The 56,187-nt window shown below is 68.7% G+C and carries 51 protein-coding genes and 1 riboswitch (2 of these 52 only partly in view); of the genes, 27 read left to right on the plus strand and 24 right to left on the minus strand.

Annotated elements, in window-relative coordinates:
- Window positions 1–1,713 carry the 5' portion of a methionine synthase gene (metH, locus tag ACM14_RS04490; protein ID WP_254661996.1) on the minus strand. 1,044 nt of this gene lie to the left of the window's left edge, so 1,713 of the gene's 2,757 nt are visible here — the first part of the coding sequence; the start codon lies at window positions 1,711–1,713; the stop codon falls past the left edge of the window.
- Between the two features lie 27 nt (window positions 1,714–1,740).
- Window positions 1,741–1,867, minus strand: a riboswitch (S-adenosyl-L-homocysteine riboswitch).
- Between the two features lie 277 nt (window positions 1,868–2,144).
- Here metH and ACM14_RS04495 point away from each other — a divergent pair.
- Genes ACM14_RS04495 through ACM14_RS04515 form a run of 5 tightly spaced genes read left to right on the plus strand, consistent with a single transcriptional unit; the run spans window position 2,145 to window position 5,882 of the window.
- Complete coding sequence (locus ACM14_RS04495) at window positions 2,145–2,936, plus strand: FadR/GntR family transcriptional regulator (RefSeq protein ID WP_065345459.1); 792 nt, start codon at window positions 2,145–2,147, stop codon at window positions 2,934–2,936.
- On the plus strand, window positions 2,933–3,739 hold the full coding sequence (locus ACM14_RS04500) for a transporter substrate-binding domain-containing protein (RefSeq protein WP_043823244.1): 807 nt from the start codon (window positions 2,933–2,935) through the stop codon (window positions 3,737–3,739). The genes ACM14_RS04495 and ACM14_RS04500 overlap by 4 nt, the downstream gene beginning before the upstream one ends.
- A gap of 31 nt (window positions 3,740–3,770) precedes the next feature.
- The gene (locus ACM14_RS04505) at window positions 3,771–4,499 is read left to right on the plus strand and encodes an amino acid ABC transporter permease (protein WP_016448704.1); all 729 of its coding nucleotides are present in this window, start codon (window positions 3,771–3,773) and stop codon (window positions 4,497–4,499) included.
- On the plus strand, window positions 4,496–5,149 hold the full coding sequence (locus tag ACM14_RS04510; RefSeq protein WP_012202167.1) for an amino acid ABC transporter permease: 654 nt from the start codon (window positions 4,496–4,498) through the stop codon (window positions 5,147–5,149). Before ACM14_RS04505 ends, ACM14_RS04510 begins: the two co-directional genes overlap by 4 nt.
- Window positions 5,136–5,882: an amino acid ABC transporter ATP-binding protein gene (locus tag ACM14_RS04515; RefSeq protein WP_012202166.1), complete on the plus strand. Its 747-nt coding sequence runs from the start codon at window positions 5,136–5,138 to the stop codon at window positions 5,880–5,882. The genes ACM14_RS04510 and ACM14_RS04515 overlap by 14 nt, the downstream gene beginning before the upstream one ends.
- Before the next feature lie 70 nt (window positions 5,883–5,952).
- Here ACM14_RS04515 and ACM14_RS04520 read toward each other — a convergent pair whose 3' ends face one another.
- The 7 genes from ACM14_RS04520 to urtA all read right to left on the minus strand — a co-directional run bounded on the left by ACM14_RS04520 (window position 5,953) and on the right by urtA (window position 12,796).
- Entirely contained in the window at window positions 5,953–6,312 is a 360-nt protein-coding gene (locus ACM14_RS04520) for a zinc ribbon domain-containing protein (RefSeq protein WP_012202165.1), read from the minus strand.
- Window positions 6,313–6,358: 46 nt separating this feature from the next.
- The gene (gene fmdA, locus ACM14_RS04525; protein WP_013800108.1) at window positions 6,359–7,588 is read right to left on the minus strand and encodes a formamidase; all 1,230 of its coding nucleotides are present in this window, start codon (window positions 7,586–7,588) and stop codon (window positions 6,359–6,361) included.
- 181 nt (window positions 7,589–7,769) lie between these two features.
- Window positions 7,770–8,459 (minus strand): urea ABC transporter ATP-binding subunit UrtE, encoded by a 690-nt coding sequence (gene urtE / locus ACM14_RS04530; RefSeq protein WP_012202163.1) that lies wholly within the window; start codon window positions 8,457–8,459, stop codon window positions 7,770–7,772.
- Between the two features lie 20 nt (window positions 8,460–8,479).
- Window positions 8,480–9,223: an urea ABC transporter ATP-binding protein UrtD gene (gene urtD, locus ACM14_RS04535; protein ID WP_012202162.1), complete on the minus strand. Its 744-nt coding sequence runs from the start codon at window positions 9,221–9,223 to the stop codon at window positions 8,480–8,482.
- Between the two features lie 19 nt (window positions 9,224–9,242).
- A complete protein-coding gene (gene urtC / locus ACM14_RS04540) occupies window positions 9,243–10,433 on the minus strand; it encodes an urea ABC transporter permease subunit UrtC (RefSeq protein ID WP_012202161.1) in 1,191 nt (396 codons plus the stop codon).
- A 72-nt stretch (window positions 10,434–10,505) separates the two neighbouring features.
- Complete coding sequence (gene urtB, locus ACM14_RS04545; protein WP_013800106.1) at window positions 10,506–11,420, minus strand: urea ABC transporter permease subunit UrtB; 915 nt, start codon at window positions 11,418–11,420, stop codon at window positions 10,506–10,508.
- 110 nt (window positions 11,421–11,530) lie between these two features.
- The gene (gene urtA / locus ACM14_RS04550; RefSeq protein ID WP_012202159.1) at window positions 11,531–12,796 is read right to left on the minus strand and encodes an urea ABC transporter substrate-binding protein; all 1,266 of its coding nucleotides are present in this window, start codon (window positions 12,794–12,796) and stop codon (window positions 11,531–11,533) included.
- 214 nt (window positions 12,797–13,010) lie between these two features.
- Here urtA and ACM14_RS04555 point away from each other — a divergent pair, with 214 nt between their 5' ends.
- Window positions 13,011–16,511, plus strand: a complete 3,501-nt coding sequence (locus ACM14_RS04555) for an ATP-binding protein (protein WP_065345460.1) — start codon at window positions 13,011–13,013, stop codon at window positions 16,509–16,511.
- 19 nt (window positions 16,512–16,530) lie between these two features.
- A complete protein-coding gene (locus ACM14_RS04560) occupies window positions 16,531–17,505 on the plus strand; it encodes a response regulator (RefSeq protein ID WP_065345461.1) in 975 nt (324 codons plus the stop codon).
- Here ACM14_RS04560 and ACM14_RS04565 read toward each other — a convergent pair.
- The gene (locus ACM14_RS04565; protein ID WP_012202156.1) at window positions 17,478–17,972 is read right to left on the minus strand and encodes a PACE efflux transporter; all 495 of its coding nucleotides are present in this window, start codon (window positions 17,970–17,972) and stop codon (window positions 17,478–17,480) included. The two genes, ACM14_RS04560 and ACM14_RS04565, sit on opposite strands and share 28 nt — an antisense overlap.
- A 74-nt stretch (window positions 17,973–18,046) precedes the next feature.
- Here ACM14_RS04565 and ACM14_RS04570 point away from each other — a divergent pair, with 74 nt between their 5' ends.
- The 4 genes from ACM14_RS04570 (at window position 18,047) to ACM14_RS04585 (ending at window position 22,002) form a co-directional block, all read left to right on the plus strand.
- The gene (locus tag ACM14_RS04570) at window positions 18,047–18,979 is read left to right on the plus strand and encodes a LysR family transcriptional regulator (protein ID WP_034365579.1); all 933 of its coding nucleotides are present in this window, start codon (window positions 18,047–18,049) and stop codon (window positions 18,977–18,979) included.
- A gap of 68 nt (window positions 18,980–19,047) precedes the next feature.
- On the plus strand, window positions 19,048–20,694 hold the full coding sequence (locus tag ACM14_RS04575; RefSeq protein ID WP_065345462.1) for a hemagglutinin: 1,647 nt from the start codon (window positions 19,048–19,050) through the stop codon (window positions 20,692–20,694).
- A gap of 5 nt (window positions 20,695–20,699) precedes the next feature.
- Window positions 20,700–21,101 (plus strand): hypothetical protein, encoded by a 402-nt coding sequence (locus ACM14_RS04580; RefSeq protein ID WP_065345463.1) that lies wholly within the window; start codon window positions 20,700–20,702, stop codon window positions 21,099–21,101.
- A 28-nt stretch (window positions 21,102–21,129) separates the two neighbouring features.
- Window positions 21,130–22,002, plus strand: a complete 873-nt coding sequence (locus ACM14_RS04585) for a phosphate--nucleotide phosphotransferase (RefSeq protein WP_043823254.1) — start codon at window positions 21,130–21,132, stop codon at window positions 22,000–22,002.
- A 24-nt stretch (window positions 22,003–22,026) separates the two neighbouring features.
- Here the strand turns inward: ACM14_RS04585 and ACM14_RS04590 are convergent, their stop codons facing one another.
- Window positions 22,027–22,845 (minus strand): fumarylacetoacetate hydrolase family protein, encoded by an 819-nt coding sequence (locus ACM14_RS04590; protein ID WP_065345464.1) that lies wholly within the window; start codon window positions 22,843–22,845, stop codon window positions 22,027–22,029.
- Between the two features lie 176 nt (window positions 22,846–23,021).
- On the opposite strand from ACM14_RS04590, the gene ACM14_RS04595 reads away from it, so the two are divergent.
- From ACM14_RS04595 to ACM14_RS04615, 5 genes are all read left to right on the plus strand, one after another.
- A complete protein-coding gene (locus tag ACM14_RS04595; RefSeq protein WP_013800098.1) occupies window positions 23,022–24,326 on the plus strand; it encodes a Glu/Leu/Phe/Val dehydrogenase in 1,305 nt (434 codons plus the stop codon).
- A 320-nt stretch (window positions 24,327–24,646) separates the two neighbouring features.
- A complete protein-coding gene (locus ACM14_RS04600) occupies window positions 24,647–25,615 on the plus strand; it encodes a tripartite tricarboxylate transporter substrate binding protein (RefSeq protein WP_065345465.1) in 969 nt (322 codons plus the stop codon).
- Between the two features lie 29 nt (window positions 25,616–25,644).
- Window positions 25,645–27,225, plus strand: a complete 1,581-nt coding sequence (locus ACM14_RS04605) for a class I adenylate-forming enzyme family protein (RefSeq protein WP_065345466.1) — start codon at window positions 25,645–25,647, stop codon at window positions 27,223–27,225.
- 14 nt (window positions 27,226–27,239) lie between these two features.
- The gene (locus ACM14_RS04610) at window positions 27,240–28,238 is read left to right on the plus strand and encodes a tripartite tricarboxylate transporter substrate binding protein (protein ID WP_065345467.1); all 999 of its coding nucleotides are present in this window, start codon (window positions 27,240–27,242) and stop codon (window positions 28,236–28,238) included.
- A 164-nt stretch (window positions 28,239–28,402) separates the two neighbouring features.
- Entirely contained in the window at window positions 28,403–28,855 is a 453-nt protein-coding gene (locus ACM14_RS04615; RefSeq protein ID WP_013800094.1) for a PaaI family thioesterase, read from the plus strand.
- A 58-nt stretch (window positions 28,856–28,913) separates the two neighbouring features.
- Here the strand turns inward: ACM14_RS04615 and ACM14_RS04620 are convergent, their stop codons facing one another.
- From ACM14_RS04620 to ACM14_RS04655, 8 genes are all read right to left on the minus strand, one after another.
- A complete protein-coding gene (locus ACM14_RS04620) occupies window positions 28,914–29,459 on the minus strand; it encodes a hypothetical protein (RefSeq protein WP_012202143.1) in 546 nt (181 codons plus the stop codon).
- Between the two features lie 138 nt (window positions 29,460–29,597).
- Window positions 29,598–30,677: a tripartite tricarboxylate transporter substrate binding protein gene (locus ACM14_RS04625; protein WP_065345468.1), complete on the minus strand. Its 1,080-nt coding sequence runs from the start codon at window positions 30,675–30,677 to the stop codon at window positions 29,598–29,600.
- 187 nt (window positions 30,678–30,864) lie between these two features.
- The gene (locus ACM14_RS04630) at window positions 30,865–31,737 is read right to left on the minus strand and encodes a CoA ester lyase (RefSeq protein ID WP_065345469.1); all 873 of its coding nucleotides are present in this window, start codon (window positions 31,735–31,737) and stop codon (window positions 30,865–30,867) included.
- A gap of 23 nt (window positions 31,738–31,760) precedes the next feature.
- The gene (locus ACM14_RS04635; RefSeq protein ID WP_013800091.1) at window positions 31,761–32,768 is read right to left on the minus strand and encodes a tripartite tricarboxylate transporter substrate binding protein BugD; all 1,008 of its coding nucleotides are present in this window, start codon (window positions 32,766–32,768) and stop codon (window positions 31,761–31,763) included.
- A gap of 103 nt (window positions 32,769–32,871) precedes the next feature.
- Window positions 32,872–34,236, minus strand: coding sequence for an MmgE/PrpD family protein (locus ACM14_RS04640; protein ID WP_012202139.1), 1,365 nt, complete (start codon window positions 34,234–34,236; stop codon window positions 32,872–32,874).
- Window positions 34,237–34,277: 41 nt separating this feature from the next.
- A complete protein-coding gene (locus ACM14_RS04645; RefSeq protein ID WP_065345470.1) occupies window positions 34,278–35,480 on the minus strand; it encodes a CaiB/BaiF CoA-transferase family protein in 1,203 nt (400 codons plus the stop codon).
- An 11-nt stretch (window positions 35,481–35,491) separates the two neighbouring features.
- On the minus strand, window positions 35,492–36,658 hold the full coding sequence (locus ACM14_RS04650; protein ID WP_012202137.1) for an acyl-CoA dehydrogenase family protein: 1,167 nt from the start codon (window positions 36,656–36,658) through the stop codon (window positions 35,492–35,494).
- A 30-nt stretch (window positions 36,659–36,688) separates the two neighbouring features.
- Entirely contained in the window at window positions 36,689–37,594 is a 906-nt protein-coding gene (locus ACM14_RS04655) for a MaoC family dehydratase N-terminal domain-containing protein (protein ID WP_065345471.1), read from the minus strand.
- 207 nt (window positions 37,595–37,801) lie between these two features.
- Here ACM14_RS04655 and ACM14_RS04660 point away from each other — a divergent pair, with 207 nt between their 5' ends.
- The 5 genes from ACM14_RS04660 (at window position 37,802) to ACM14_RS04680 (ending at window position 43,173) form a co-directional block, all read left to right on the plus strand.
- Window positions 37,802–38,719 carry an SDR family NAD(P)-dependent oxidoreductase gene (locus ACM14_RS04660; protein WP_016450244.1) on the plus strand — a complete coding sequence of 306 codons (918 nt, stop codon included), beginning with the start codon at window positions 37,802–37,804 and terminating at the stop codon, window positions 38,717–38,719.
- A 169-nt stretch (window positions 38,720–38,888) separates the two neighbouring features.
- Window positions 38,889–39,782, plus strand: a complete 894-nt coding sequence (locus ACM14_RS04665; RefSeq protein WP_065345472.1) for a MaoC family dehydratase — start codon at window positions 38,889–38,891, stop codon at window positions 39,780–39,782.
- Between the two features lie 51 nt (window positions 39,783–39,833).
- A complete protein-coding gene (locus ACM14_RS04670) occupies window positions 39,834–40,631 on the plus strand; it encodes an enoyl-CoA hydratase/isomerase family protein (protein ID WP_012202133.1) in 798 nt (265 codons plus the stop codon).
- Window positions 40,628–41,929 carry an acetyl-CoA hydrolase/transferase family protein gene (locus ACM14_RS04675; protein WP_065345473.1) on the plus strand — a complete coding sequence of 434 codons (1,302 nt, stop codon included), beginning with the start codon at window positions 40,628–40,630 and terminating at the stop codon, window positions 41,927–41,929. Before ACM14_RS04670 ends, ACM14_RS04675 begins: the two co-directional genes overlap by 4 nt.
- A 35-nt stretch (window positions 41,930–41,964) precedes the next feature.
- Complete coding sequence (locus ACM14_RS04680) at window positions 41,965–43,173, plus strand: acetyl-CoA C-acetyltransferase (protein WP_013800084.1); 1,209 nt, start codon at window positions 41,965–41,967, stop codon at window positions 43,171–43,173.
- Between the two features lie 10 nt (window positions 43,174–43,183).
- Here ACM14_RS04680 and ACM14_RS04685 read toward each other — a convergent pair whose 3' ends face one another.
- Genes ACM14_RS04685 through ACM14_RS04695 form a run of 3 tightly spaced genes read right to left on the minus strand, consistent with a single transcriptional unit; the run spans window position 43,184 to window position 46,463 of the window.
- Window positions 43,184–44,191: a tripartite tricarboxylate transporter substrate binding protein gene (locus ACM14_RS04685; protein WP_034397674.1), complete on the minus strand. Its 1,008-nt coding sequence runs from the start codon at window positions 44,189–44,191 to the stop codon at window positions 43,184–43,186.
- Window positions 44,188–45,207, minus strand: a complete 1,020-nt coding sequence (locus ACM14_RS04690; RefSeq protein WP_065345474.1) for an NADPH:quinone oxidoreductase family protein — start codon at window positions 45,205–45,207, stop codon at window positions 44,188–44,190. Before ACM14_RS04690 ends, ACM14_RS04685 begins: the two co-directional genes overlap by 4 nt.
- 32 nt (window positions 45,208–45,239) lie before the next feature.
- A complete protein-coding gene (locus ACM14_RS04695; RefSeq protein WP_175403240.1) occupies window positions 45,240–46,463 on the minus strand; it encodes a CaiB/BaiF CoA-transferase family protein in 1,224 nt (407 codons plus the stop codon).
- Between the two features lie 99 nt (window positions 46,464–46,562).
- On the opposite strand from ACM14_RS04695, the gene ACM14_RS04700 reads away from it, so the two are divergent.
- The 6 genes from ACM14_RS04700 to ACM14_RS04725 all read left to right on the plus strand — a co-directional run bounded on the left by ACM14_RS04700 (window position 46,563) and on the right by ACM14_RS04725 (window position 53,187).
- On the plus strand, window positions 46,563–47,558 hold the full coding sequence (locus ACM14_RS04700) for a LysR family transcriptional regulator (RefSeq protein ID WP_084027309.1): 996 nt from the start codon (window positions 46,563–46,565) through the stop codon (window positions 47,556–47,558).
- 155 nt (window positions 47,559–47,713) lie between these two features.
- A complete protein-coding gene (locus tag ACM14_RS04705) occupies window positions 47,714–48,721 on the plus strand; it encodes a tripartite tricarboxylate transporter substrate binding protein (protein WP_013800080.1) in 1,008 nt (335 codons plus the stop codon).
- A gap of 14 nt (window positions 48,722–48,735) precedes the next feature.
- Entirely contained in the window at window positions 48,736–50,247 is a 1,512-nt protein-coding gene (locus tag ACM14_RS04710) for a class I adenylate-forming enzyme family protein (protein ID WP_065345476.1), read from the plus strand.
- A 355-nt stretch (window positions 50,248–50,602) separates the two neighbouring features.
- The gene (locus tag ACM14_RS04715) at window positions 50,603–51,574 is read left to right on the plus strand and encodes a tripartite tricarboxylate transporter substrate binding protein (protein WP_065345477.1); all 972 of its coding nucleotides are present in this window, start codon (window positions 50,603–50,605) and stop codon (window positions 51,572–51,574) included.
- Entirely contained in the window at window positions 51,552–51,812 is a 261-nt protein-coding gene (locus ACM14_RS04720) for a hypothetical protein (RefSeq protein WP_013800077.1), read from the plus strand. Before ACM14_RS04715 ends, ACM14_RS04720 begins: the two co-directional genes overlap by 23 nt.
- The gene (locus ACM14_RS04725; RefSeq protein ID WP_065345478.1) at window positions 51,796–53,187 is read left to right on the plus strand and encodes an amidase; all 1,392 of its coding nucleotides are present in this window, start codon (window positions 51,796–51,798) and stop codon (window positions 53,185–53,187) included. Before ACM14_RS04720 ends, ACM14_RS04725 begins: the two co-directional genes overlap by 17 nt.
- 68 nt (window positions 53,188–53,255) lie before the next feature.
- Here the strand turns inward: ACM14_RS04725 and ACM14_RS04730 are convergent, their stop codons facing one another.
- The 3 genes from ACM14_RS04730 to ACM14_RS04740 all read right to left on the minus strand — a co-directional run.
- Complete coding sequence (locus tag ACM14_RS04730) at window positions 53,256–54,386, minus strand: zinc-dependent alcohol dehydrogenase family protein (RefSeq protein WP_065345479.1); 1,131 nt, start codon at window positions 54,384–54,386, stop codon at window positions 53,256–53,258.
- Window positions 54,383–55,609 carry an ABC transporter substrate-binding protein gene (locus ACM14_RS04735; RefSeq protein WP_254661998.1) on the minus strand — a complete coding sequence of 409 codons (1,227 nt, stop codon included), beginning with the start codon at window positions 55,607–55,609 and terminating at the stop codon, window positions 54,383–54,385. Before ACM14_RS04735 ends, ACM14_RS04730 begins: the two co-directional genes overlap by 4 nt.
- Window positions 55,610–55,770: 161 nt before the next feature.
- Window positions 55,771–56,187, minus strand: partial view of a tripartite tricarboxylate transporter substrate binding protein gene (locus ACM14_RS04740; protein ID WP_034397659.1) — the end only. 609 nt of this gene lie beyond the right edge of the window; only the last 417 of its 1,026 coding nucleotides appear in the window; its start codon lies off the right edge, out of view; it ends in the stop codon at window positions 55,771–55,773.

The following is a 56,187-nucleotide window of genomic DNA, read 5'->3' on the forward strand; positions in this document are numbered from 1 at the left end:
CTGGATCTCGGCCAGGTAGTTGCCCTTGTTCTCGCCCAGCAGGCTCTGGGCCACGCTGACGCTGCGCGAGGCATCGGGCACGTAGACCACGGGGCCTTCGTACTTGGGCGCGATCTTGACGGCGGTGTGCACGCGCGAGCAGGTGGCGCCGCCGATCAGCAGCGGAATCTTCTTGATGCGGAAGTAGTCGTCCTTGTGCATCTCGCCGGCGACGTATTGCATCTCTTCGAGGCTGGGCGTGATCAGGCCCGACAGGCCGATGATGTCCGCGCCCTCGGCCTTGGCCCGGGCCAGGATCTCATGGCAGGGCACCATCACGCCCATGTTGATGACCTCGAAGTTGTTGCACTGCAGGACCACGGTGACGATGTTCTTGCCGATGTCGTGCACGTCGCCCTTGACGGTGGCGATGACGATCTTGCCCTTGCTGGACACGTCCAGGCCCGCCGCTTCCTGCTGGCGCTTTTCCTCTTCGATGTAGGGCACGAGATGGGCCACGGCCTGCTTCATCACGCGCGCCGACTTGACCACCTGGGGCAGGAACATCTTGCCGGCGCCGAACAGGTCGCCCACGATGTTCATGCCGTCCATGAGCGGGCCTTCGATCACGTGCAGCGGGCGGCCGCCGCCCTGCACCACGATCTGCTGGTAGGCCTCTTCGGTGTCGGTGACGATGAAGTCGGTGATGCCGTGCACCAGGGCGTGCGACAGGCGCTCGCCCACGGTCTTCGGGTTCTCGGGCGTGCCGCGCCATTCGAGCTTCTTGCTGTCGTCCTTGGCGGCGCCCTTGGCTGCGTCGGCAATCTCCAGCAGGCGCTCGGCGGCGTCAGGGCGGCGGTTGAGCACCACGTCTTCCACGCGCTCGCGCAGCTGGGGCTCCAGGTCGTCATAGACGCCGACCATGCCGGCGTTGACGATGCCCATGTCCATGCCCGCCGAGATGGCGTGGTACAGGAACACGGTGTGGATGGCCTCGCGCACGGGGTCGTTGCCGCGGAAGCTGAAGCTCACGTTGGAGACGCCGCCCGAGACCTTGGCGCCGGGCAGATTCTTCTTGATCCAGCGCACGGCCTCGATGAAGTCCACGGCGTAGTTGTCGTGCTCCTCGATGCCGGTGGCCACGGCGAAGATGTTGGGGTCGAAGACGATGTCTTCGGGCGGGAAGCCCACCTCGTCCACCAGGATGCGGTAGGCGCGCTCGCAGATCTCGATCTTGCGCTGGTAGGTGTCGGCCTGGCCCTTCTCGTCGAAGGCCATGACCACGGCGGCCGCACCGTAGCGCCTGATCAGCCGGGCCTGGCGCTTGAATTCATCCAGGCCTTCCTTCATGGAGATGGAGTTGACGATGCCCTTGCCCTGCAGGCAGCGCAGTCCGGCCTCGATGACCTCCCACTTGGAGCTGTCCACCATGACCGGCACCTTGGCGATGTCGGGCTCGGAGGCGATGAGGTTCAGGAAGCGCACCATGGCGGCCTTGCTGTCCAGCATGGCCTCGTCCATGTTCACGTCGATCACCTGGGCGCCGTTTTCCACCTGCTGGCGTGCCACGGACAGCGCTTCCTCGTACTGCTCGTTGAGGATCATGCGCGCAAAGGCCTTGGAGCCCGTGACGTTGGTGCGCTCGCCCACGTTGACGAACAGCGTGCCCTCGCCGATGGAGACGGGCTCCAGGCCCGACAGACGCATGGGAGGGGGAGTGAAAGAGGACGACATCAAGCTCACCTGCAAAAACGGCATGGCAACAGGTGAGCGTCGTTGGCACCGTGGGCGCGGTCCGGCCGGGAACCTGCACCAGGCCCAAGCCTGACGCGGCACGCGATCCGGTGTACGGATGGGCGGGTGCCGCGCTGCAACGCTCCTCGGGCCAAAGCCCGGGATTCTACGGCGGCTGGCGGCGGCCTGCAGTGCGGGTTTTACGCCCGCATTCGGGGCAGGCCTGCACAAAGCCATGCGGCACTGCACCAAAGCGCGGCAGCGCGGGCCGCCGGCAGCGCCTTCGGGGCGGATTGTCGATACCCCATCGCCCCGGATTCTTTGCAACGCCTGAGGACAACGCTCCTTTTTTTGCATCTGGCACGCAATTCGCTATCTGCTGGGTACGTGGTCTGACCAGTCAGGCCAAAACCCTCCACCCGCGCCAGCCCATGCAAAGCATTCCGATCTCGATGGCCCAGACGCTGCAGCAGCACATCCTGAGCGGCCACTATCCCGGCGGCAGCCAGCTGCCGCCGCAGCGCGAGCTGGCCCGGCAGCTGGGCATCAGCCGCGCTTCGCTGCGCGAGGCGCTGTCCATGCTGGAGGCCCTGGGCCTGGTCGAGATCCAGCCGGGCAAGGGCGTGCGCATCAACGGCCCGCACAGCGGCCGTGCACGCATGCACCGCGCCTATGCCACCCCGGCGCTGGGCACGCTGTCGCCGCGCCAGCTGATCGAGCTGCGCCTGGTGCTGGAGCCCGGCTGGGCCGCTCTGGCGGCCGTGCGCGCCGACGACAGCGGCCTGCGCCAGCTGCAATGGACCCAGCCCCAGCTGGCCCACGCCCTGGACCGCAGCGACCTGCTGGCCGCCGCCGACGCCGATCTGCAGTTCCACCTGCTGCTGGCCCAGCTGTCGGGCAACCCGGGCCTGGTGGCCATGGCGCGCCAGCTGGAGCTGGCCATCAGCCACAGCCTGCGCCTGCCGTTTGCCTGGAGTGGCGCCGACGACCAGCCCGTGCGCGAGCACGACGCCATCGTGCAGGCCGTCTGCGCCGGCGATGCGCCGGGTGCCGCGGGCGCCATGCGCGCCCACCTGCTGTCGGCCGCAAGGCGCAGCGGCATCGATCTCGACACACCGGACGACACGACGGCGCCCGACGCAACGCCGCCCGATACATCTGCGCCCGACCCTGACCCGCTTTCCTTTCGCCTCACCCCACCTTCCGAAGGAGCTTTCGCATGACTTCCTCCCTGACACCCCGCCGCGCATTCATCCGCACCGCCCTGGCGGCCGCCACCCTGGCCGCTGCCGGCCTGGGCGGCGCAGCCCATGCCGACATGCTGGCCAACATCCAGAAGGCCGGCGTGCTGCGCGTGGCGATTCCGCAGGACTTCCCGCCCTTCGGCTCGCTGGGCACCGACCTGAAGCTGCAGGGCTATGACATCGACATGGCCGCCCTGGTGGCCCAGGAGCTGGGCGTGAAGGTGGAGCTGGTGCCCGTGACCAGCACCAACCGCATCCCCTTCCTGACCACGGGCAAGGCCGACATCGTCATCTCCAGCCTGGGCAAGAACGCCGAGCGCGCCAAGGTGATCGACTTCACCCAGGCCTATGCGCCCTTCCCCAAGAGCGTCTACGGCCCCAAGGACGTGAGCATCAAGGCCCCTGCCGACCTGGCCGGCAAGACCGTGGGCGTGACGCGCGGCTCCACCGAGGACCTGGCCCTCACGCAGGTGGCGCCGGCCTCGGCCACCATCAAGCGCTACGAGGACAACAACGCCACCGCGCAAAGCTATCTGACGGGCCAGGTGCAGCTGGTGACGCTGGGCAACATCGTGGCCAACGCCGTGAACGAGCGCACCAGGCTGCGTCAGCTGGACGTGAAGTTCGCGGTCGAGGACACGCCCTGCTACATCGGCGTGGCCAAGGGCGAGCCGGCGCTGCTGCAGAAGGTGGACGCCATCATCACCAAGCTCAAGGCCGACGGCCGCCTGACCGGCCTGTCCCAGCGCTGGATGAAGATGCCGCTGCCCGCCACCCTGTAACCGCTGCGCCCCTGCTCCCGGAAATCCTTCCATGGCCTATCAATTCGACTTCGGCGCCGTGTTCGACTACAGCGGCCTGCTGGCACAGGGCGCAGGCTTCACGCTGGCGCTGACGGCAGCGGGCGCCGTGCTGGGCGGCGCCATCGGCGTGGCCGGCGGCGTCAGCCGCGCCTGGCGCATTGCGCCGCTGCACTGGCTGTTCAAGGTGTACGTGGAGGGCATACGCAACACGCCCTTCCTGGTGCAGCTGATGTTCGTGTTCTTCGGCCTGCCTTCGCTGGGCGTGCAGATCAACGAATGGCAGGCCTGCCTGCTGACCACGGTGATCAACCTGGGCGCCTACATCACCGAGATCGTGCGCGCCGGCATCCAGGAGACGCCGCGCGGCCAGCTGGAAGCCGCTGGCGCGCTGGGCATGGGCCGCTGGGCGGTCTTCCGCCATGTGGTGCTGCGTCCTGCGCTGCAGCGGGTCTGGCCCTCGCTGAGCAGCCAGATCGTGATCGTGATGCTGGGCACCTCGGTGGTCTCGCAGATCGCCGCCCAGGACCTGACCTTCGCCGCCAACTTCATCCAGTCGCGCAACTTCCGCGCGTTCGAGACCTACCTGGTGGTGACGGCGGCGTACTTCGTGCTGGCCCTGGCACTGCGCCAGTTGCTGGCCTGGATAGGCCAGCGCTTCGTGGTGGGCCGCCGCACGCCGCGTGCAGCCCGGCCCGCTGCACCTGCTGCACCTGCAACCACTGCCGGAGACGCCGCATGATTGCCGATATTCCCCTGCTGCCCATCCTGGCCAAGCTGGCCGAGGGCCTGCTGGCCACGCTGGCGCTGTCGCTGCTGGCCTTCGTGCTGGGCGGCGCCACCGGATTGCTGGTGCTGTTCGCCCGCGTGGGCCGCAGCCAGAACCTGCGCCGCCTGGCCAAGGCGTATATCCAGGCCTTCCAGAACACGCCGCTGCTGATGCAGATGTTCATCGTGTTCTTCGGCTCGTCCATGGCCGGCCTGGACATCTCGCCCTGGACGGCGGCCGCCATCGGCCTGACGCTGTATACCAGCGCCTACCTGGCCGAGGTCTGGCGCGGCTGCGTGGAGTCCATCCCCAGCGGCCAGTGGGAAGCCTCCTCCAGCCTGGCCATGGGCTACCTGCAGCAGATGCGCCATGTGGTGCTGCCGCAGGCGCTGCGCCTGTCGATAGCGCCCACGGTCGGCTTCTCGGTGCAGATCATCAAGGGCACGGCCGTGGCCTCGATCATCGGCTTCAGCGAGCTGACCAAGCTCGGCTCCATGCTGGCCAACGCCACCTTCCAGCCCTTCCTCATCTACGGCCTGGTCGCCGCAGGCTACTTCCTGCTGTGCTGGCCCCTGTCCCTCTACGCATCCCATCTGGAGAAGAAACTCTATGCCGCTCGTTGATGTGCGCGCCGTTCACAAGCATTACGGCAACAACCATGTGCTCAAGGGCGTGGACCTGAGCGTGGACAGCGGCCAGGTGGTCGCCATCATCGGCCGCAGCGGCTCGGGCAAGAGCACGCTGCTGCGCTCCATCAACGGGCTGGAGGCCATCCAGTCCGGCCAGATCGTGGTGGACGACGCCGTGCTCAAGGGCTCGGAGGGCAGCGCGCCCTCGCCCGCCCAGCTGCGCGCGCTGCGCCTGAACGTGGGCATGGTGTTCCAGCAGTTCAACCTGTTCCCCCACCTGACGGCGGGCGAGAACGTGGCCCTGTCGCCCACCGTGGTCAAGGGCGTGAAAAAGCCCGAGGCGGCGGCGCTGGCGCGCCAGATGCTGGCCAAGGTCGGCCTGGGCGACAAGTACGACAGCTACCCCGACCAGCTCAGCGGCGGCCAGCAGCAGCGCGTGGCCATTGCACGCGCGCTGGCCATGCAGCCCAAGGTGCTGCTGTGCGACGAGATCACCTCGGCACTGGACCCGGAGCTGGTCAACGAGGTGCTGGCCGTGGTCAAGCAGCTCGCCGCCGAGGGCATGACGCTGATCATGGTCACGCACGAGATGCGCTTTGCCCGGGACGTGGGCGACCAGCTGGTGTTCATGCACCAGGGCCTGATCCACGAAAGCGGCCCGGCCAAGCAGCTGTTCGCCAACCCGCAGACGCCGGAGCTGGCGGGCTTCATCGGCGCCGTGCACTGAGCGGTACGGCCAGGCAGGACAAAGGCCCGCGTCGCGGGCCTTTGTCATTGGTGCGGCGCAGGGGCCGCGGTCAGTGGCTGATCATCCAGGGCCGCTTGGTCGGGAAGGTCTTGGCGCCGTTGGGCGCCGTGACCGTGGAGCCGCGCTTGCTGGCGCCGCTGCAGCAGCCGCAGCCCGAAGGGTGGCGCATGCGCGCGTAGCTGCCCTCGGCCACATCGCGTGAGCGCCTGGGCTCGTGCCGGGCGCGCTCGTTGGTGTCATGGGCGCGGCGCTGTTCGGGGCTGGTGCAGGCCAGGCGCGGCGCGCTGACGAAGACGCGGGGCGAGGCCGCCTCGCAGCTGGGGCAGGGCGCGGGCTCGTTGCGCTGCGAGAGGCTGCGCAGCGCGTCGAAGCCGCCGCATGCGGTGCAGTGGTAGTCATAGGTGGGCATGGGCGGCCTCTGGCGGATGGTGGATAGCGGGTGTCGTATGCCGGGCTTACTTGTCCTGGGCGATGGGCAGATCCACCCCGCCCGTGATGATCTTCTGTGGTCCCTCGGCCGTGGGATTGATGTCGAAGTCGAAGATCTCCGTGGGCAGCCACAGCGTGGCGCAGGCATTGGGCACGTCCACCACGCCGCTGATATGGCCCTGCACGGGCGCCGTGCCCAGCAGCGAGTAGGCCTGGGCGCCGCTGTAGCCGAATTTCTTCAGGTACTCGATGGCGTTCAGGCAGGCCTGGCGGTAGGCCACGGTCACGTCCAGGTAGTGCTGCTTGCCCTTTTCGTCCACCGAGATGCCTTCGAAGATCAGGTAGTCCTTGTAGTTGGGCGTCATGGGGCTGGGCTTGAAGATGGGGTTCTTGATGCCGTACTTGGCCATGCCGCCCTTGATGAGGCTGACTTTCATGTGCACCCAGCCGGCCATCTCGATGGCGCCGCAGAAGGTGATCTCGCCATCGCCCTGGCTGAAGTGCAGGTCGCCCACGCTCAGGCCCGCGCCGTCCACGTAGACGGGGAAGAACACGCGCGAGCCGCGCGAGAGGTCCTTGATGTCGCAGTTGCCGCCGTGCTCGCGCGGCGGCACGGTGCGCGCGCCTTCGGCGGCGGCCTTGTCGCGGGCCTCGCCCTGCATCTGGCCCATGTGGGCGGTGGTGGCGTTGGGCGGGTTGGCCAGGCCGGGAATGCGGTCGGGGTCGGTGGCGATGAGGCCGGTCTCGCGCTCATTCCAGCTGGCCAGCATCTTGGGGTCGGGCAGGCAGCCGATCAGGCCCGGGTGGATGAGGCCTGCGAAGTTGACGCCGGGGATGTGGCGGCTCTTGGTGAACATGCCGTGGAAGTCCCAGATGGACTTCTGGGCCAGCGGGAAATGCTCGTCCAGGAAGCCGCCGCCATTTTGCTTGGAGAAAAAGCCGTTGAAGCCCCAGAGGCTGTCGTCGCGCGCGCCGATGTCCAGCAGGTCCACCACCAGCAGGTCGCCGGGCTGCGCGCCCTTGACGCCCACGGGGCCGGACAGGAAGTGGACGGTGGACAGGTCCACGTCGCGCACGTCTTCGGCGCTGTCGTCGTTCTTGATGGCGCCGCCGGTCCAGTCATAGGTCTCCAGCTTGAACTCCGCGCCCGGCTCCACCCAGACCGCCATGGGAATGTCGGGATGCCAGCGGTTGTGCACCTGCGGGTTGTCGTAGGGGGACTGGTTGAGATCGACCTTGATCAGGGTTTCGGCCATGGTGTGCTCCTTGCGATGGCAGTGGAAAAAGAGAGGAACTCGGCGCCTGCATCGACCGCGGTGAATGAAACCGGCACGGCACAACCCAGGGACACCAAGGAAGGGCCGCCCCGCACCGAGGGTGTCGTCCCCCTCCCGCATGCGAGAGAGGGGGAAGCGGCGCAGCCGCTCAGGGGGTGCTTCATACAGAGAGGTAGGACTTGATGCGCTGTTCATCGGTATCTGCTCTGGCCGTCTCATGGACCAGGCGCCCGCCCTCGATGACGAACAGCCGGTCGGCCACATCCATGGCGAAGGAAAGCACCTGTTCGCTGACCACGATGGTGATGCGGCGCAGCTTGCGGATCTCGTTGAGCGCCTTGGCGATGTCCTTGATGATGGAAGGCTGTATGCCCTCGGTGGGCTCGTCCAGCAGCAGCACCTTGGGGTCGGTGACCAGGGCGCGCGCAATGGCCAGCTGCTGCTGCTGTCCGCCCGAGAGGTTGCCGCCCTTGCGCCGGCGCATGTCCCAGAGCACGGGGAACAGGGCGTAGATGTCGTCGGGCACCTGGCGCGTCTTCGCGTTCTCCAGGCCCGTCTGTATGTTCTCTTCCACGGTCAGCGTGGGGAAGATCATGCGGCCCTGGGGCACGTAGGCGATGCCCTTGGCCACGCGCCGGAAGCTCTCGTCCTTCGTGACGTCCTGGCCGGCCACGGTGATCTGGCCGCTCTTGGCGGGCATGACGCCCATCAGGCTTTTGAACAGCGTGGTCTTGCCCATGCCGTTGCGGCCCATGATAGCCACGGTTTCGTTCTCGCGGCCCTCGAAGCTGATGCCGTGCAGCGCCTCGCTCTGGCCATAGGCCACGTACAGATCCTTGACTTGCAGCATGTGAATTCCTTGTGCGTGCCTCAGTGGCCGAGGTAGACGTCGATGACCTTGGGGTCGGCCTGCACCTTGTCCATGGGACCCTCGGCGAGGATCTTTCCCTGGTGCATGACGGTGACCTTGTGCGCGATGCGCGCGACGAACTCCATGTCGTGCTCGATGACGATGACGGAGCGGTTCTTGCAGATGCGCTGCAGCAGCTCGGCCGTCAGCTCGCGCTCGCGGGCGCTCATGCCGGCGATGGGCTCGTCCAGCATCAGCAGCTCGGGCTCCTGCATGAGCAGCATGCCGATCTCCAGCCACTGCTTCTGGCCGTGGCTGAGCAGGCCGGCCTCGGTGTCCAGGCGCTCGTCTAGGCCGATGTCGGCGGCCACGGCCTGCACGCGGTCGCGCACCGCCTCCGTGCACTTGAAGGCCAGCGCGCCGAAGACCGAGCGGCCTTGCGGGTAGGAGACCTCCAGGTTCTGGAAGACCGAGAGGTTCTCGTAGATGGACGGCGTCTGGAACTTGCGCCCGATCCCCAGGCGCACGCGCTTGTGCTCGGCCATGCGCGTGAGTTCCTCGTTCTTGAACTTGATGCTGCCGGCCGTGGCGCGGGTCTTGCCGCAGATCAGGTCCAGCAGCGTGGTCTTGCCCGCGCCGTTGGGGCCGATGATGACGCGCAGCTCGTTCTTGTCGATGTACAGGTTCAGCGCGTCGATGGCCTTGAAGCCGTCGAAGGAGACCGTCAGGTCTTCCACGGCCAGCGTGAAGTCGGTATTGCTCATGGTGTGCTCCCGCTGTGGTTCAGGCGCCCTGGCGGCCCATGCCTTCGGACAGGGCGGACGTGGGCTTGGTGGCGGCCGGGGCCGGGGCAGGTGCTGCCTGGGCTCCCTGCGCTGCGGCAGGTGCCGTGCCCTTGCGGCGGCTGTTCCACCACGGAACGATGCGGCTTTCCCACAGGCCGGCCAGCCCCATCGGGAAGGCCATGGTCACGCCGATGAACAGGCCCGCCATGAGGAACAGCCACAGGTCCGGGAAGCTCTCCGAGAAATAGGTCTTGCCCGCGTTGACCAGCAGCGTGCCGTACACGGCGCCCACCAGGCTCATGCGCCCGCCCACGGCGGCGTAGATGACCATCTCGATGGAGGGCACGATGCCCACGAAGCTGGGCGACATGAAGCCCACCTGCAGTGTGAACATGGCGCCGCCTATGCCCGACAGCGCAGCGGCCAGGCAAAACACGAAGACCTTGAAGTTGGCCACGTCGTAGCCGGAAAAGCGCACGCGGTCTTCCTTGTCGCGCATGGCCAGCAGCAGGGTGCCCACCTTGCCGGTCTGAATCCAGCGGCACAGCACGATGGCGCCGATCAGCAGGGCCACGCAGACGTAGTAGAGGATGTACTTGGCGCTGTCCGTGCGCGTGTCCCAGCCCCACAGGGTCTTGAGGTCGGTCATGCCGTTGACGCCGCCCGTGTAGCCCTGCTGGCCGATGATGAGCACGGTGACGATCAGCGCCACGGCCTGCGTGATGATGGCGAAGTACACCCCGCCCACGCGGCGCTTGAACATGGCGAAGCTGATGAGCCAGGCCAGCAGCGTGGGCACGGCGATGACGGCGGCCAGCGAGAACGGCAGGCTCTTGAAGGGCAGCCAGAACGAGGGCAGCTCGGTCAGCTGGTTCCAGTCCATGAAGTCGGGGATGCCGGGCGTGGACTGGATCTTGGTGCTGATGGGGTCGGACGCCTCCAGCTTCAGGAACATGGCCATGGCGTAGCCGCCCAGGCCGAAGAACACGCCCTGACCCAGGCTGAGCACGCCGCCATAGCCCCAGACCATGACCAGGCCGATGGCGACGAAGGCATAGGTCAGGTACTTGCCGACCAGGTTGAGGCGGAAGATGTCCAGCGCCAGGGGCAGCACCACCGCCAGCAGGACGGTGAGCAGCACCAGGCTGGCGAGCTGGTAGCGCTGTATCCAGGCTTTGAGGGCTTGCATGGAATGACTCCGGTGAACTCAGGGGAAATCGGGGAAACGCGGGGAAATTCGTGGACAGGGCCGGCGCCGGGATCAGCGCCGCACCTTGGACGCGAACAGGCCCTGGGGACGCAGCATCAGGATGAAGACGATCAGCGACAGCGTGATCACCTTGGCCATGGAGCCCGCGAGGAAGAACTCGGTGATGGACTGCGTCTGTGCAATGCCGAAGGCCGAGACCACGGTGCCCAGCAGGCTGGCCGCGCCGCCGAAGGTGACCACCAGGAAGGCGTCCACGATGTACAGCGAGCCCGAGGTGGGGCCGGTGGAGCCGATGGTGGTGAAGGCCGCGCCCGCCACGCCTGCAATGCCGCAGCCGATGGCAAAGGTCAGGCGGTCGGTCTTCTTGGTGTCGATGCCGATGGCATTGGCCATCACGCGGTTGCTGACCGTGGCACGCACGCGCAGGCCCCAGCGGCTCTTGTGCAGCGCGATCAGCACGCCGGCCGTGACCACCGCGGTCAGCGCCAGCACGAACAGGCCGTTGATGGGAATGTCCAGCCCCTCGGCCGGCGCCCACGAGCCCATCAGCCAGTCAGGCAGGGTGGGGCTGACTTCCTTGGGGCCGATGAAGGTGCGAAAGCACTGCTGCAGCGCCAGGCTCACGCCCCAGGTGGCCAGCAGCGTGTCCAGCGGGCGCTTGTAGAGGTGGCGGATCAGCCCCCACTCCACCAGCCAGCCGGCCGCGAAGGCGAACAGGAAGGCGGCCACGATGGCCAGCGGGAAGTAGTAGGGCATGAACTCGGGCGCGTGCTGCGCAGTGAGCGTGGAGCCCAGGTAGATGGTGTAGGCGCCAATGGTCATGAACTCGCCATGCGCCATGTTGATCACGCCCATCTGGCCAAAGATGATGGCCAGGCCCAGGCCCATCAGCAGCAGCACGGCGAACAGGCTCAGCCCCGCGAAGCCCTGCATCAGGCCGATGTTCATCATGTCGGAAAAACTCATGGTGCTGCTCCTGCGCGCAAGCCAATCGGGAGAGGGGGAAACGGTTCACGCGGCGGCCCGCCCACCAGGCCGCAGGCCGCCACGCATCACCTGCCTGAACGGATCAGGACTTACTGGTAACCCTTGGGGAAGGGATCGGGTTTGATCAATTCCGGAGATTCCGAGACCACCTTGAACGTGCCGTCCGGCTGCCCCACGGCAATGCGCGACTTGCTCCACAGGTGGTGGTTGGCGTCCACCTTCACGTAGCCTTCGGGCGCGGTCTTGAGCTCCAGCCCCGGCGATGCGGCCACCACCTTGTCCACGTCGAAGCTCTTGGCCTTTTCCACGGCGGCCTTCCACAGCCAGGGGCCCAGGTAGCCGGCCTGGGTGACGTCGCCGATGACGGCATTGGGGCCGTACTTGGCCTTGAAGGCGGCCACGAACTTCTTGTTGTTCTCGTTGTCCAGCGTCTGGAAGTACTTCATCGAGGAGTAGAAGCCCGTGAAGTTCTCGCCGCCCACGCCGGTCATCTCGTCCTCGGTCACCGACAGCGTGACCAGCAATTGCTTGTCACCCGTGATGCCTGCGGCCTTGAGCGCTTTGTAGAAGGCCACGTTGGAGCCGCCCACCACGGCCACGAAGATGCAGTCCGGCTTTTGCAGCTTGATCTTGTTGACCAGCGAGCCGAAGTTGGTGCTGCCCAGCGGGTAGTACTCCTCGCCGACGACCTTGCCCTTCTGGAAGTTCTCGATGTGCTTGCGCGCGATCTTCATGGAGGTGCGCGGCCAGATGTAGTCCGAGCCGATCAGGAAGAAGGTCTTGGCCTTCTTCTCGGCCTTGGCCCAGTCCAGGCTGTACAGGATCTGCTGCGTGGCTTCCTGGCCCGTGTAGATCACGTTCTTGGACTGCTCCAGGCCTTCGTAGAAGGTGGGGTAGTACAGCAGGCCGTTCTCCTTCTCGAACACGGGCAGCACGGCCTTGCGCGAGGCGCTGGTCCAGCAGCCGAAGACGGCGGCGCAGCGGTCGTTGATGAGCAGCTTCTTGGACTTCTCGGCGAAGGTGGGCCAGTCGGAGGCGCCGTCTTCCTTGATCACGCGGATCTTGCGGCCCAGGATGCCGCCCATGGCGTTGATCTGGTCGATGGCCAGTTGCTCGGCCTGGATGGAGCCGGTCTCGGAGATCGCCATGGTGCCCGTGGCCGAGTGCAGCTGGCCCACGACGACTTCGGTATCGGTCACGGCCAGCTTGGTGGTGTTGACCTGGGCCGTGGGCTGGGCGAAGGACCAGGCCGGCAGCCCGGCCACCGAGGCGGCGCCAAGCGCCTGCAGGACGCGGCGGCGGCCCATTTCCGTGCCGGGGGAACCAGGTGTGCGGGGGTCGGAGGGGTGGCTCATGGTGACTCTCCTGTAAGGATCGGTTGGGTGATCTGCAAGTGGCTGAAAACTGGCGTTGCGGTTACGGCTTGTTTCCGCGCTGGGTCCAAGATTAGGAAGAACCCTTGAAACCGCCCATACGTCAATTGACGTAGCCATCTGCGTACGCACCCCACGCACTCCTCTTGAAAGCCGCGCCAGCATTGGCCCCGCACGTTTCTTGCTAGACCTGGGAATGCACTCCGCACCCCCGCCCGACAGCCCCGCCAGCACCTCGCCCGCGCCGCAGACCATCTTTCGGTTCCGGCGCGAATACAACGCCTGGGTGGCCGACGAGACCATGGAGGACTACGCGCTGCGCTACACGCCGCGCAGCTTTCGGCGCTGGAGCGAGTTCCGCGTGGCCAACACGGCCTTCGGCTCGCTGTCCTTCCTGGCGCTGGAGGCGATCGGCGGCGCCATTGCGCTGAACTACGGCTTTGCCAACGCCATGTGGGCCATCGTCACCGTGGGCCTGGTGATCTTCCTGACGGGGCTGCCCATCGCCGTCTGCGCGGCGCGCTACGGACTGGACATGGACCTGCTGACGCGGGGCGCGGGCTTCGGCTACCTGGGCTCGACCATCACCTCGCTGATCTACGCCGTCTTCACCTTCATCTTCTTCGCGCTGGAGGCGGCCATCATGGCGCTGGCCCTGCAGCTGGTGGTGGACTGGCCGCTGCAGTGGTGCTATGCGCTGTCGGCCCTGGTGGTGCTGCCGCTGGCCATGCGCGGCATCACGCTGATCTCGCGCCTGCAGGCCTGGACGCAGCCGCTGTGGCTGTTCCTGCTGGTGCTGCCCTTCGTGTGGATGGCGCTGTCCCAGCCCCAGCTGTACCGCGACTTCGCCAGCCTCACCGGCCTGCGCTCGGGCAGCAGCCAGTTCGATCCGCTGATGTTCGGCGCGGCGGCGGCCGTGATCTTCGCGCTGGTGGTGCAGATCGGCGAGCAGGTGGACTTCCTGCGCTTTCTGCCGCCGCGCACCCGGGCCAACCGCCTACGCTGGTGGGGCGCGGTGCTGGTGGCCGGGCCGGGCTGGGCCGTGATGGGCATGCTCAAGATGGCGGGCGGCGCGTTTCTCGCCTTCGCGGCCATGCAGCTGGAGGGGGTGGACGCCTCGCGCGCGGCCGAGCCCACGCAGATGTTCCTGGTGGGCTTCCAGCAGGTGCTGCAGGCCCTGGGACTGCCGGGGCTGGCCGTGGCGGTGACCGTGGTCTTCGTGGTCATCTCGCAGGTCAAGATCAACGTGACCAATGCCTACGCGGGGTCGCTTGCCTGGTCCAACTTCTTCGCGCGCATCACGCGCAGCCATCCGGGGCGCGTGGTCTGGATGGTGTTCAACGTGGTCATCGCCACCTTGCTGATGACGCTGGGCGTGTTCGGCGCGCTGGAGAAGGTGCTGACCATCTACAGCAACGTGGCCATCGCCTGGGTGGGCGCGCTGGTGGCCGACCTGGTCATCAACAAGCCGCTGGGTCTGAGCCCGCCGGGCATCGAGTTCCGCCGCGCCCATCTGTACGACTTCAATCCCGTGGGCCCGGGCGCCATGCTGCTGGCCGCCGCCGTGGCCTGCTGCGCCTATGCGGGCCTGCTGGGCGAGACGGCGGCCGCGTTCTCGCCCTTCATCGCGCTGGCGCTGTCCATGCTGCTGTCGCCGCTGCTGGCCTGGCTGACGGGCGGGCGCTACTACCTGGCGCGGCCCGCAGGCAACCTGTGGAAGCCCGGCGAGACCGTGCGCTGCGCCGTCTGCCAGAAGCATTTCGAATCCGAGGACATGGCGCACTGCCCCGCCTACGGCGCGCCCATCTGCTCGCTGTGCTGCTCGCTGGAGTCGCGCTGCCATGACCGCTGCAAGACCGGATCGCGCGCGGGCGAGCAGTTGCATGCGCTGGCCTCGGCCCTGCTGCCGCCGCGCTGGGCGACCAAGGTGAACTTCCGCGCGGGCCAGTACCTGGTGGTGATGCTGTCGCTGTGCGCGGTGACGGCCTTCATGGTGGGCGTGGTCTACATGCAGGAAAGCCTGCAGGCAGGCAGCGTCGATGGCGGCGCGCTGCGCATCCCCTTCCTCAAGGTCTTCGCGCTGCTGGCCCTGCTGTGCGCCGTGGCCGCCTGGTGGGTGGTGCTGAGCACGGACAGCCGGCGCATGGCGCAGGACGAGTCCGAGCGCCAGAACCAGCTGCTGCTGCAGGAGATCGCCGCCCACAAGCGCACCGATGCCGAGCTGCAGGCCGCCAAGGACCATGCCGAGCAGGCCAGCCAGGCCAAGACGCGCTATGTGGCCGGCATGACGCACGAGCTGCGCTCGCCGCTCAACAGCCTGCTGGGCTATACGCAGATCCTGCTCAAGAGCCCGCAGGTCGATGGCTGGGTGCGCGAGACCCTGTCCACCATGCAGCACAGCGGCCAGCACCTGCGCGCGCTGATCGACGAATCGCTGGAGCTGGCCAGCATCGAGGCCGGCCGCCTGCGCCTGGACCTCGCCCCCCTGCCCCTGCCCGCGCTGATCGACGGCATCGAGGCCATGATGCGGCCCCAGGCACAGGCCAGGGGGCTGCAGTTCTCGGTCGAGACGCTGGGCACCATGCCGCGCTGGGTGCGGGCCGACGCCAAGCGGCTGCGCCAGATCCTGATCAACCTGCTGTCCAACGCCGTGCGCTTCACCCAACGCGGCGAGGTGCGGCTGCGCATGGACTTCAGGCCCCATGTCTCGCGCATCGAGGTCATCGATACCGGCATCGGGATCGAACCGCAGGACATGGAGCGCATCTTCGTGCCCTTCGAGCGCGGCAGCGCGGGGCGGCGCGTCAGCGAGGCGGGCACGGGCCTGGGGCTGACCATCACCCATCTGCTGACCGAGCTGATGGGCGGGCAGCTCACCCTGAGCAGCACGCCCGGCGAGGGCAGCTGCTTCACCGTGCGCCTGTACCTGCCCGAGATGGCGCCCGACGCGTCCTGGGTCCCTCCGGGCGCCGCCGCCACGCTGCACACCGTCATCGGCTATCTGCCGCCCCGGCGCACCCTGCTGGTGGTGGACGACCAGCCGCTGCAGCGCCAGCTGCTGGCCGGCCTGCTGCTGCCGCTGGGCTTCGAGATCCGCGAGGCCGCCAGTGGCCGCGAGTGCCTGGAGATCGTGGAGCAAAGCCTGCCCGACCTGGTGCTGCTGGACATCAGCATGGACGACCTGGACGGCTGGCAGACCGCCGCCCTGCTGCGCGCGCGCTGGGAAGCGCAGCAGCTGCCCGTGGTCTTCGTCTCGGCCAACCTGTTCGACAACGACCCGCCGCGCCTGGCCGATGCGCGCTGCCAGGGCTTTGTCGCCAAGCCCGTGACCGAGTCCGAGCTGCTGCAGGTGCTCGAGCGCGTGCTGCGGCTGGAATGGGTGCATGACAACCGCCCGCTGCTGCTGCCGGCGCCGCGTGCAGAGCAGGCAGAGGCCAAGGCAGAGGAGGCGCCGTCAGCCGTCCCCTTCCCGCCCGATCTGCGTGAAGACCTGGCCCGGCTGGCGCGCTCGGGCCAGGCCACCGCCCTGCGCGAGCGCCTGCGCCAGGCGCGCCAGCAGGCGCCCGCGCATGCCGCGCTGCTCGATGCGCTGCAGGCCTGCGCGAACCGCTTCGACTTCGATGCGCTAGCGCGCATGCTGCCGCGGCCCGAGCAAGAGGATGAAGAAGACGAAGAAAGAGAGGAGACCGATGAATGAGAACCCGCAAAGGCCACAGATGACGACCGCCGACAGCAGCAGCCCCCCCAGCCACCCCCCTCACAACGCCCACGTCATCCTCGTGGTGGACGACGCGCTGGACAGCCTGCGCATGCTGTGCGACGCGCTGGCCGCCGAAGGCTACGCGGTGCTCGCCGCCCGCGACGCCGACGAGGCCCTGCAGCGCTTCGCCCTCACCGTGCCCGACGGCGTGCTGCTGGACGCCGTGATGCCCGGCATGGACGGCTTCACGCTGTGCCGCACGCTCAAGGCCACGCCGGCCTGGGCCCATGTGCCCGTGGTGTTCATGACCGGCCTGTCGGACACGGACCAGATCATCCGCGGCTTTGCCAGCGGTGGCGTGGACTACGTGGTCAAGCCGCTGCGCATCCCCGAGGTGCTGGTGCGCCTGGCCACCCATGTGCGCAATGCCCGCGCCACGCGCCAGGCGCAGGAGGCCGTGGACGTGGCTGGGCTGGGCGTGGTGGTGCTTGACGGCCAGGGCCGCGTGGCCTGGCGCTCGCCCCAGGCATCGCGCTGGCTGGAGGAGGCCTTTGCGGACCAGCCCTTCCCGCTGGAGGCGGCCGGGGACTGGCTGGCCGGCGCCCGCCAGCCGGATCAGCCCGGCCAGGCGGATCAGGAGGGCCAGCCCGCTCCCCAGGATCTGGCGCTGGTCCTGGCCGATGGCCGCCAGCTGCTGGCGCGCCACATGGGCGCCAGCGGCCTGGGGGAGTCGATGGTGCTGCTCAGCCACGAGGCGCCGCAGACGCCGGCCGCGCGCCGGCTGCAGCAGGTGGCGCTCACCCCGCGCGAGACCGAGGTGCTGTCATGGCTGAGCAAGGGCAAGACCAACCGCGACATCGCCGACATCCTGGGCATGAGCCCGCGCACGGTGAACAAGCACCTGGAGCATATCTTCGAGAAACTCGGCGTGGAGACCCGCACGGCCGCCGCCGCCGTGGCCGGTCAATTGCTGCAGGCCGGCTCGCCCTGAGCACGCGGGGCCACCGCAGCGGATGCCGAGGCCGAGGCCGGCAGGCCGAACACATGGTCGAAGCACCAGTTGAAGACATAGGTGTAGACCAGGAAGAAGACCAGCAGGCCGGCCTCCATCACCGTGGCCTCCCACAGCGTGACGCCGAACCACCAGGCCATCAGCGGGATCAGCACCATGGCCAGCCCGCCCTCGAAGCCCAGGGCGTGCACCACGCGGCGCATCACCGAGCGGCCCTTGACGCTCTGGCGCGCCTCCCATTGCTCGAACAGGTGATTGAAGGTCAGGTTCCAGACGATGGCCAGCGTGGAGGCGGCAATCGCCATGCCGCCCGAATGCCCGGCGCTCTGGCCGATGGCCATGAACAGCAGGCTGGAGGCCGCGATGGCGATCAGTTCATACAGGGTCACGAAGACCACTTTGCGCTTGGGCCCCTGGAGGCCCTTTTTGTGTGTCTGCAAGGTCATAGGGGGCGCAGTTTATTTGTCCGGAATTGAACGTTAAAGTCAGATTCTTTCAATAAAACTGACAGGTTCCCGCCATGTCCTTCCCCGCTGACCAGGTGCCGCTGTTCCTTGCCGTGCTGGACCACGGCTCGTTTTCCGCTGCCGCGCGCCGGCTGGGCCGCGTTCCCTCGGCCGTGAGCATGGCCATCGCCCAGCTGGAGGCGGAGCTGGACCTGCAGCTGTTCGACCGCAGCGGCCGCGAGCCCCGGCCCACGGCGGCGGCGCGCGCACTGGAGCCCCAGGCCCGGCTGCTGGCCGCCCAGCTGCAGCAGCTCAACCACCAGGCGCTGGCCCTGCACCAGGGACTGGAGGAGCGGCTGACCCTGGTGATCGCGCCCGAGCTGCTGTCCACGGCCTGGGCCGCGCCGCTGCAGCCGCTGGTCGAGGAATTCCCGGGGCTGGAGGTGGAGGTGCTGGTGGCCGCCCAGGTCGATGCGCTCAAGGAACTGCATTCGGGCCGCGCGCATCTGGCCCTGGTCTTCGAGCGCCCGGCCATCGACGGCCGCGAGGATTTCCAGGAGATGGGCCAGGAAACCATGGTCGCCGTGATGGCGGCCAGGCACCCGCTGGCCCGGCAACTGGGCGTGGACGGGCAGCAACGCCTGGACGTGGGCCAGCTGGCCGGCGCGCGCCAGATCCTGCTGGCCAGCCGCGACCTGGCCCATACCGATCCGCGCTTCGTGTTCTCGCACCAGCTGTGGCGCACGGACAGCCATCTGGCAGCCCTGTCGCTGGTCTCGGCCGGCCTGGGCTGGGGGTGGCTGCCCTTCAGCGTCGCCGAGCCCCTGCTGCAAACGGGCGCGCTGCTGCGCATTCCGCTGTGCAACATCAGCAACGGCACCCAGCTGTTCGTCGACTGGGTGTGGTCCAAGGAGCGCCCGCTGGGGCTGGCGGCGCGGCGGTTCGTGGAGCAGTTGCAAGTGCCGGTGCGGCCGTTGCCGGACAGCGATGCGGATCGCATCGGGTAGCATCTCTCGCCATATCGGATCAAGAATCCACATCTCCAGCAGCAGGTCACACAAGAGGAAGGGAAAACATGTTCTTTGATCATCAGCACAGCAAAACCGCCATCGCACTGGCTTTGGGCGCCGTTCTGGCCGGTTGCGGCGGCGGTGGAGGCGGCGGGCCGTCCGGCCCGTCTTCCCAGTTGACGGCCGCCTGCTCGGGCACGGCCTGCGGCGCGGCCAATGCCACCACCTATTCGGGCCAGGGCGTGGGCGTCTGGAGCTACACCAACACCACGCAGGCCGAGCAGCAGATTCCTGTGGCGCTGACCAACCTGGGCAGCAAGCAGGTCACGCTGATCTACACCAACAACGGCGACGCCAGCGTGCCCATGCCCGCCCTGACGCTGACACCGCCCGCGGCGACCACCGCCACGGCCCAGAAAAGCCTCAGCGCCGCACCCACAACGGTCAACCAGATTCCCGAGCGCATCCGCAACTTCAAGCCCCGCCTGACGGCAGCGGACACGCAGGCGCGGCAATCCATCAAGCCGCAGGCAGCGGCGATCCTGCCCGTGGGCAGCCAGCGCAGCTGGTTCGTCCAACCCGGCGACTCCCGCATCGAAACCCGCCAGGCCACGCTCAGGCGCCAGGCCAGCGTGCCCACGCCCACCGGCACCCGCACCATCAACGTCTGGCTGGAAGACAGCGAGTACGACGCGGCCAAGGTCAGCGATGCCATGCTCGACACGCTGGTCCAGCGATTCACCAGCGGCTCCGACGCGGTCTACCCCCTGATCACAGGGCTGTCTGGCGAACCCTGGGGAGCACACTCCTACGGCGACCTCATCGACCCCGACCAGCCCCTGGACATCGTGTTCGTGAATTTCGTTCCAGACCGCACTCCGTACGGGCTGCTGGGCTATTTCTGGTCTCTGAACAACTTCAAGCAGGACCCGGCGAACCCCGACCTCAAGTACAGCAATCAATCGCTGTCCTTCTACATGGACACGGAGACGCTGTACCTGGACCCTGCCGCCGGCATGACCAACCAGATCAGCACGCTGTCCCATGAGTTCGTCCACATGACGAACTTCTACCGCCGCAGCGTCCAGCTGTCCAAGCCGGGAACCGACTACGCATTCGACACCTTCCTGGAGGAAATGAGCGCCATGATGGGCGAAGACATCGTGGCCCAGCGCGTCACGCCGGGATTCAACTCCATCGCCAGCGGACGCGTCCCCTCCTGGCTGTCCCGCTCGGGTTTCAACTGCGATCCGGCCGCCTGGAGCGCCGACACCGCCGCGCCCTGCTTCGGCTACGACGTCAACGGCAGCCTGGGCGCCTATCTGGTGCGCCAGTACGGCGTGGGCTTCTACAAGCAGCTGCTGAGCAACACCACGTCCACCGATTCGCTGCAGGTCCTGGGCAATGCCATCCAGCAGGCCGGCGGTCCCACGCTGCCCGTTGCCGTCCAGCGCTGGGGCGCGAACATCGCCCTGCTGCCCGCAGACAGCCCCAGCGGCTTTGGCTGGCCTGCGCGCACGGAGCAGGGCTTCACCCTGGCGGCGATCAACGGCAGCAGCCTGGCGTCTTCCCGGATCCTGCCCACCACGGTGCCGGTGAACCTCAATGCGCGCGGCCATTTCCCCTTCCTGCGTCAGCCTGATGCGCAAGGCACCTACCAGGAACAGCTGCGTGTTCCGGCAGGCAGCACGCTGACAGCCGTCGTACGCTGAACGCCATGAACCACGCACACCCGACTGCCTCCGCCCGCGGCCTGCGCCGCAGTCTGCCGCTGCTGCTGGCCAGCGGCCTGGCCCTGCTGAGCGCCTGCTCGGCCCCGGCTTCGCCCGCCGCCAGCGCGGCTGCGCCAGCGTCGGGCGCGGCGGCCGAACCGGGCCAGCCCCTGACCCTGCAAGGCCGTCTGGTGCTGCGTGGCAATGCGCCCCATGAGCACCCCGTGCTGCAGACCGCCTCCGGCGAGACCTGGCAGCTCAAGGGCCTGAGCGCCGAGCAGGTCACGCAGTGGCAGCGGCAGAACGTGGAGGCCCGGGGCCAGCCCGGCCCCAGGCCCGCCGCTGGCGCCGTGCCTTCGATGGCGCCGCCGCAACTGCAGGTGCAATCCATTCGCGCCCAGCCCTGACCTTCTCCGCTCACCCACCGCTCAAGCCATGGACGCCTTCAACCCTTTCTCCAGCCGCGATGCGGCCGTGCAAAAGCTCTGGGAACAGTGGCAGCCGCGCTCCGCCAAGTCCGACAAGGACAAGCCCATCGCCCTGGCCGACTTCGACCCGGGCGCCAAGCCCTTTTCCAACGGCAACGGCAAGACCGAGGACAAGGCCGCCGTCGAGGCCCTGGCAGAAGAGATCGACGCGCTGCAGAACCTGCTGTACGCCGACCGCCGCTACAAGCTGCTGGTCGTGCTGCAGGGCACGGACACGGCGGGCAAGGACGGCACCATCCGTGGCGTCTTCGGCCGCACCAGCGCCCTGGGCATGAACGCCGTGGGCTGGAAGGCGCCAACCGATGCAGAGCGCGCGCACGACTACCTGTGGCGCATCCACCAGCGCGTGCCGGGCGCAGGCGAGATCACGGTCTTCAACCGCAGCCACTATGAGGATGTGCTGGTGCCCGTGGTCAACGGCTGGATCACGCCCGAGCAGCAGCGCCAGCGCTTTGCCCACATCAACGACTTCGAGCGCATGCTCAGCGAGACGGGCACCGTGGTCGTCAAGTTCCTGCTGCACATCAGCGCCGACGAGCAGCGCGCGCGCCTGCAGGAGCGCCTGGACGACCCGGCCAAGCACTGGAAGTTCGACGAGAACGACATGAAGGTGCGCACGCAGTGGAAGGACTACCAGCAGGCCTACGGCCAGTTGCTGGGCGCCACGCACACGCCTTGGGCGCCCTGGACCATCGTTCCCGCGGATTCCAAGACGCACCGCAACCTCATGATCGCCACCTTGCTGCGCGAGGTGATGCGCAACCTGGACCTGCGCTTTCCGCCCGGCGATCCGGCCCTCAAGGACTACAAGATCACCTGATCACTCGATGGCCTGCCTGAAGCCTCACAGCTGCAGGCGGGCCTCGGCGATGCCGTCCAGCTCGGCCACCACCAGGTCACCGGCCTGCGCAAAGGCCAGGCCATTCCACGTGCCCGTAGTCACCACCGTGCCTGCGGGCACGCTGCCATAGCGGCGCACCAGTTCCTGCAGCCAGCCGGCCAGCAGCCACAGCGGGTCGCCCAGCGGATGCGTTCCGGTGAACGCCTGCAGCGGCGCGGCGCCCACGCGCAGCCGGCAGACCTGGGCAGACCAGTCCCGCGGTGAGTCGCGTGGCAGCAGCCGCGAAGCGTCCTGCCAAGGTCCCAGCACCAGGGCGCCATGGCACAGGCCGTCGGCGGCCAGCAGCAGCGGCGGTGCCTTCAGGTGCTGGCGCCAGCGCGTATCCACCACCTCGATGGCGGCGGTGATGCCGTCGATCAGCTCCAGGCCCTCGCCGGGCTGCAGGGCAGCGGCCATCCCGGCCGTGACATCGCGGCCCAGGCGCAGGGCGATCTCGGCTTCGATGCCGCGCAGGTGCAGCGGCGCGCCACCGGCCACCGAAGGACTGGCCCAGACGCCTTCTTCGGGCAGCGGCGCATGGGTCAGCGGGGCATCGCGGCGCGGCGCGCCAGACTTCCAATAGCCCGGAACGCGGCCCGGTCCCTGCTGGCTGCCGGCCACGCGCCAGCCCAGGGCGGGCGCCATGGCGGCCTGCACGGCCTGTGCATCTGCGGGCGTGCGCACCGCGTCGGCCCAATCGTCGGCGTCCAGCAATTCGCCGCTGTGGCGTGCTTGGAGCAGCGCATGGGCCAAGGCTGTGGGAGTGCGGGGCGTGTTCGTCATGGTGCGGCTTTCCTGGAGTGCATCGGTGGGTCTCAAGCGGCCCCGATTGTCCGCTGGACAAGGCGCTCACAGGGTTATGCATTAAATGCATAAGGCTCTCGCTCATAAGGCGTTGGACAGCGCATAGCCCCGGGAATAAGCTCAAAACCCTCAGACAACTCTTGTGTGGAACCACCATGCAGCAACCCGCTTCGGCCGGCGTTACCAACCACGCCATCCCTTCCTACCTGCAGGCCGATCACCTCGGCCCCTGGGGCAACTACCTGCAGCAGGTCGATCGCGTCACGCCCTACCTGGGCCATCTCGCCCGCTGGGTCGAAACCCTCAAGCGCCCCAAGCGCATCCTGATCGTCGATGTGCCGATCGAGCTGGACAACGGCACCATCGCCCACTACGAAGGCTACCGCGTGCAGCACAACCTGAGCCGCGGTCCCGGCAAGGGCGGCGTGCGTTTCCACCAGGACGTGACCCTGTCCGAAGTCATGGCCCTGTCGGCCTGGATGTCGGTCAAGAACGCGGCCGTCAACGTGCCCTATGGCGGTGCCAAGGGCGGCATCCGTGTCGATCCCAAGACGCTGTCGCGCGGTGAGCTGGAGCGCCTGACGCGCCGCTACACCAGCGAGATCGGTCTGCTGATCGGCCCCTCCAAGGACATCCCCGCGCCTGACGTCAACACCAATGGCCAGATCATGGCCTGGATGATGGACACGTACTCCATGAACACCGGCGCCACCGCCACCGGCGTGGTCACGGGCAAGCCCGTGGACCTGGGCGGCTCGCTGGGCCGCGTCGAGGCCACCGGCCGCGGCGTGTTCACCGTGGGCGTGGAAGCGGCCAAGCTGACCGGCCTGTCGGTCCAGGGTGCGCGCATCGCCGTGCAGGGCTTCGGCAACGTGGGCGGCACGGCCGGCAAGCTGTTCGCCGACGTGGGCGCCAAGGTCGTGGCCGTGCAGGACCACACCGGCACCATTCACAACGCCAACGGCCTGGACGTGCCGGCCCTGCTGGCCCACGTGGCCGCCAAGGGCGGCGTGGGCGGCTTTGACGGCGCCGAGGCCATGGACGCTGCCGACTTCTGGAGCGTGGACTGCGACATCCTGATCCCCGCCGCACTGGAAGGCCAGATCACCAAGGACAACGCCGGCAAGATCAAGGCCAAGATGGTGATCGAGGGCGCCAACGGCCCCACCACCACCGAGGCCGACGACATCCTGACCGAAAAGGGCGTGCTGGTGCTGCCCGACGTGCTGGCCAATGCCGGCGGCGTGACGGTGAGCTACTTCGAATGGGTGCAGGACTTCTCCAGCTTCTTCTGGAGCGAGGACGAGATCAACGCCCGCCTGGTGCGCATCATGCAGGACGCCTTCGCGGCCATCTGGCAGGTGGCCCAGCAGCACGGCGTGACGCTGCGCACCGCCACCTTCATCGTGGCCTGCCAGCGCATCCTGCATGCGCGCGAAATGCGGGGACTGTATCCCTGATCACCCCCTGAGGCGCTGACGCGCCTTCCCCCTCTCTGCTTGCTTCGCAAGGGAGGGGGACGACACCCTCGCGGCGGGGCGGCCCTTGCTCGGTGTCCCTGACTTGGGCCGCGCCAGTTCCATGCGCTGTGCATTCTGCGAAAAAGAAAAGGCGCTTCGGCGCCTTTTTTCTTGTGTCCGCCTTTTCGGCAACGGGTTAGCACGCGTTCCAGTGGGCCTAAGCGCGGGTTTCCGAATGGCGAAGCGGATCTCCAGTCAAACCCTGGTGCCCTGGGGCCCAGGGTTTTCTATCGTTGCGGGCAGTGAACTGGAGACTGCCCATGACCGTCCGCCGCAGCCTACTGGCCTTGCTGGCCGCTTTGCCTTTTTTCTCCCTGGCTCCTGCCGCCGCGCTGGCGGCGGCCTGGCCTGAACGCCCCATCACCATCGTCGTGCCGGCCGCCGCAGGCGGCACCACGGACATTGCCGCGCGCGTGCTGGCCGAGAAGATGGGCAAGGACCTGGGCACCTCGATGGTGGTGGAGAACAAGGGCGGGGGCGGCGGCAGTATCGGCACGGCCCAGGTGGCGCGCGCCAGGCCCGATGGCTACACGCTGCTCATGGGCAACATCGGCCCGGTGGCCATCAATTTCAGCCTGTACAAGCAGCTCAGCTACAAGGAAAGCGATCTGCGCGGCATCACCAATGTGATCTCCGTGCCCAACATCCTCGTGGTCCATGCCGATTCGCCCGTGCGCAGCGTGCGCGAGCTGGTGGAGCTGGCCAGGACCCGGCGCCTGAACGTGTCCACCTCGGGCGTGGGCCAGTCGCCGCACATGTCCTCGGAGATGTTCCGCCAGAAGGCCGGCATCGAGGTCACGCTCGTGCCCTTTCCCGGGGCCGCGCCTGCGGTCACGGCGCTGCTGGGCCAGCAGGTGGACTACATGATCGACAACCTGCCCAGCTCCATGCCGCACATCAGGAGCGGCAAGTTCCGCGCGCTGGCCATCACCAGCGCCACGCGCTCGGCCCAGTTGCCCGAGGTGCCCACCATGACCGAGGCCGGCGTGCCCATGCAGGTCACGGCCTGGTTCGGGCTGCTGGCCCCTGCCGGCACGCCCGATGCCGTGGTCGAGCGCATCCAGCAGTCGGCCCGGCGCGCCATGCAGACGGCCGAGGTGCGCCAGCGCTTTGCCGACCTGGGTGGCGTGCCCGGTGGCGAGACACCGGCCGAGTACGACGCCTTCATCGCCCAGGAACGCAAGAGCTGGGCCCAGATCGTCAAGGCCGCAGGCCTGTCGCTGGAATAGTGGTCCCTCCCGTCCCTCCCGCCCCTCCCATGCAAGAAGACATCGCCTCCCTGCTGCGCCAGCCCTTTGGCTCGCTGCCCGAACTCGTCGCGCTGCAGGCCAGCCAGCGCCCCCGCCACACCGCCCTGGCCATGGATGGCCGCAGCCTCGACTACGCCGCGCTGCGCCTGGGCATGGACCGCGTGGCCCTGCGCCTGCAACGCCAGGGCCTGGGCCCCGGCGACGTGGTGGCCATCTGCGCGGGCAGCTCGCCCGAGTACGTGCTGGCCTTCCTGGGCGCGCTGCGCGCGGGCGTGGCCGTGGCGCCGCTGGCCCCGTCGGCCACCGCCGGCCACCTGAGCGCCATGCTGGACAACTGCGGCGCCCGGCTGGTGCTGCGCGACGCGGACACCGCCGCGCAATGGCCGCTGCAGGCCGGACAGGATCTGCAATGCGTGGCGCTGGACGGCGCTGTCGAAGCCGGCATGCCGTGGTCGCAATGGCTGGCTGCGGACGAAGCGGACCATGGCACGGCACCCACGCCCATCCATCCCCAGCCCGACTGGCCCTTCAACGTCATCTACTCCTCGGGCACCACGGGCGTGCCCAAGGGCATCGTCCAGTCCTGGGCCATGCGCTGGGCCCATGTGCAGCGCGCCATCCACAACGGCTACGGGCCCGATGCCGTCTCGCTGTGCGCCACGCCGCTGTACTCCAACACCACCCTGGTCGCGGCCCTGCCCACCCTGGGGCTGGGCGGCACCCTGGTGCTGATGCGCAAGTTCGACGCGGCGCACTACCTGGAACTGGCCGAGCGCCACCATGCCACCCACACCATGCTCGTGCCCGTGCAGTACCAGCGGCTGATGCAGTGCCCGGGTTTCGACGGCGCCGACCTGAGCCGCCTGCGGCACAAGTTCTGCACCAGCGCACCCTTCCATCCCGCGCTCAAGGCCGAGGTGCTGCGCCGCTGGCCCGGACGGCTCATCGAGTACTACGGCATGACTGAAGGCGGCGTGCGCTGCGAGCTGCACTGCCATGACTTCCCCGACAAGCTGCACACCGTGGGCAGGCCGGGACCGGGCGCCGACATCCGCTTCATCGATGAGCAGGGCCGCGAACTGCCGCCCGGCGAGCAGGGCGAGATCGTGGGCCGCTCGGCCGGGATGATGAGCGGCTACCACCGCCTGCCCGACAAGACGCAGGAGGCCGAATGGTTCGATGCCCAGGGCCTGCGCTTCATCCGCAGCGGCGACGTGGGCCGCCTGGACGAGGACGGCTTCATCGTGCTGGGTGACCGCAAGAAGGACATGATCATCACGGGCGGCTTCAACGTCTACCCGAGCGACATCGAGTCCGTGCTGCTGCAGCACCCGCAGGTGGCCGAATGCGCGGTGATCGGCGTGCCCTCCGATGCTTGGGGCGAGACCCCCGTGGCCTACGCCGTGGCGCGCCCCGATGCCACGCCCTCGGCCGCCGAGCTGCGCGAATGGCTGAACGCCCGCGTGGGCAAGACCCAGCGCGTGGCCGAGCTGCGGCTGGCCGCCAGCCTGCCGCGCAGCGAGATCGGCAAAGTGCTCAAGCGCGCGCTGCGCGAGCAGTACCAGGCCGGCGCCCTGTCCTCTTCATGAAACGGAGTCCCCCCATGCCCATGCACCCACTCCCGCGCCGCCGCCTGCTGTCCTGCCTGGCCCTGGCGACCTGCGCCCTGCTGGCCCCGGCCACCCATCTCGCCCATGCTGCCGAGGCCTGGCCTGCCAAGCCCATACAGCTGGTCATTCCCTACCCGCCCGGCGGCAGCGCCGACCTGCTGGGCCGCCCGCTGGCCGTGCAGCTGCAGCAGCAGCTGGGCCAGCCCGTGGTGCTCGAATACAAGCCCGGCGCAGGCGGCACGCTGGCCTCGCAATACGTGGCGCGCGCCAGGCCCGATGGCTACACCGTGCTCATGGTGCTGGCCGCCCATGCCATCAACGACAGCCTCTATCCCAAGCTGCCCTACGACACCCGCCGCGACTTCGCGCCCGTGTCTTTGGTGGCCAACCTGCCCATGGTGGTTGCGGCCAGCAGCAAGCTGCCGGCAAAGAACATCCAGGAACTCATCCAGGCCGCCAAGGCCAACCCCGGCAAGCTCACCTTCGGCTCGGCAGGCAACGGCAACACGGGGCATCTTGCGGCCGAGTACTTCGGCTCCATGGCAGGCGTGCGCATGACCCATGTGCCCTACAAGGGCAGCGCGGGCGTGGTCAACGCCATGCTGGCCGGCGACATCGACCTGACCTTCGACAGCATCTCCACCTCCATGCCCCACATCCGCAGCGGGCGCATGCATGCACTGGCCGTCACCAGCCCGCAGCGCTCGGCGCTGGCGCCCGAGGTGGCCACCATCCAGGAGCAGGGCATCGCAGGCTTCGACGTGACCGGCTGGTACGCCGTCATCGCGCCGGCCGGCACGCCCGCCGAAGCCACCCAGCGCCTGAGCCGCGAGATCGCCTCCGCCCTGCGCCAGCCCGCGCTGCAGGCCCAGCTGGCCGCCGGCGGCTACGAGCCCGTGGGCTCCACGCCCGAGGCGCTGCAGGCGCATATCGACAAGGAAATCACGCGCTGGGCCACTGTCGTCAAATCGACAGGTGCACGGGTGGATTGAAAGTCACCCCCTGAGCGGCTGCGCCGCTTCCCCCGTGTGCACGGCGCCCTCTCTCGCTTCGCGGGAGGGGGACGGCACCCTCGGTGCGGGACGGCCCTTCCTCGGTGCCCCGGAGTCGGTACACGCCAGTCTCGAGCGCCGCGCCCAATGCGATGATCATGTCCATGAATACACCCATCAAAGAACACCCGGCCAACCCCTTCGAAGGCGAGGCGCCCGGCATCCTCTTCGGCCTGCCCATGCCCATGGCCCGCGCCATGAAGCTCAGCGGTGAACGCATTGGCGAGGACCGCGCCCAGATCCGCATGGGCTTTCAACCGGACCAGGCCAACAGCCGCGGCGACGTGCACGGCGGCGCCATCGCCTCGCTGCTGGACTGCGCCCTGGCCTCGGCCTGCCGCTCGCATGACCCCACGGCCTTCGGCGTGGCCACCATCGATCTCACGCTGCACTACGTCTCGGCCGGCAGCGGCGATCTCATCGCCACCGCCCACTGCGAGCGGCGCGGCCGCTCCATCAGCTTCGCGCGCGGCGAAGTGCGCTCCGAGGACGGCACCCTGGTGGCCCTGGCCACGGGCACCTTCAAGCTGATGGCGCGCAGCCCGGCACAGGCCTGAGCGCAGGGCACGCGCGGCGCCGGATGGCGCCGGACGGCACTTGCGTGCCGCCGCGTCGTCAGAGCCGCTTTTCCTTGGCCTCGATCAGCTTCTGCATCAGTTCGCAGACCTGCCTGGCCTGCTCCTGGGTGATGTCGATGTTCTCGATCACCGAGCGCTTGAACTGGATGCCGTTGACTGCGCCGCTGTTCTCGATGAAGCCCAGCGTCAGGGTGCGGTTCAGGAAGTAGATGACGGCGGCGATGCCCCAGCCGATCAGCATGACCACCAGGCCTGCAAAGAAGCTCTGGGCCATCATGGACCCGCCCATGAACAGCGACAGGGCACCGATGCCCAGCGCCGTCTTCCAGGGCTTGTGATAGCCGTAGTAGGTGGAGCAGATGCCCTGCAGCGGGATCAGGCGCGACTGGGTGCCCGACAGCGAGGCGCTGCTGAACTCCAGGCGCTCGCTGCCCACGCGGATGGTGGTGGTGGGATCGATGTTGACCTTGGACAGGATCCAGGCGACCAGGCCGCCTTCGCGGCCTGTGATGGCAATGTGGTTGCCCTTGTCGTCTATGGGTTGCTCGCTGGCCTTCCAGGCCTTGATGACCAATGCACTCACGGTAATACCCTCTCTTGAATGTTTGAGAAACCACGGGCTGTCCCGTCATGGCATTGCACCACCGGGGCCGCCTGAGGAGGGGCGATTACAGCACAGGGCATGAGTGCAGCCTTGGGCAACCAGGGCCCCTGTGCGCCATCAACCGGGTTGCACCCCCGCCGACTGCAGCAGCCGCCCCCAGACCGGAGCCTCTTGCGCCCAGGCCTTGCCGAAGCGCTGAGGGCTGTCGTCATCGACAGGGACGAAACCGGCGGCGATGATGCGGGCCGTGCCTTCGCGGCTGGCCACGGCGCGGTTGGAGATTTCGCCCCATTGCCGCGTGAGGTCGGCCGGCAGGCCCCTGGGGCCGGCGATGGCCAGCCAGCCGGACAGTTCCATGGCCTCGTGGCGGTAGCCGGCCTCGGCAAAGGTGGGCACCTCGGGCAGCAGGGGCACGCGGCGCGTGCCGGTGACGGCCAGGGCGCGCAGCTTGCCTGCATCGATGTGGGGCTTGAGCGTGAGCAGGCTGCCCATGCCGATGGGGATGCGCCCGCCCAGCATGTCCTGCACCATCAGCGCCTCGCCCCGGTAGGCCGCATGCGCCATACCGGCACCGGCCATGTCGCTGAGCACGGCGCAGGCCAGGTGGCCGTGCGAGCCTATGCCGTAGGAGCCATACGAGAGCTTGCCGGCGTTGGCCTGGGCCCAGGCCATGAATTCGCGCAGGTTGGCGGCGGGCACGTCGGCCGTGACCACCAGGGCGATGGGCGCCATGCACACGCGCGACAGGGGCGTGAGGTCGGTCAGCGGGTCGTAGGCGGTCTTCTTGTAGAGGTATTTGTTGGTGAGCATGGTGGAGGTGGTGCCCAGCAGCAGGGTGAGCCCGTCGGGCGCGGAGCGGACCACCATTTCGCCGCCGATCAGTCCGGCCGCGCCGGGCTTGTTGTCCACCACCACGGTCTGGCCCAGCTGCTGGGCCATGCGCTCGCCCAGGATGCGCGCAATCACGTCGGTGGCACCGCCCGCCGCAAAGGGCACGACGATGCGCACGGGCCGCGTGGCAAAGCCGGCCTGCGCCAGCACGCTGGCGGGCCCCGCCGCCACGGCGCCGGCCGCCAGGGCCAGCGCCTGGCGCCGATTCAATCGGTTGTTCAGTCTGTCATCCATTCGGTCTTCAAGTCGGTCATTCAATTGGCCGTTGAATCCGCTGTTCGATGCCGTCCCCGAGATCACTGCCATCACACGCTCCTTTGCCTGGGCGCCTCCATGGGCGGAGACACCGGATCAAGAAACCGCCGTCTCGAAATCAATCGAGTTGGCCAAGCGTATTCGAGGCAGATGGATTCACCATCAGGGAAATCATTGGACTGCTTGCACCAGAATCAGAAAACTCTGAGTGCAAAACGGCCTTTCAGTCTCATTTTGATCAAGACCGTGCTGCAGATCTCTGTTGCGCCCAGGCATGGCGCAGCAGCACCTGTTCGGCCTGCTTGAGCACGGGCGCATCGACCATGCGGCCGTCCAGCACGCAGACGCCGCCTCCGGCCTCGGCCAGGGCCTGGCGCAGGCGCTGCGCGTGGGCCACGGCCGCTGCATCGGGGTCGAAGACGGCGTGCAGGGGCTGGACCTGGGCCGGGTGGATGCACAGCTTGCCGCCAAAGCCCATGCGCCGCGCGCGTGCCGCATCCTGGGCCAGCCGCTCGGGGTTGCGCGTGTCCACCGTCACGCCGTCCACGGCCGCGCCGGTGCCGGCGCGGCGCGAGGCCAGGACCAGGGCCATGCGCATGGGCAGCAATTCTTCCTCGCCCTGCTCGCAGGCCATGCCCGCATCGACCTGGAAGTCCAGGTGGCCGAAGGCCAGGCGAACCACCTGGGGCGCGGCAGCCAGGGCGTCGGCCGCGTCCAGGCCGGCCACGCTTTCGATGAGGGGCAGCACGGCCGCTCGTGCACCGGCAGCCTGGGCCACCGCATGCAGTGTCTGGGCGCGCTCGGCCTTGGAGACCATGACGCCGGCCACGCCCTGCTCCACCAGCTGCGCCAGCGCGCGCAGGTCATCCGCATGCCAGGGCGTGCCTTCGGCGTTGATGCGCACCAGCAGGCGGGCACGGGCCGGGCCTTCCAGCGCACCCACGGCCTGGGCCAGCGCCTGGCGGGCGCCGTCCTTGTCGGCCGGGGCCACGGCGTCCTCCCAGTCGGCGATGACCATGTCGGCGCCGCTGTCCAGGGCCTTGCCCAGGCGCTCGGGCCGCGTGGCGGGGACGAAGAGAAAGGAAGTGGCCTGTCGCGCCAGATCGTGCATGCGGATGTCCTTGGGAGAGCGGTTTATTCGGCCGAGACGCCTGCGGCCTTGATGACCTTGTCCCAGCGCGCCACCTCGGCCTGCAGGTGGGTGCGCAGGCCTTCCGGCGTGGCCTTGTCGGGCGTGACCAGGTCGGAGCTGAGTTCGGCGATGCGCTTTTTGACGTTCTCGTCCTTGATGGCCACGTTCAGCGCCTTGTTGATGGCCATGACCACCTCCTTGGGCGTGCCCTTGGGCGCGTACATGCCGTGCCAGACCTTGACGTCGAAGCCCTTGAGGCCCTGCTCGTCCAGAGTGGGGATGTCGGGCAGCGAGGACAGGCGCTTGGGCGTAGTCACGCCGAAGACCTTGGCGCGCTGGCCGTCCTTGATCACGGGCACGGTCTGCGTGGTCTGGTCGCACAGCAGGTCCACCTGGCCGCCCATGAGGTCGTTCATGGCCGGGCCTGCGCCCTTGTAGGGCACGGTGGTGAGCTTGACGCCCGCCTGGTGCATGAACAGCATGCCGCACAGCTGGGAGACGGCGCCGATGCCGGCATTGGCCAGCGAGACCTTCTCCTGGTTCTTCTTCACGTAGTCCAGCAGCTCGGCAAAGTTGTTGGCCGGGAAGTCCTTGCGCGACAGCAGGGTCATGGGCACGTCCAGCACCTGGCCGATGTACTCGAAGTCCTTGAGCGGGTCATAGGGCAGCTTCTTGTACAGCGCAGGCGCCGTGGCCATGCCCATGTGGTGGATGAGGATGGTGTAGCCGTCGGCCTTGGCCTTGGCCACGCGGTTGGGCGCAATGGTGCCGCCCGCACCCACGGTGTTTTCGACCAGCACGCTCTGGCCCAGCACCTGGCCCATGGGCACGGCCAGCAGGCGCGCCACCACGTCGGTGGGGCCGCCAGCGCTGTAGGGCACGACGAGGACGACGGGCTTCTCGGGCCAGGCCGCGGCCAGGGCGCCGGTGGTCGTCCCGCCGGCGGCAAGGGCGCAGGCGGCGGCCGCTGCGTAAACGAGGCGGCGGCGGAAAGAAGTGGTGCGTTGCATGGTTTGTCTCCTGTGCACTTTGGTGGAAGCGGGAGGCGCTCTGTGGTGGCGCCTTTCCCATGGATTCGCCGGCCGGGGCCGGCGCGAAAACTCAGTCAAGAACTCAGTCAAGCAGGCGCTGCACGCGCGGCCAGTGCGCGATCTGCCACAGCCGCGCTACAGCGGCCTGGGCGGGGTCGTCCTGCAGGGCACCGCCATAGGCGATCAGTCGCAGCGCCTTGGCCGTGATCTCCTCGCGCGACAGCGTGTTGCCCGGATCGCCCTTGGGCTCTTCCACGCGGCCGTGCAGCGTGCGGCCATCGGTGGTGAGCACGGTGACCTTGCCGATCCAGCGCTGCGGGTAGGCGGCATCGACCTCAGGGTCCAGCACCATGCCCACCTTCTCGCGCAGGGCCACGGTGGTGGCGGCCAGGTATTCGTTGTCGAACTCGTCCAGGCCCGCATGGCCGTGGCGCGCGGCCAGCGCCAGCACCGTGCCCATGGAGAACTTGCTCTGGTGCACCGTGCCGGGATCGACCACGGGGCCCAGCACGTCGATGGCGCCCTGGTGCACGTGGCAGGTGACCTGCGCCAGGTCGGCGGGGGCCAGGCCGTGGTCCTGCATGACCTGCAGCAGCGCGTCGGCGGCCGGGTGCGTGTGGCGGCAGGAGGCATGCCATTTGAACGAGGTCTCGGCCGTGGCCCAGCGCGTGCCGATGCCGTCCGTGAGGCGCGTGGGATCGGCGTCCGTGGACATGCCTGCCGCCAGGCCCTGCGGCCCGGTGAAGATGTCCTGCGCACCGGTGAATCCGTCCCGGGCCAGGTAGGCCGACATCAGGCCCGCAGCGGCCGCATGCGCCGTGTGCAGCTGCTTGCTGTCGGCGCCCGTGCGCAGGAACTCCCACAGCCCTGCCGACTGCGTGCCGGCCGAGCCGAAGGCATGCTGCATCTGCGCGGGCGTGAGGCCCAGCAGCCGGCCCACGGCGGCCGCGGCGGCCAGGGTGCCGGCCGTGGCCGTGGTGTGGAAGATGCGGTAGTGGCTGCGGCCCAGGAACTCGCCCACGCGGATGCCGACCTCATAGCCGGCCACGCAGGCGGCCATGAGCTCGGCGCCGCTGGCACCGATGCTCTGCGCCACGGCCAGCGCGGGCGGGAAGACCACGGCGGCGGGGTGGAAGACCGAGCCGTTGTGCACATCGTCCTGCTCGGCCACATGCGAGGCCGCGGCATTGGCCAGGGCCGCCATCATGGGCGAGGTGGTGTCGGCACTGCCCAGGATCTCGCTAGGCCCCTGCGCCGGTCCCTGGGACAGCGCAAAGCGCGTGATGCTCTGCACGGGGCGCGCGCCCTGGCCTGCGAGCACGGAGCCGAACCAGTCCACCCATAGGTCTTCGGCGCGCTGCTGAACGGCGGCGGGAACGTCGTCCCAGCGCAGCGAGGCAGCGAATTGGGCCAGCGGATGGATGCTCACTTGGGTGTCGTTTTTCATGGGTTGGGTCTCCGGCGCATTCTTGGGCATGCGCCCTGGTTTCAGGGGGCGGTTTTTCCCGGGGGCGGGCACAGGGCACTGATGCGCTCGGTGCTCCAGCCCAGCTCGGCCAGGATGGCAGCGCTGTGCTCGCCCACGGCGGGCACGGCCTCCATGCGGTAGTCGAAGGCGCTGTTGGCACCGGGGGGCAGCAGGGCCTGCACGGGTCCGGCCGGCGTGTCCACGCTGCACCAGCGCTGGCGTGCGGCCAGCTGGGGATGGGCCCACAGGCCGGCCATGTCGTTGACGCGCGCATTGGCAATGCCGGCCGCATCCAGCCGCTGCACCACCTGGGCGGCATCCAGCGCGTTGAACACGCCCAGGATCAGCGCACGCAGCTCCTCGCGGTTGGCGTTGCGGCGCGCATTGCTGTCGAAGCGCGCATCCGTGGCCAGCTCGGGCTGCAGCAGCACCTGTTCACAAAAGAGCTTCCACTCGCGTTCGTTTTGCAGGCCCAGCATTACCGTCCCACCGTCACCGGCCTCGAAAGGCCCGTAGGGATAGATGCTGGCGTGCGAGGCGCCGGTGCGCGGCGGCGGCGGCGCGCCGTCGAAGGCGTAGTACATGGGGTACCCCATCCACTCGCCCAGCGCCTCCAGCATGGACACGTCGATGTGGCTGCCCTCGCCCGTGCGCCCGCGCAGCAGCAGGGCCGACAGGATGTTGGTGTACGCATACATGCCGGCCGCGATGTCGGCCACCGAGATGCCGGCCTTGGACGGCACCTCGGGCGTGCCCGTGACCGAGAGAAAGCCCGCCTCGCTCTGGATCAGCAGGTCGTAGGCCTTCTTGTCGCGGTAGGGGCCGTCTGCGCCGTAGCCGCTGATGTCGCAGACGATGAGGCGCGGAAAGCGCTCGCGCAGCGCCGCATAGGACAGGCCCATGCGCGCGGCAGCGCCGGGCGCCAGGTTCTGCACCAGCACGTCGGCACCCTCCAGCAGCTGCAGCAGCGCCTGCATGGCCTCGTCCTGCTTGAGGTCCAGCGCCAGGCTCTGCTTGCTGCGGTTGATCCAGGTGAAGTGCGAGGACTGGCCCTGCACGCGCTGGTCATAGCCGCGCGCAAAGTCGCCGCTGCCGGGCCGCTCGACCTTGATCACGCGCGCGCCCAGGTCGGCCAGCTGGCGCGTGCAAAACGGTGCGGCCACCGCATGTTCCAGCGAGACGACGGTGGTGCCGTCCAGGGGCCTCAGGCGTTGCTGTGTCATGCGCAGTGCCTTCAGAAAGAACGCGGGAGACCGAGGATGTGCTCGGCCACGTAGGAGTAAATGAGATTGGTCGAGATCGGCGCCACCTGGTACAGGCGCGTCTCGCGGAACTTGCGCTCCACGTCGTATTCGCAGGCAAAGCCGAAGCCGCCGTGGAACTGGATGCAGGCATTGGCCGCCTCCCAGCTGGCCTTGGCCGCCAGGTACTTGGCCATGTTGGCCTGGGCGCCCATGGCTTGGTTGGCGTCGAACATCTCGCAGGCCTTCCAGCGCATGAGGTTGGCGGCCTCGACCTCGATGAAGGCATCGGCAATGGGGAACTGCACGCCCTGGTTCTGGCCGATGGGGCGGCCGAACACGTTGCGGTCGCGCACATAGTTGGTCACGCGGTCCAGGAACCAGTAGCCGTCGCCAATGCATTCGGCCGCAATCAGCGTGCGCTCGGCGTTGAGGCCGTCGAGGATGTACTTGAAGCCCTTGCCTTCCTCGCCGATCAGGTTCTCCTCGGGGATTTCCAGGTTCTCGAAGAACAGCTCGTTGGTCTCGTGGTTGACCATGTTGGGGATGGGGCGCACGGTCAGGCCGCTCTTCTGGGCCTCGGCCAGGTCCACCATGAAGATGGACATGCCCTCGCTCTTTTTCTTCACCTCGGCCAGCGGCGTGGTGCGTGCCAGCAGGATCATCCAGTCGCTGTGCTGAACGCGGCTGATCCAGACCTTCTGGCCGTTGACCACGTAGCGGCCATCCTTCTTGACAGCGCTGGTCTTGATCTTGGTGGTGTCCGTGCCCGTGGTGGGCTCGGTCACGCCCATGGACTGCAGGCGCCATTCGCCCGAGGCGATGCGCGGCAGGTACTTCTCCTTTTGCGCCTGCGAGCCGTGGCGCAGCAGCGTGCCCATGTTGTACATCTGCCCGTGGCAGGCGCCCGAGTTGCCGCCGCAGCGGTTGATCTCTTCCATGATCACGCTGGCCTCGGTCAGGCCCAGGCCCGAGCCACCGTACTCCTGCGGGATCAGCGCGGCCAGCCAGCCGGCCTTGGTCAGCGCGTCCACGAAGGTCTCGGGATAGGCGCGCTGCTCGTCGATCTTGCGGAAATACTCGTCGGGGAACTCGGCGCACAGCGCACGGATGGCGTCGCGGATTTCGGGGAAATTGTTGGAAAGCGTGTGTTCGATCATGGTGGTCTCAAGGCTCGGTGTTCAGGGGTCTCAGGCCAGGGTGGCTTTTCCGGTCATGGTCAGCCAGCCCTCGTGGTCTTGCGCCCAGAGTTCGACGGTCTTGCCGTCCGCAGAAGGCTTGCCGTGCACGCTGAAGGCATGCAGGTCGAAGGTGGGGCGCACGGCCTTGAACTCGAAGGACAGCACGCGCGCCTGGGGCAGCTCGCGGCGCAGCAGGTCCAGCAGCAGGGTGGCGATCAGCGGGCCGTGCACGATCAGGCCCGGATAGCCTTCGACGCCCGTGACGTAGCGGCGGTCGTAGTGGATGCGGTGGCCGTTGAAGGTCAGGGCCGAGTAGCGGAACAGCAGCACGTCGTCGGGAACGATGGTGCGCGACCAGGTTTGCTGGCCGTCCAGCGGCGGCTTCTGCGGCGTGGGCGCGGGATCGCCGGGCTGGGCAGCGGCGCGGTAGACGATGTCGTGCTCCTCGGTCAGCGCCAGGCCCTGGTCGTTGCTGTAGGCATGCTCGACCAGCACGAACAGCAGCTCGCCCGAGCGGCCGCTCTTGTGGCTGACCGAGCCGATGGTGGAGCGGCGCTGCACCTTCTGGCCCACCTGCAGCGCGTTGCCTGCCTCCCAGCGCAGGCGCCCGCCGGCCCACATGCGGCGCGGCAGCGGCACGGGCGGCAGAAAGCCGCCACGGCGCGGGTGGCCGTCGGGGCCGATCTCGCTTTGGCGTGCATGGGGCAGGAAGTACATCCAGTGCCACAGCGGCGGCAGCGCCGTGCCGTCGGCGGGCTCAGGGTCTTCCCGGTCCAGCGTGGCCGACAGCGCGGCCACGGGCGCGGCCGTGATGCTGTCTGCCAGGGTTTCGCTGCGGCCCTGCCAGGACTGAAGATGCGCCAGCGCGGCGGCGTCGAGGGTGTCGGTAGCTTGCTTGTCTGTCATGGCCGCCATGGTCGGTGCAAGCGCGGCGGCCCGCAATCCGCGTTTTCTTAAGCAAGCCTTTGGCCGCGCTGAAGGCTGGGCCGGCGCGGCCTGTCCGCCGCTGCTTTCATTCCCGCGAAGTCCGCCCTTGTGATTGGCGAATGGCGCAGCCAGGCGTTTGCCGGCATCCTTGGTCCCGACTTCTTTCCAACGAACACTGAACGGGGACGACAGGCCATGGCGCAAAAAATGATGCAGGACAAGGTAGTGGTGGTGACGGGTGCCGGCGGCGGCATCGGGCGCGACATGGCGCTGGCCATGGCGGCCGAGGGCGCCAAGGTGGTGGTCAACGACATAGGCACCTCCACCACAGGCGAGGGCACGGACGCCGGCCCGGCGCAGAAGGTGGTCGATGAGATCAAGGCCGCAGGCGGCCAGGCCGTGGCCAACACCGACAGCGTGGCCGAGGCCGCCAGCGCGGGTCGCATCGTGCAGTGCGCCGTGGACAGCTTCGGCCGCATCGACGGCGTGGTCAACAACGCCGGCATCCTGCGCGACCGGTTCTTCCACAAGATGAGCCTGGACGAGTGGGACGCCGTCATCAAGGTCCACCTGTACGGCAGCTACTACATGAGCCGCGCGGCCGCCAACCATTTCAAGGAGCAGGAAAGCGGCGCCTTCGTGCACATGACCTCGACCTCGGGCCTGATCGGCAACCTGGGCCAGGCCAACTACAGCGCGGCCAAGCTGGGGCTGACGGCCCTGTCCAAGTCCATTGCGCTGGACATGCAGAAGTTCAACGTGCGTTCCAACTGCATCGCGCCGTTCGCCTGGAGCCGCATGATCGGCTCCATCCCCACCGACACGCCCGAGCAGCAGGCGCGCGTGGCCAAGATCCAGCAGATGACGCCCAACAAGATCGCCCCGCTGGCTGTCTACCTGCTGTCCGACGCGGCCAGCGACGTGAACGCCCAGGTCTTCGCCGTGCGCAACAACGAGATCTTCGTCATGAGCCAGCCGCGCCCGCTGCGCTCGGTGCACCGCAGCGAGGGCTGGTCGCCCCAGTTCATTGCCGAGCACGGCATGCCTGCGCTCAAGGCATCGTTCGTCCCCCTGGACCGCTCGGCAGATGTCTTCAGCTGGGACCCTGTTTGAACGACACCCCCTGAGGCGCTACGCGCCTTCCCCCTCTCTACTCGCTTCGCGAGGGAGGGGGACGACACCCTCGGTGCGGGGCGGCCCTTCCTCGGTGTCCCTGAGTCGGGCCGCGCCAGTTGCGAGGGTTGAAGCGCGCCAGCGCAATCAAACACTGAGAGGAACCGTGATGGCCATCAGCTATCAGCACCTGAAACAGCGCCCCTTCGAGCCCGTGCGCCAGCACTATGGCGAGCGCGACACCATGCTCTATGCGTTGAGCCTGGGCCTGGGCAGCGATCCGCTGTCGGATGCGGCCCTGCCCTTTTTCTACGAAGGGGCGCCGGGCGGGCTGCGCGCCCTGCCCTCGCAGGCCGTGGTGCTGGGCTATCCGGGCTTCTGGGCGCGCGAGGCCGATACGGGCATCGACTGGGTGAAGCTGCTGCATGGCGAGCAGCGCATGCGGCTGCACCGCCCGCTGCCGGCCAGCGCCGACGTGGTGGGCCACAACCGCATCACGCACCTGACGGACAAGGGCGAAGGCAAGGGCGCCATCATGGTCACCGAGCGGCGCCTGGAGACCGCCGGGGGCGAGCTGCTGGCCACCGTGCAGCAGGTCAGCTTTCTGCGCGGCGATGGCGGCTACAGCCTGCTGGACGGCGGCCAGCCCAGCGACGCGCCCCTGGCGCCGCTGCGCCCCACGCCGGAGGACCGCGCGCCCGACTTCACCGACACCCAGGCCATACGCCCCGAGGCCGCGCTGCTGTACCGCCTGATGGGCGACTACAACCCGCTGCATGCCGACCCGGCCGTGGCGCGCAAGGCCGGCTTCGAGCGGCCCATCCTGCATGGCCTGGCCAGCTACGGCCTGATGGCCCATGCCGTGCTGCGCCAATGCGGCGACCGCAACCCCGCGCGCCTGAAGGCGCTGGATGTGCGCTTCACCGCGCCCGTCTATCCCGGGGAGACCCTGGTCACCGAGATCTGGCGCACGCCCGACCAGCCCTGCCAGCTGCAGTTGCGCGCCCGCGTGCTGGAACGCGACAAGATCGTGCTCAGCCACGGCTACGCCGAACTCGCCTGATGCACGGCGGCCTCGCAAGAGGCCGCTCCTTCCCCCTGCCCTGGAGTTCCCATGAACACCTCCCCCGTATTGACCTCCGTCCAGGACGGCATAGGCACGATCACGCTGAACCGGCCCGAGGCCCGCAACGCGCTCAACCAGGCCATGCGCCCGGCCCTGGCCGCCGCCGTGGCGCAGATGCGCGATGACGCGCAGGTGCACACCGTCATTCTCACGGGCGCGGGCGGCGCCTTCTGCTCGGGCGGCGACATCAGCCAGATGATGGATGCCAGCCAGGCCGGCCTGCCCTGGCGCCAGCGCATGCGCAGCCTGCACCAGTGGTTCCCCGAGCTGGTCAACCTCGAAAAGCCCGTGATCGCCGCCGTGGACGGCCCGGCCTTCGGCGCGGGCCTGAGCCTGGCACTGGCCGCCGACTTCGTGCTGTGCACGCGGCGCGCGAAGTTCTGCGCCGTGTTCGGCCGCATCGGCCTGGTGCCCGACCTGGGCGCCATGCACATGCTGCCGCGCATCGTGGGCCTGCAAAAGGCCAAGGAGCTGGTCTTCACCGCGCGCACCGTGCAGGCCGAGGAAGCCAGGTCGCTGGGCATGGTCTACGAGATCGTGGAAGACGGCGAGGCCCTGCAGGCCGCCGCCGTGGCGCTGGCGCGGCGCTTCGGCGAGGCATCCACAGCCGCCATCGGCATGGCCAAGACGGCCATGAACCAGGCCTTTGAGCTGGACGCACGCGCCATGGCCGAGCTGGAAGCCTATGCCCAGACGATGTGCCGTGGCTCGGACTACCACCAGGAGGCGGTGCAGCGCTTCAAGGACAAGCAGCCCACGCGCTTCGACTGGGACCGCGCGCCATGAGCGCGCTGTCGCCGGACACCCTGCAAGAAAGGCTGCAGGCCCTGATCCGCCCCGGCGACACCCTGTGGTGGGGCCAGGCCACGGCCGAGCCGCTGACGCTCACGGGCGCCGTGGTCGCGCACCGCCATGCACTGGCCCGGCACGGTGGCCAGGGCCGGCTGCGCGTTTTCGTGGGCATGGGCGCATCGGACACGCTGCAACCGGTGCATGCCGACGCCATCGACTTCTTCGGCTACGCGGCCGGCGGCCCCCACCGCGCGCTGGCCCAGGCGGGCGTGCTCGACATCCTGCCCAGCCACTACTCCCACCTGCCCGGCCTGATCGACGAGGGCCTGCTGCCTGCCGACGTGGTGCTGCTCCAGGTCTCGCCACCCGATGCACAAGGCCGCTACAGCCTGGGCCTGGTCCATGAATACCTGCCGGCCGCCATACGCAAGGCGCGCGTGCTGATCGGCGAGGTCAACCCCGCCATTCCGTGGACGCACGGCAGCCTGCACCTGCAGGCCGGCGACTTCGCCCTGCTGGTCGATGCTGAACACCCTCCGCTGGACCAGGCGCGCAGCGCGCCCGGCCCTGCCGAGCAGGCCATTGCCGGCCATGTGGCCGCCCTCATCGAAGACGGCGCCACGTTGCAGGTGGGCGTGGGCAACCTGCCCGAGGCCGTGCTCGCCGCGCTGCACGGCCACCGCGACCTGGGCCTGCACAGCGGCGCCGTGGGCGACGGCATTGCAGCCCTGGCCGAAGCCGGCGTGCTGACCCACGCGCGCAAGAGCCAGGACCGCGGCGTGGGCATTGGCGGCATCCTCATGGGCGGCGAATCGCTCAGGCGCTGGGCCCACCGCAACCCCGCCCTGCAACTGCGCGAGACGCGCTACACGCACGACCCCGAGGTGCTGGCCGCCAGCCACAGGCTGGCCGCCATCAATTCGGCGGTGGAGGTGGACCTCACGGGCCAGATCAACTCCGAGGTGGCGGGCGGCGTCTACGTGGGCGCCGTGGGTGGCGCCGTGGACTTTCTGCGCGGCGCGGCACGCAGCCGCGGCGGCCTGCCCATCATCGCCCTGCCCGCCACGGCCAGGGGGGCCACGCGCATCGTTGCGCGGCTGTCCGGCCCCGTCAGCACGCCGCGCAGCGATGCCGGCCTCATCGTCACCGAACACGGCGTGGCCGACCTGCGCGGCCAGACGCTGTCGCGCCGCGTGAAACGGCTGATCGACATCGCGGCACCGGAGCACCGCGCCGACCTGGAACAACAGGCACATACCCTGCTGCGCCAATGCGGCGCAGCCTTTTCCTGATCCACTGATCCACTGATTCCCAAGGAGACAACACCATGCGCAGAGCCGCCATCGTCACCCCCCTTCGCACGCCCGTGGGCACCTTCGGCGGCAGCCTGCGGCCGGTATCGGTCGAGGAGCTGGCCGCCACCACGGTGCGCGCCGTGGTCGAGAAAAGCGGCATCGACCCCGCACGCATCGACGACGTGGTCTTCGCCCAGTCCTACGCCAGCAGCGAGACGCCCTGCGTGGGCCGCTGGGCCGCGCTGCAGGCCGGCCTGCCGGTGACGGTGCCGGGCATGCAGCTGGACCGGCGCTGCGGCGGCGGCCTGCAGGCCGTGGCCACGGCGGCCATGATGGTGCAAAGCGGCGCCGCCGACGTGGTGATCGCAGGCGGCGTGGAGAGCATGAGCAACATCGAGTACTACAGCACCGACATGCGCTGGGGCGCGCGCTCGGGCAATGTGCGCTTCTACGACCGACTGGACCGCGGCCGCGAGCGCTCCCAGCCCGTGGAGCGCTTCGGAAAGATCTCGGGAATGATCGAGACCGCCGAGAACCTGGCGCGCGACTACGGCATCAGCCGCGAGGCAGCCGACGCCTACGCCGTGCGCAGCCACCAGCGCGCCGCCGCCGCCTGGGAGGCGGGCCGCTTCGCCGACGAGATCGTCCCCGTCAAGGTGCCCCAGCGCAAGGGCGACCCCGTGCTGTTCACGCGCGACGAAGGCTTTCGCGCCGACGCCACCACCGACAGCATGGGTAAGCTGCGCGTGCTCATGCCCAATGGAACGGTCACGGCCGGCAACGCCAGCCAGCAGAACGACGCCAGCGCCGCCTGCCTGATCGTGGCCGAGGACAGGCTGGCCGAGCTGGGCCTCACCCCCATGGCCACCCTGGTGGGCTGGGCCGCCGCAGGCTGCGAGCCCTCGCACATGGGCATAGGCCCCGTGCCCGCCGTCAAGAAACTGCTGGCGCGCCTGAACCTCACGCTGGACCAGATGGATCTGGTCGAACTCAACGAAGCCTTTGCCTGCCAGGTGCTGTCCGTGCTCAAGGGCTGGGAGTGGAACGACCAGGGCGCCATCGACCACAAGCTCAACGTCAACGGCTCCGGCATCTCCCTGGGCCACCCCATCGGCGCCACCGGCGTGCGCATCCTGGCCACCCTGCTGCACGAGCTGGAGCGCCGCAAGGGCCGCTATGGGCTGGAGACCATGTGCATAGGCGGTGGCCAGGGGATTGCGGCGGTGTTCGAGCGGGTGTGAGCTTCCCGCCTCAATCCGCCCGCGCCCCCGAAGCCTTCACGATCTCTTCCCACTTGCGGGCTTCGGCCTGGATGTAGCGCGCGAACTCGGCGGGCGTGGAGCCCACGGGCTCGGCGCCCAGGCGGCGGTATTGCGCTGCGATCTGGGGTTCGGCAAGCACGCGGCGGGACTCGGTCCACAGTTTCTGCACCACGTCCTGGGGCGTGTTCTTCGGCGCCCACAGTCCGTACCAGGTGCTGGTGCGAAAGCCCGGCATGCCGGCCTCTTCCATGGTGGGCACATCGGGCAGGGAGGGCGAGCGACTGGCGGAGGTGACGGCCAGCGCACGCAGCCGGCCCGAGGCGATGAAGGGCATGGCCGAGGGCATGGAGTCGAACATGAGCTGGATCTGCCCGCCCATCAGGTCGGTCAGGGCCGGCGAGCTGCCCTTGTAGGGCACATGCTGCATCTGCGCGCCTGTCTTCAGGCGGAACAGCTCGCCCGACAGGTGCTGTGACGACGCATTGCCGGCAGAGCCGAAGTTCACTTGCCCGGGATGGGCCTTGGCCCAGGCGATCAGCTCCTGCACATTGCGCACCGGAAGCTGGCTGCCCACGACCAGCACCAGGGGCACATCGACCAGTTGCGTGACCGGCTCGAAATCGCGGAAGGCGTCATAGGGCGCGCTGGCATAGACGTAGGGGTTGATGACGTGGATGGAGGCGTTGACCAGCAGCGTGTAGCCGTCGGCCGGTGCCTTGGCCACCAGGGCCGCGCCGACCATGCCGCTGGCGCCGGCCTTGTTGTCCACGACCAGCGGCTGGCCCAGCGCCTCGCCCAGCCGCGTGGTGACCACGCGCCCGACCACGTCGGTAGGCCCGCCCGGTGGATAGGGCACGACGACGCGGATGGGCGCCTTGGGATAGCCCTGGGCCCCGGCGGATGGCTGCGCGCCTGCCGTTCTCCATGCGGCCAGCGCCGCAGCGGCGCCCAGCAGGGTGCGGCGGGAAAGCGCGGGGCCTGTGCGTTGCGTTGTCATACCTTGTCTCCTTGAATGGCGAGTGCGAGCTTGCCGGTCACGTTGCGGCCGTGCAGCGCATCCAGCGCAGCCGGCAGTTCATGCATGGCGAAGACCTGGCTGATCTGGGGATGGATGCATCCCCGGGCCGCCCAGTCGAGCAGCGTGGCAATGACGGGCTGCAGCTGCGCCGCGAAGGCCTGGCGTTCATCGGCCGGCGTCCAGCCGATGTAGCGGCCGTAGAAGAAGCCGTGCAGCGTGAGGTTCTTGACCAGGGCCAGGTTCATGGGCACGGCAGGGATGGTTCCGCTGGCAAAGCCCACGCTCAGCAGTTGCGCGTTCTGCGCAGCGGCGCGCAGCGCCTGCAGCAACAGATCGCCGCCCACGGGATCGAAGACTACGGAGGCGCCCCGGCCCTGCGTGGCCTGCTTGACCTGGGCGGCCAGGTCCTGCGGGGTGACTGCCTGGTGCGCGCCACGGCGCAGCGCATCGGCGCGCTTGGCCTCGGTGCTGGCGCAGGCGATGACCTGCACGCCGGGCGTCTGCCGGGCCACTTCCACCGCCGCGGCGCCCACGCCGGACCCGGCGCCCAGCACCAGCACCACATCGCCTTCCTGCAGGCGCGCGCGCCAGTGCAGGGCCGTGTAGGCCGTGCCGTAGGACAGGGGAATGGGCAGGGCCTGCAGCCAGGGCATGCCCGCAGGCAGGCGGTAGACGGTGGATGCATGCACCACCGTTTCCTGCGCAAAGGCACCCCAGTCGGCAATGAAGGCCACGGCATCGCCGGGCTGCAGGTGCTGCACCGCGCTGCCGCATTCCAGCACGCGCCCCACGCCTTCGGTGCCGGGCACGAAGGGCAGCGGCGGGCGCCGCTGATAGCGGCCCTCGATCAGCAGGCCCGTGGCGTGGCTGACGTTGGCGTAGGCCACGGCGATCCGCGCCTGGTGCGCGCCCAGGGGCTGGCCGGGCCGGTCCATGGACTGCAGGCTGACCACCTCGTGCGGCGCGCCGAATTGATGGCAGACCAGGGCCTGCATGCGGGAGTGCGGGGATGCGGATGCCGGGGCGCTCATGCCATTTCCTCCGCCGCGCACTGGCGCACAACCTCACTGTCTATCAGTTGATCGATCTCCTGCGGCGTGCAGCCGGCCTCGGCCAGGATCTGGCGCGTGTGCTCGCCCGTGCGCGGCGCGGCGCCAAGGGATGCACCGGAGGCTGCTGCGTCTGCCGGCCAGGGTGATGCCGCATACAGCAGCGGCCCGAATCCGGGCTGCGCCAGCGTGGCGAACGATGCGCGGTGCACGGCCTGGGGGTGCGCCACCACGTCGGCCAGCGTGCGCACGCCCGCATGCAGGGCGCCCTGTGCGGCCAGGCGCTGCTCCCAGTGGGCGCGCGGCTGCTGCGCCAGCAAGGCCTGCAGCCCGGCATGCAGGACATGGCGGTGGGCCATGCGGCCCGCATTGGAGGCAAAGCGCGCGTCCTGCAGCCAGTGCGGCAGGTCCAGCGCGCGGCACAGCCGTTCGAACTGGTCGTTGTTCAGGGCCAGCACGGTGATGAAGCCATCGGCCGTGGCGAACACGCCGTTGGGGGCGCTCACGCCTTCGGCGGGCAGGCCGCCGCGCAGCGTGTCTTCGGCCAGCACCGTGGATTGCAGGGCGCAGCAGACCTCGAACAGGTTCAGCTCCACATGGCGCCCGCGCCCGCTGCGCGCCTTGCCCAGCAGGGCCGCCGTGCAGGCCTGTGCCGCGTAGACACCGGCTGCGATGTCGGCCAGCAGCAGGCCCACGCGCTGGGGCTGGCCCTGCGCGTCGCGGTTGCTGGTCATCAAGCCCGTGTCGGCCTGCATGACGGAGTCGGTGGCGGGCCGGTCCGCATACGGCCCCGTGGATCCGTAGCCGCTGATGGAGACGTACACCGGGTCCAGGCCGGCCGCGCGCAGGCTGTCGTAGTCCACGCCCATGCGCTGCACGACCTGGGGGCGGAAGTTCTGCACCACGATGTCGGCCTCGCGCGCCAGCCGCAGCAGCAGCGCGCGCCCCTGGGCCTGGCGCGCATCAATGGCAATGCTGCGCTTGCCCGCGTTGTAGGTGGCCGACAGGCTGCTGTGCCCATCGCGCGAGATGCCCACGTGGCGCGCCCAGTCGCCTTCGGGCGGATCGACCTTGATCACCTCGGCGCCCTGGCGCGACAGCAGGTGGGTGCAGTAGGGGCCGGCCACGCCCTGGCTCAGATCGAGCACACGGTAGTGCGCCAGGGGCGCCGGCGGCGCGGTTTGCAAAGCTTCTTGGTTCACGGTCTGCGGCCTTTCGCCATGGTTTCCTCCATGCTAGGGAGGCAGGGCTGGCGCCACAATCCTCGCCAGCAGGCCAGGCCTGGTGACTCCCGATCAACAATGGCCGGCCCCGGCCCCGCAAAGAATGCCGAGATGGACCTGAACCTGTGCCGCGTCTTCATCGACATCGCCGAGGCCAAGAGCCTCACGCAGGCGGCCGAGCGCGGCGGCATGACGCGCTCCAACGTCTCGCGCCGGCTGCGTGCGCTGGAGACCGAGATGGGTGCGCAGCTGCTGCGCCGCACCACGCGCAATGTGGAACTCACCCAGGCCGGCCAGCTGCTGTACCGGCGCTGCCTGGCCATGATGGAGGAGCTGCAGCGTGCCCGCGATGCCATCCACCAGTTGCGCTCCACCGTGAGCGGCGAGGTGGGCGTGCGCGTGCCCACCGGCTTCGGGCATTTCTATCTCAAGCCGCTGATCCTGGGCTTTTGCCGCGAGCATCCCGACATCCGCCTGCGCCTGCTGATCAACGACCAGATGGCCGACCTCGTGGCCTCCAAAGTCGATCTGGCGGTGCAGATCACCTCCGCGCCGCTGGACGATCTGGTGGCCACGCGGCTGTGCGATGTGCGCTGGAACTTCGTGGCCACGCCCGCCTGCCTGCAGGCGCTGGAGCAGTCGCTGGGCCGGCCCCTGCGCGCGCCTGCCGACCTGCTGCAGGCCCGCCTCATCCTGCCGCTGGCCATGGGCGGCAGGCTGGCCTGGCTTACAGGCAGCGGCGACGATGGCGTCGCCGCTGCCCTCGATGTGCTGCCCTCGCTGCAATCGGGCGACTACCGCCTGCTGTACGACGCCGTGCTGGACGGCCTGGGCCTGGCCCTGCTCCCGGACTACGTGACCTCGGCCGCGCTGGCCGGCGGCACCCTGGTGGCCGTGCTGGACCAGGTGGTGTTCTCCGGCCTGGGCAATGCCATGTACCTGGTGCGCATGCCCGACCGCCAGCCCACCATGGCGGCCCGCGCCTTCCAGCAGTTCCTGCGCGAGGCCATCGTCACCGCCGCGCCCAGCTGGCAGGCGGGCGCCGAAGAGGCGGGTGCGGACCTGTCTTCCTAGGACGTCCTAACAGCCGGCAAACCCCGGCTTAGGCAAAAGCAGATTCCCAAGAAGCGCCGGCGTGCGCACCATTGCCTGCATGTCCGGCGCAGACCGGGCGCGCCGCCGTGCAGGCCACGGCAGCGCTTCATTCATTTTTTGCAGGAGACATGCACATGCCCGCCCAACACCGCCGCAAGGCCCTGGCCACCCTGGCCCATGCCCCGCTTCTGGCGTCCCTGGTGACCGCCCTGGCCACCCTGACCGCCCTCCCCGCCGCCGCGCAGGACGCGCAGCCCGTGCGCCTCATCGTGGGCTACTCGGCCGGTGGCCCCGTGGACCAGGGCGCCCGCCTGCTCAGCGTGGCGCTGACCAAGGAGCTGGGCGCCTCGGTGGTGGTGGAGAACAAGCCCGGCGCCAACGCCACCATGGCCGGCAGCGAGGTCGTGCGCGCCAAGCCCGATGGCCTCACGCTGTGGTTCGCGGCCAGCCCCACCATCACCATCAGCCCCAACGTGATGAGCAAGATGTCCTTCGACCCGGCCCGTGACCTCACGCCCGTGGCGCCCGTGCTCAGCTACTACAACGTGCTGGTGGTCAACAACAACGAGCCCTACAAGACCACGGCCGAGCTCGTGGCCTATGCCAAGGCCCATCCGCAAAAGCTCAACTACGGCTCGGCCGGCGTGGGCGGCTCCAACCACCTGGGCGCGCTGCTGTTCGCGCGGCGCAGCGGCATCGAGATGAACCACATCCCCTACAAGGGCAACGCACCGGCCATGACCGACGTGATCGGCGGCCAGCTGAGCATGATGCTGGACATCATCAGCACCGCCAGCACCTACATCCAGAGCGGCAAGGTGCGCGCCGTGGCCGTGACCTCGCCGCAGCGCAATGCCTCGCTGCCCGATGTGCCCACCTTTGCCGAGTCCGGCATCGAAGGCCTCAAGGGCTTCGACGTGGGCGGCTGGTATGGCGTCTACGGCCCCAAGGGCATGTCGCCCGAACTCGTGGCCCGCCTGAACAAGTCCATCAATGCCGCCCTGGCCCAGCCGGAGCTGCGCAAGCGCCTCAAGGAACTGGGCTACGAAGAGTGGACCGGCGCCCCCCAGAAACTGGCCGAGCGCGGTGCAAAAGAACGCGCGATGTGGGCCACCGTCACCCAAGGCATTGTGGTGGACTGAGGGATACGCGGAGCATGAGTCAACGAATACACCATCTGCTGGACCGCTGGCTGGCCGAAGCGCCGCAGCGTCCCTTCATCCACCTGCCCGACGGCAGCAGCCTGAGCTTTGCCGACCTGGGCGCGCTGGCGGACACGGCCGAGGCCGAGCTGCGCGCGCTGCAGGTGCGGCCCGGCGACCGCGTGCTGGTCGTGGCCGAGAACTGCCCCGAGCATGCGGCGCTGATCCTGGCCTGCAGCCGCGTGGGCGCCTGGTCCTGCGGCGTGAACGCACGCATGGCGCCCGGCGAGATCGATGCCTTTGCGGCCAAGGCCGATGCGCGCGTGGTGTATTTCACCTCGGCCGCATCGGACAGCGCCAGCGGCCACGCGCGGCGCTTTGGCGCAGGCGACTCGGCGCTGGCCGGCATGCAGCACAGCCCCGTGCGCGCGCAGGCGGTGGCCGAATCCGGCACGCTGCAGGACGAGGTGGCGGCGCTGATCTTCACCTCGGGCACCACGGGCACGCCCAAGGGCGTGATGGTGGGGCATGACGCGCTGACGCTGTTCGCGCGCGTCTCGGCCGCATCGCGCGGGCTGGGTCCGCAGGACCGCAGCTATGCCTTCGTGCCCATGACCCATATCTTCGGGCTGGGCACGGTGCTGCTGGCCTCGCTGCATGCGGGCGCGCAGATGGTGATGCGCCCGCAGTTCGACCCCGCAGATCTTCTGGATGCGCTGGCCCGCCACGGCATCTCGCAGCTGCAGGGGCCGCCTGCGCTGTACGCGCGCCTGCTGGCCTATCTGCAGGAGCAGGGCATTGCCCACCCGCAGGCGCCTGCGCTGCGCTATGTCTATACCGGCGCAGGCCCGCTGGACCTGACGCTGAAAAAGCGCGTGGAGGCCGCCTTCGGCCAGGCGCTGCACCATGGCTACGGCCTGTCGGAATACGCAGGGTCGGTCCACCTCACGCGCCAGGGCGAGCAGCGGCCCGACACCAGCGCGGGCTACGTGGTGGAAGGCGCCGAGGTGCGCGCCGTGGACCCGGCCACGGGCCGCAGCCTGCCGGTGGGCGAGCGCGGCGAGCTGTGGATACGCGGGCGCGGCCTGATGCACGGCTACTTCCGCGATGACCAGGCCACGGCCGCCGTGATGCGCGAGGGCGGCTGGTACGCCAGCGGCGACCTGGGCGAGCTGCATGCCGACGGCGCGCTCTTCGTGGTGGGGCGGCTCAAGGAAATGATCATCCGCTCGGGCTTCAACGTCTATCCGGCCGAGGTGGAACTGGCGCTCAACGAGCTGCCCGGCGTGCAGCGCAGCGCCGTGGTCGGGCGGCCCGAGGGCGATGGCAACGAGGAGGTCATCGCCTTCGTCGAGCTGCAGCCCGGCGCCACGCTGGACAGCGCCGCAGCACGCTCCCACCTGCGAGAACGGCTGGCGCCCTACAAGCTGCCCGCCCGCATCGTGCCCCTGGCCGAGCTGCCCACCAGCCCCAACGGCAAGGTGCTCAAGCGCCTGCTGCAGGAACAGGCGCTACGCGTTTCCTGAGCCCGAGCCGCCCAGCAGTTGCGCCGGCCACCGCTGCCGGTGCAACCTTTATCTTGCCCTGCCTCTTCCCTGCCCCAAGCCCGGATGTGCGCACGCGCCACCGCCTTCCGGAGCCGGCCTCTGCAGCATGGACGCAACACCCCTACATTGCGCATCCGCAGGCCTTGCACCCCATTCATCATGATGTAAAACTATGGCACTCAATGTTTCAATAGTTTTAACAAATTCGATATTTGTTTGCCTGCCTTGGCCTTGCCTGCAGTTACCGGATCCATCGTGAGATGCATCCCGGCGTGTCGGCCCGGATCTGCACAGGGCATGCATCCTCTCCCCCGCAACCACATGAATCAAGCCCATGAAAAGAATCCTCAGCCTGTTTCTCGGAGGTATTTTCCTGGTCGCTGCCAGCCTGGTTCATGCGGCCTGGCCAGACCGGCAGATCACGCTGGTTGTACCTTTCCCGGCAGGCGGTGGCACTGATGTCGTGGGGCGCATCATCGCCAAGGAGCTTGCACAACGCCTGCGCGTCAACGTGGTGGTGGAAAACCGCCCTGGCGCCTCGGGCAACATCGGCGCGCGCCAGGTCTCCAAGGCCAGTCCCGATGGATATACGCTGCTGATCTGCACCACGGCCCAGACCATCTCGGGCGCGCTGTATACGCAGGCCGGGTATGACGTGGCCAGCGACCTGGAAGCCATCTCCACCATCAACGACAGTCCTCTGGTGCTCATCACACGCCCGGGCCTGCAGCTGTCGTCGGTGCAGGACCTGATCGAGCTGGCACGGCGCAGCCCCGGCAAGCTGACCTATGCCACGCCGGGCTATGGCAGCGCGGGCCACATGGCGGCCGAGGCCCTGAGTCTGGCCGCCGACATACGCATGCTGCACATCCCCTACCAGGGCGCCGCGCCCATGATGGCCGACCTGGTCAGCGGCCAGGTCGATATCGCCTTCGACCTGCTGATCACGGCCAAGCAGTATGTGAACCAGGGCAAGGTCAATCGCGTGGGCGTGGCCACGCGCGAGCGCTCGCCCCTCATGCCCGACTGGCAGACGCTCAGCGAGCAAAGCCCGGACCGGCTCGGCAATTTCAACGAGACCGCATGGAATGTGCTCATGGCACCCAAGGGCACGCCGGCCGCGATAGTGAACGCCATCAATGCACAGATGAAAAATATCCTGGCCGATGAAAAGGTGCAGCGCAAATTCATGGAGCTTGGCAGCATTCCCCTTTGGAAATCCGTGGGCAGCACCAAGGCATTCGTATCCGACGACGCCAGAAAATGGAGAAAGGTGGTCAGTGATGCCGGCATCGCGAAAATCTGAAATACCCCCTTCGCCGCAGAAACTGGCAGGGCCCGATGTCAATGCGCTGCACGAATTGCTCAATGCGCTGAAAAAGCACGGCATCGACATCCCCTTCGAGCGGCTGGGACCCATCCTGGCGGAGCACCAGTTGCTGATGGAGCACCGCGGCCTCGTCAACGAACTGGCGCATGAGGCGGGTCCCTCGCACATCCACACCACCATTTCCCGTCAGAGCAACCATGCGCGGCAGTCCTGAACTTTCCATACGGCAGATGGCCAGCGCGCTGCGCGCCGGCAAGACCACCTCGGAGATGCTGACCCGGGCGGCGCTGGGACGCATCCGCGCCATGGACATCGACATCCATGCCTTCACCAATCTCGATGCCAGCGGTGCCATGGAGGCTGCGCGCAACGCAGACATGGCGCGCGCCGAAAGCGCCGACCTGCCGCTGCTCCACGGCATTCCCGTGGCCATCAAGGACGTCTACGACGTGGCCGGCCTGCCGACCACCTGCCAGTCCTGGCTGAGCCTGGACTATGTGCCCGAGGAAGACTGCACGCCGGCGCGGCGCCTGCGCGATGCCGGTGCCATCATCCTGGGCAAGCTGGCCACGCACGAGTTCGCCATCGGCGCGCCCAGCCCCGACCTGCCGTTTCCCGCGGCCCGCAACCCCTGGGACCTGGCCCATATCCCGGGCGGATCGTCGTCGGGCTCGGGCGCCGCCATTGCGGCAGGCTTCACGCGGCTGGCCCTGGGCACCTGCACGGGCGGCTCCATCCTCATACCGGCCGCCTGGTGCGGCGCCGTGGGGCTGAAACCCACCTACGGCCGCGTCTCCAAGCACGGCGTGTTCCCCCTGGCCTGGACGCTGGACCACTGCGGCCCGCTGTCGCGCAGCGTGGAGGACGCAGCCATTGCGCTGCAGGTGCTGGCCGGGCACGACCCGCTGGACCCGGCCAGCTCCACCGAACCCGTGGACGACTACTGCACGGGGCTTGAGCAGGGCGTGAAGGGCCTGACCATCGGCGTGCCGCAGGACCACTTCCAGTCCTCGCCCCAGGCGTCGCCCACGTTCCTTTCGGCCTTCGACCGCACGGCCGCGCTGCTGGCCGAGGCCGGCGCCCGTCCCATCCACGTGAGCCTGCCCCACAGCCAGCAGTTCCTGGCGGCCGGCCGCGTCATCCTCAGTGCCGAGATGTTCACCATCCATGCGCAGGACCTGCGCTCGCGCCCGCTGGACTATGGCGAGCTCACGGCGGCGCGGCTGCTGCTGGGCGCCACCGTGTCCTCGGAGGACTACCTGAACGCCCTGCGCGTGCGCCGCATGCTGGCGGCCCGCGTGGACGCGGCCCTGGACCGCTGCGACGTGCTGCTGACCGCCATCACCCTGGATACGGCGCCGCGCTTCGATCCCATGCCGCATTTCCGCCACTGGCCGGTGCAGACCCATGCCTTCAACGTGACAGGGCACCCGGCCATCAGCGTGCCGGTGGGCCTGTCGCCGCAAGGCCTGCCGCTGGCCGTGCAGGTGGTGGGACGCTACTTCGACGAGGCCCGCATCCTGCAGGTCGCCCGTGCCATCGAGCAGCTGACCGGCTGGGAAAACCAGCTGCTGCCCGACGGCACCTGACCGCCGTGCTTGGCTTGGACACAGCCGCAGCAGCAGCCCCGGTCCTCGCTGATCAGCCTGACTTCCTATCAGGCCTCCATGCGGATGATCTGGCGTATGGCCTCGCCACGCGCCAGGCGGTCAAAGCCCTCGTTGATCTGGTCCAGCGTCAGGTGGCCGGTGACCAGGCGGTCCACCGGCAGCTTGCCGGCCGCATGCAGGGCGAGATAGCGGTCGATGTCGCGGCGCGGCACGCAGCTGCCCATGTAGCAGCCCTTGAGCGTGCGCTCCTCGGCCACCAGGTGCCAGACCGGCAGGCTGATGGCCTGGGCGCTGGAGGGCAGGCCCGCCGTCACGGTCTGGCCGCCGCGCCGCGTGATGCGGTAGGCCATCTCCAGTGCCTTGGCCGATCCCACCATCTCGAAGGCATGGTCCACGCCGCCGCCCGTCAGCGCCCGCACCTGCTTGACGGCATCCTCGTCGCCGGCATTGACGGTATCGGTGGCGCCGAATTCGCGCGCCATGGCCAGCTTGTCGGCATTGAGGTCCACGGCCACCACGCGGGCCGCGCCCGCCGCCGCCGCGCCCATCACCGAGGACAGGCCCACGCCGCCCAGCCCCACCACGGCCACGCTCTGGCCGGGGCTCACCCTGGCGGTATTGGCCACCGCGCCCACGCCCGTCATCACGGCGCAGCCGAACAGCGCGGCCAGCTCCAGCGGCACCGACTTGTCGATGCGGTGCACGCCGCGGCGCGAGAGCACGGCATGCTCGGCAAAGGCCGAGACGCCGACGAAGTGCGAGATGGGCTGGCCATTGCGCGACAGCCGCCTGGCGCCCGACAGCAGGGTGCCCGCCACGCCGGCCTGGCCTGCGGGCTCGCAGAGCACCGGCCGGCCCTCGGCGCAGGGCTGGCAGTTGCCGCAGCCGGGCACGAAGAGCATGACCACGTGGTCGCCCACCTCCAGGTCGGTCACGCCCTCGCCCAGCGCCTGGATCACGCCTGCGGCCTCATGGCCGAGCACGATGGGCGTGTCGCGCGGACGGTCGCCGTTGATGATGGACAGGTCGGAGTGGCACACGCCTGCGGCGGCCACCTTGACCAGCACCTCGCCGGGGCCGGGCGGCGCCAGGTCCACCTCCCAGATCTCCAGCGGGCGGCTGTCGGCATAGGGCGCGGCTGCGCCCGTTCTCGTGAGTACGGCGGCGCGTGTCTTCATGATGTCTTCACCAGCTTGCAGCTGCTCTTGGACAGCGGGCGGAAGGCCTCGTCACCGGGAATGGTGGAGAGCACCTTGTAGTAGTCCCAGGGGTATCTGGATTCCTCGGGCTTCTTGATCTGCACCAGGTACATGTCGTGCACCATGCGGCCGTCCTCGCGCACCTTGCCGTTCTGGGCGAAGAAGTCCTCGATGGGCATCTGCTTGAGCTGGCGCGCCACCGCGTTGCCGTCGTCTCCCCTGGTGGCCTGCACGGCCTTGAGGTAGTTGGTGACAGCCGAGTAGGCGCCCGCATGGATCATGGAGGGCATCTTCTTCATCTTCTCGAAGAAGCGCCGCGACCAGGCGCGCGTGGCCTCGGTGCGGTCCCAGTAAAAGCCCGTGGTCAGCACCATGCCCTGGCCGTAGCGCAGGCCCAGCGCATGCACGTCGTTGATGAACAGCAGGCTGGGCACCAGGGTCTGCCTGGGCGCGATGCCGAACTCGTGCGCGGCCTTGATGGCGTTGACCGTGTCGCTGGTGGCATTGGCCAGGTTGATCACCGAGGCCTTGGACGCCTGGGCCTGCAGCAGGAAGGACGAGAAATCACTGGCGTTGAGCGGATGGAAGGTGGTGCCCACCAGCTTGCCGCCGCCGTCTTTCAGGAAGTCGGTCACATTGGCCGTCATGGCCTTGCCGAAGGCATAGTCCACGCCCAGGATGAACCAGTCCTTCTTGCCCTGGGCCAGGATGCCGCGCACCGCGCCATTGGCCAGCGCATAGCTGTCGTAGGTGTAGTGGATGGCCGTGGGCGCGCAGTGCTCGTTGGTGAGGATGTCCGAGGCGCCGCCGGTGTTGATCACCATCTTGCCGCGCTCGCGCGCCAGGTTGTTGACGGCGATGGCGACGGCCGTGTTGTTGATGTCCACGATCAGGTCCACGCCGTCACGGTCGAACCAGGTGCGCGCATGGGTGGCGCCCACGTCGGCCTTGTTCTGGTGGTCGGCCCAGACCACCTCGATCTTCCTGCCCAGCACCTGGCCGCCGAAGTCGGCCACGGCCATCTTCGCGGCCTCGACGGAGCCGCGCCCCGCCGTGTCCGCGTACAGGCCCGACATGTCGCTGAGCACGCCGATGCGCACCACATCGTCCGATATCTGCTGCGCCTGCGCCGCCGCCGCCCACAGCAGGCCGGCGCCCAGCGCGCAGCCGGCAGCGCGCGCCTTGGTCAAGCCGCCTCGCATCAAGCCTTTCCGCATATCCGTCTCCTTGTCTCGGGGTTGTTTTTCTGGATACCGAAGGCAAGCCTAAGCAGGCCATAGCGGCCCGCCTATGCGCGATTGCGAAAGGCGGGGTTGCAGCGCTGCGAAGCCGGGTTTGCCCCGACTCCGGCCCGCCGCCGCGCTCAGTCCGCCTGGATGCCGGCCACCTTGACCACCTGGGCCCATTTGCGCAGCTCGCTGCTCAGGCGCTCGCGCATCTGCTGCTGGGTGCCGGGGTCGGCCTCGGCGCCCGCCGTCAGCAGGCGCTGGCGCACGGCGGCATCGCGCAGCGCGGTGTTGAAGTCGGCGTTGATGCGCGCCAGCACGGCGGGCGGCGTGCGGGCCGGCGCAAACAGCGCGGCCCAGGAATAGGCCTCGTACTCGGGCAGGCCCGACTCGGCAATGGTGGGCACCTCGGGCAGCATGGCCGAGCGCTGGCGGCTGGCCACGCCCAGCACCTTGATGCGGCCGGACTTGATGTGCTGCAGCGCGCTGGGCGCATCGGCAAACATCAGCTGCACCTGGCCGCCCAGCAGGTCGTTCATGGCCGGCGCGCTGCC

This window comes from Delftia sp. JD2 (assembly GCF_001682645.1).
Taxonomy (GTDB): Bacteria; Pseudomonadota; Gammaproteobacteria; order Burkholderiales; family Burkholderiaceae_C; genus Comamonas; species Comamonas acidovorans.

Coding starts and splice junctions, on each gene's coding strand:
- ACM14_RS04735 (WP_254661998.1), bottom strand. CDS start 55,609: ATGCGAGGCGGCTTGACCAAGGCGCGCGCTGCCGGCTGCGCGCTGGGC.
- ACM14_RS04580 (WP_065345463.1), top strand. CDS start 20,700: ATGAACCACGCACACCCGACTGCCTCCGCCCGCGGCCTGCGCCGCAGT.
- ACM14_RS04590 (WP_065345464.1), bottom strand. CDS start 22,845: ATGACGAACACGCCCCGCACTCCCACAGCCTTGGCCCATGCGCTGCTC.
- ACM14_RS04605 (WP_065345466.1), top strand. CDS start 25,645: ATGCAAGAAGACATCGCCTCCCTGCTGCGCCAGCCCTTTGGCTCGCTG.
- ACM14_RS04705 (WP_013800080.1), top strand. CDS start 47,714: ATGCCCGCCCAACACCGCCGCAAGGCCCTGGCCACCCTGGCCCATGCC.
- ACM14_RS04585 (WP_043823254.1), top strand. CDS start 21,130: ATGGACGCCTTCAACCCTTTCTCCAGCCGCGATGCGGCCGTGCAAAAG.
- ACM14_RS04500 (WP_043823244.1), top strand. CDS start 2,933: ATGACTTCCTCCCTGACACCCCGCCGCGCATTCATCCGCACCGCCCTG.
- ACM14_RS04685 (WP_034397674.1), bottom strand. CDS start 44,191: ATGACAACGCAACGCACAGGCCCCGCGCTTTCCCGCCGCACCCTGCTG.
- urtC (WP_012202161.1), bottom strand. CDS start 10,433: ATGCAAGCCCTCAAAGCCTGGATACAGCGCTACCAGCTCGCCAGCCTG.
- ACM14_RS04600 (WP_065345465.1), top strand. CDS start 24,647: ATGACCGTCCGCCGCAGCCTACTGGCCTTGCTGGCCGCTTTGCCTTTT.
- ACM14_RS04615 (WP_013800094.1), top strand. CDS start 28,403: ATGAATACACCCATCAAAGAACACCCGGCCAACCCCTTCGAAGGCGAG.
- ACM14_RS04725 (WP_065345478.1), top strand. CDS start 51,796: ATGCGCGGCAGTCCTGAACTTTCCATACGGCAGATGGCCAGCGCGCTG.
- ACM14_RS04635 (WP_013800091.1), bottom strand. CDS start 32,768: ATGCAACGCACCACTTCTTTCCGCCGCCGCCTCGTTTACGCAGCGGCC.
- urtE (WP_012202163.1), bottom strand. CDS start 8,459: ATGCTGCAAGTCAAGGATCTGTACGTGGCCTATGGCCAGAGCGAGGCG.
- ACM14_RS04700 (WP_084027309.1), top strand. CDS start 46,563: ATGGCCGGCCCCGGCCCCGCAAAGAATGCCGAGATGGACCTGAACCTG.
- ACM14_RS04655 (WP_065345471.1), bottom strand. CDS start 37,594: ATGGCGGCCATGACAGACAAGCAAGCTACCGACACCCTCGACGCCGCC.
- ACM14_RS04565 (WP_012202156.1), bottom strand. CDS start 17,972: ATGACCTTGCAGACACACAAAAAGGGCCTCCAGGGGCCCAAGCGCAAA.
- ACM14_RS04720 (WP_013800077.1), top strand. CDS start 51,552: ATGCCGGCATCGCGAAAATCTGAAATACCCCCTTCGCCGCAGAAACTG.
- ACM14_RS04625 (WP_065345468.1), bottom strand. CDS start 30,677: ATGGCAGTGATCTCGGGGACGGCATCGAACAGCGGATTCAACGGCCAA.
- urtB (WP_013800106.1), bottom strand. CDS start 11,420: ATGAGTTTTTCCGACATGATGAACATCGGCCTGATGCAGGGCTTCGCG.
- ACM14_RS04495 (WP_065345459.1), top strand. CDS start 2,145: ATGCAAAGCATTCCGATCTCGATGGCCCAGACGCTGCAGCAGCACATC.
- ACM14_RS04505 (WP_016448704.1), top strand. CDS start 3,771: ATGGCCTATCAATTCGACTTCGGCGCCGTGTTCGACTACAGCGGCCTG.
- ACM14_RS04610 (WP_065345467.1), top strand. CDS start 27,240: ATGCCCATGCACCCACTCCCGCGCCGCCGCCTGCTGTCCTGCCTGGCC.
- ACM14_RS04680 (WP_013800084.1), top strand. CDS start 41,965: ATGCGCAGAGCCGCCATCGTCACCCCCCTTCGCACGCCCGTGGGCACC.
- ACM14_RS04520 (WP_012202165.1), bottom strand. CDS start 6,312: ATGCCCACCTATGACTACCACTGCACCGCATGCGGCGGCTTCGACGCG.
- ACM14_RS04710 (WP_065345476.1), top strand. CDS start 48,736: ATGAGTCAACGAATACACCATCTGCTGGACCGCTGGCTGGCCGAAGCG.
- ACM14_RS04650 (WP_012202137.1), bottom strand. CDS start 36,658: ATGATCGAACACACGCTTTCCAACAATTTCCCCGAAATCCGCGACGCC.
- ACM14_RS04730 (WP_065345479.1), bottom strand. CDS start 54,386: ATGAAGACACGCGCCGCCGTACTCACGAGAACGGGCGCAGCCGCGCCC.
- ACM14_RS04675 (WP_065345473.1), top strand. CDS start 40,628: ATGAGCGCGCTGTCGCCGGACACCCTGCAAGAAAGGCTGCAGGCCCTG.
- ACM14_RS04555 (WP_065345460.1), top strand. CDS start 13,011: ATGCACTCCGCACCCCCGCCCGACAGCCCCGCCAGCACCTCGCCCGCG.
- ACM14_RS04690 (WP_065345474.1), bottom strand. CDS start 45,207: ATGCAGGCCCTGGTCTGCCATCAATTCGGCGCGCCGCACGAGGTGGTC.
- fmdA (WP_013800108.1), bottom strand. CDS start 7,588: ATGGCCGAAACCCTGATCAAGGTCGATCTCAACCAGTCCCCCTACGAC.
- urtA (WP_012202159.1), bottom strand. CDS start 12,796: ATGAGCCACCCCTCCGACCCCCGCACACCTGGTTCCCCCGGCACGGAA.
- ACM14_RS04575 (WP_065345462.1), top strand. CDS start 19,048: ATGTTCTTTGATCATCAGCACAGCAAAACCGCCATCGCACTGGCTTTG.
- ACM14_RS04595 (WP_013800098.1), top strand. CDS start 23,022: ATGCAGCAACCCGCTTCGGCCGGCGTTACCAACCACGCCATCCCTTCC.
- ACM14_RS04630 (WP_065345469.1), bottom strand. CDS start 31,737: ATGCACGATCTGGCGCGACAGGCCACTTCCTTTCTCTTCGTCCCCGCC.
- ACM14_RS04645 (WP_065345470.1), bottom strand. CDS start 35,480: ATGACACAGCAACGCCTGAGGCCCCTGGACGGCACCACCGTCGTCTCG.
- ACM14_RS04640 (WP_012202139.1), bottom strand. CDS start 34,236: ATGAAAAACGACACCCAAGTGAGCATCCATCCGCTGGCCCAATTCGCT.
- ACM14_RS04560 (WP_065345461.1), top strand. CDS start 16,531: ATGACGACCGCCGACAGCAGCAGCCCCCCCAGCCACCCCCCTCACAAC.
- ACM14_RS04660 (WP_016450244.1), top strand. CDS start 37,802: ATGGCGCAAAAAATGATGCAGGACAAGGTAGTGGTGGTGACGGGTGCC.
- urtD (WP_012202162.1), bottom strand. CDS start 9,223: ATGAGCAATACCGACTTCACGCTGGCCGTGGAAGACCTGACGGTCTCC.
- ACM14_RS04510 (WP_012202167.1), top strand. CDS start 4,496: ATGATTGCCGATATTCCCCTGCTGCCCATCCTGGCCAAGCTGGCCGAG.
- ACM14_RS04665 (WP_065345472.1), top strand. CDS start 38,889: ATGGCCATCAGCTATCAGCACCTGAAACAGCGCCCCTTCGAGCCCGTG.
- ACM14_RS04670 (WP_012202133.1), top strand. CDS start 39,834: ATGAACACCTCCCCCGTATTGACCTCCGTCCAGGACGGCATAGGCACG.
- ACM14_RS04570 (WP_034365579.1), top strand. CDS start 18,047: ATGTCCTTCCCCGCTGACCAGGTGCCGCTGTTCCTTGCCGTGCTGGAC.
- ACM14_RS04515 (WP_012202166.1), top strand. CDS start 5,136: ATGCCGCTCGTTGATGTGCGCGCCGTTCACAAGCATTACGGCAACAAC.
- ACM14_RS04715 (WP_065345477.1), top strand. CDS start 50,603: ATGAAAAGAATCCTCAGCCTGTTTCTCGGAGGTATTTTCCTGGTCGCT.